Raw genomic sequence first — 54,668 nt, forward strand, 5'->3', positions numbered from 1 at the left:
ATGGGCACGCCGGTGTGGCTCGATGACGAGGACTACGACATCTCCCTGCACGTGCGCCGCTCGGCGCTGCCCCGCCCGGGCACGGTCGAGGCCCTGCACGAGCTGGTCGGACGGCTGATCGCCCGCCGCCTCGACCTCGACCGCCCCCTGTGGGAGCTGTACCTGATCGAGGGCCTGTCGGACGGGCGCGTCGCGCTGCTGTTCAAGGCCCACCAGGCCCTCGTGGACGGCTCGGAGACCGTCGACCTGGCCCAGGTGCTGCTGGAGGAGACCGCGCACGACCGCGACATCCCCCACGAGGAATGGAATCCGCGCCCCGAGCCGCACGCCGGCGAGCTGCTGGCCGCGACGCTGAGCCGCAACGTCCGCCGGCCCGGTGAGGCGCTGCGCATCGCCGAGCACAACCTCGGCCGGCTGGCCCGCAAGCTGCCCGTCATCGGCGGCGACGCCCTGACCCCGCACGGTGTGCTGTCCACCGACCTGAGCCGGCACCGGCGTTTCGCGTCGCAGGCCGTCGACCTCGACGACTTCCGCCGCGTCCGCGAGATGCATGGCGGCACCGTCAACGACGTGATCCTGGCCTGCATCGCCGGCGGCATCCGCGGCTGGATGCTCACCCGCGCCGAGCCGGTCAGTGCCAAGACGGCGCTGCGGGCGATGGTGCCGATGTCGGTCGTGGCCGAGGACGGCCTGCCGACCTCGCTGGGCTCGAAGGTGCGCGGGCACCTGCTGTCGCTGCCGGTGGGGGAGTCCAATCCGGTCGTCCGGCTGCACCAGGTCTCGTACGCGTTGAAGGACCACCGCGAGACCGGTTCGGCGGTGGCCGCCAATCAGCTCGCCGCCCTGCCCGGCTTCGCCACGTCCACGTTCCACGCGGTCGGCGCCCGGGTCGCCGACGCGGAGGCCGGACGCGGACACCAGATCGTCATCACCAACGTCCCCGGCCCGCAGGACCCGCTCTACCTGGCGGGCGAGGCGCTCGCGGAGGTCTACCCCTGCATCCCGCTGAGCGGCCGGCGCGCCGTCTCGATCGGCGTGACCTCGTACCACAGCAAGGTCTTCTTCGGCATCGTCGCCGACCGGGACGCCGTCCCGGACGTCGAGGTGCTCGGCCAGTGCATCCAGGATGCGTTGGCCGAGCTGGTCGAGTCCGTCGAGGGCCGTCGTGCCCGTGCACCCCGGGGCCGTCAGCGCCCCACGAGGAGTTGAACATGAGGGTCTACCTGGGACTCACCGCCGATGAGCTCGTCGCGCTGCAGTCGGGGAGCTCGGTGACTCCGGCCGAGTCGTTCGTCGCGGCGTCCGTCGACGAGGAGGACGAGCTCGCGGCGCTGGAGGAGGCCGCCGAGCACGGAGAGGTGGCCGCTGCAGCAGAGCTGGACGACCCGGACGGACCGGTCACGCTGACCGACATCGCATCGCTGCACGTCGACGTCGACGGCAGCGGCGATCTCGCGTGGTACGCCACGCAGGAGATCGCCGCCGTCATCGAGCTGGTGCGCAGCTGACGCTGCGCGGTGTCCGGGCCTAGAGCTTGGTCATCCCGTACTCGACCTCTTCGCGCAGCGAGGACCGGATGGCCTTGGCGACCTCGGGCTCGATCTTCTTGCCGATGAACGGGATCGACACCTTGACGTCCCCATTCACCGTGAACTCCGTGCCGTCGCCCTCGGCGAACAGCTTGGCGACGCCGACCATCTCGGCGGGCTGGCCGATGATGCTGACCTTGACGTCGGCAGTGCGGCTGCCGTCGGCATCGGGACCGCTCCAGACCTCGGTCTGCTTGACCTTGACGGTGCTGCCGGTGAGCTTCTTGACGAAGTCGGGCATGTCGGCCGGCTGCGTGCGGGTGATCGTGACCGTCGCGCCCTCGCCGTTGTCCGTCACCGTCACCTCGTAGTCCGTCGATCCCTGCTTGGCGCACGACTCGGTGCGGAACGCCTGGTCGACGAGCAGGCCGTACACGTCCTCGACGCCAGCACCCGTGTAGGAGAACTTCTCGGTGAGCTTCATGCGGTGATCCTCCGGTGCTGGGGTGGGGTGGTCATTCGGTGGTCTGCTCGCCGGCGGCGAGGGCCTTGAGCTCGGAGAGCCGGGCCTCGACCTCCGTCTGGGTCGTGTCGCCCTCGAGCTCGGCGAACTGCGCGTCCAGGCTGGACGATGCGAGCTCGGCCTGGCCGGCGACCCGGGCCTCGTCGCGGCGCACCTTCTCCTCGAAACGGGACAGCTCGCTGGTGGGGTCGAGGACGTTGATCGAGGACACCGCGTCGTGCACCTTGGCCTGCGCCTCGGCGGTCTTGGCCCGCGCCACCAGCTGGTCGCGCTTGCCCCTGAGCTCCTCGAGCTTGCCCTGCATGTTGATCAGCCCGGCCTTGAGCTGCTCGACCGTGTCGTTCTGGGCGGCGATCTGCGGTGCGGCGGCCTTCGCCTCGTTCTCGAAGCCGATCTGCTTGCTGAGCGCGACCTTCGCGAGGGCGTCGAACTTGTCGGCCTCGGCGGGCTGCCCGGCCGCCCGCAGCTGATCGGCCTTCTGGGACGCCTTGATCGCCTTGGTGCCCCACTCCTTGACCGCGGCGACGTCCTCGGCGTGATCGGCCTCGGCCAGCCGCAGGTTGCCGATCGTCTGGGCAACTGCGTCCTGGGCCTCGGCGATCGAGTTCGTGTAGTCGCGCACGAGCTGGTCGAGCATCTTCTCGGGATCCTCGGCCTTGTCCAGAAGCGAGTTGATGTTGGCGCGGGTCAGCTGCCCGATGCGCCCGAGGATGGACTGTTTCTGAGCCATGGTCCGTCACTTTCGTTCAATGCGGCGGTCTCTGCGTGATGCCGTCCCCTCGATCTTGCTGCATGCGCGTGGCCGAGACAACACAACCGCAGCGCGCCGTGCCGTCAGGAGCGTCCCGACGAACCTGCGGCGGGACGACGAAAGATCCACATCCGCATCGCGACGAATCGCATGACCGTCACGAGCAGGTTGGCGGCGGTCAGCACGGCGACCTCCACCAGCGGGTGCCCGCCGCCGCCGACGGCCCGCATCAGCCACAGCGTCCCGCTGGTCACGGCCAGCCCCGCGGCGAAGACCAGCAGCCCCTGCAGCTGCTGCCGCAGGTGGTTCTCCGGACCGCGCAGACCGAAGGTGAACCGGCGGTTGGCGGCGGTGTTGACGACCGCGGTGAGCGCCAGGGCGAGGGCATTGGCCGCGAACGCACCCATGACGGTGCGCAGCGCGACGTACAGGACGCCGTAGGCGGCGGTCGACAGCGCGCCGATCACGGCGAACACGATCATCTGCCCGCCCAGCCGGCCGCCGGCTCCCGCAGATGATGCCCGGCCGAGCGCCTGGGCGACGTCCGTCAGCGGGATGCGGCCGCGCAGCAGCGCCCAGCCGAGGCGGCCCATGCCGCGCAGGTCGGCGGCCGCCGTGCGGACGATGTCGACGCGGCTGTCGGGGTCGTCGACCCAGTCGACCGGCACCTCGTGGATGCGCAGCCCGGCGCGCTCTGCCACGACCAGCAGCTCGGTGTCGAAGAACCACTCGTCGTCCTGGATCAGCGGCAGCAGCTGCTGCGCGACATCGCGGCGAATGGCCTTGAAACCACACTGCGCGTCCGAGAAGCGCGCCCTCAGCGTCCCGTGCAGCAGCAGGTTGTAGGCCCGGGAGATCACCTCGCGGCGCGGTCCCCGCACCGTCCGGGACGTGCGGGCCAGCCGGGAGCCGATCGCCAGGTCGGAGTGCCCCGACAGCAGCGGCGCGACCAGCGGCAGCAGCGCGTTCAGATCGGTCGACAGGTCCACGTCCATGTAGACCAGCACCTCGGCGTCGGACTGGGACCACGCCCGCTTCAGCGCCCGCCCGCGTCCCTTCTGGTCCAGGCACACGACGCGGACGTCGTCGAAGCGGTCGGCCAGCTGCTGGGCCAGCTGCCGCGTGCGGTCGGTGCTGGCGTTGTCGGCGATCGTGATGCGGTGCTCGAACGGCAGCGTATGCAGGTGGCTGCGCACGGTCTGGACCGATGAGACCAGCGCCTTCTCCTCGTTGTAGACGGGGATGACGATGTCCAGGGCCGGTGGACGGCTCGGAGCATGCTTGGCCCGCGGGGCCACGACGGTGGTCGTCATCGGATACCTCCCGACAGGTCGTAGATCGTGACGCCGTCGACGGTCTGGGCGGTGAAGTTCTCGCTGACCCAGGTGGAGATCTGCGAGCTCGTGCCGCCGCCCGGGCCCGGGCCCATGCCCCGGCCGTCACCGGCGATGAAGTAGTGGATTCGCCCGTCCGCGACGTACTGCTTGAACTGGGCCAGCGTGGGGCTGGGGTCCGAGCCGTTGAAGCCGCCGATCGCCATGACGGGCAGGCCTGTCGCGAGCTGGTAGCCGGAGGCCGAGTTCGACCCGATCGCCGCGGCGACCCACGTGTACGAGTCGGCATCGGCGGTCAGCAGCGCGTTGATCTGCTCGGTCGACTGCGAGCCGTTCAGCAGGCCGCCAGGGCTGCCGCCGGGCTGGCCGCCGGGCTGTCCGCCGGGCGCCTGGCCGCCGGGAGCCTGCTGCCCCTGGGTGGGCTGCCCGGGCGGCGTCATGCCGCCGCCGGGGCCGCCGCCGGGGCCGCGTCCCGTGCTGGGCCCGGCGCTCGGGATCGAGCCGGTGTGCGGGGTCGCGGCGGTGTCGATGGCATACGCGGCCGGGCCGGCGATGATCGCGCCCAGCGCGGTGCCCACGACCGCGATGCGCGCCCCGCGCGGGAGCAGGGTGTGCAGGACGATCAGGACTGCGCTGGCGACCCCGAGCACGATGACGGCGTACTTGAGCCACGGCACGAACCCGGACGTCCGGTCGAGCAGGGCGAAGCTCATCGCGCTGGTCATCGCGATCACGAAGGCCATCGCGATCATCGCCTCCGGCGCGGTGCGCCGCTCCCACAGCACCGCGACGCCGATGCCGACCAGCGCGGCGATCGCCGGCGCCAGGGCGACGGTGTAGTACGCGTGGAAGATGCCGGCCATGAAGCTGAACGTCAGAGCGGTCGTGAGCAGCCAGCCGCCCCAGACGACGAGGCCGGCGCGCTGGAGGTCGGTGCGGGGGGCGCGACGGGTGAACCACAGGCCCAGGACGAGCAGCACCACGGCAGCCGGGAGCAGCCAGGCGATCTGTCCGCCGATCTCGGAGTTGAACAGGCGGAACAGTCCGGTCTCGCCCCAGCCACCTCCGCCGTTGCCGCCACCGACCGCGCCGACCTCGTCGCCGTTCAGGCGGCCGAAGCCGTTGTAGCCCAGCGTCAGCTCCAGGATCGAGTTGTTCTGCGATCCGCCGATGTACGGACGGCTCGAGGCCGGCCACAGCTCCACGATCGCGAGCCACCATCCGCCGGCGACGATCATGGAGCCGAAGGCGATGAGCAGGTGCTTGATCCGGGTGCCGATGCGGACCTGCGCCGCGACGAGGTACACCAGCGCCAGTGGGGGCAGGACCAAGAAGGCCTGCAGCATCTTGGCCAGGAAGGCCAGGCCGACCAGCGCTCCACCCAGGACCAGCCAGCGCACCGCCCGCTGCGGCGACTCGATGGCCCGGATTGTCGCGTACACCGCGCCGATCAGCAGCAGGGTCAGCAGCGCGTCGGGATTGTTGAACCGGAACATCAGCGCGGCGACCGGGGTCACGGCGAGCACGAGCCCGGCCAGCAGACCGGCCCATGCATGGTGGGTCGTGCGCCGGACGGTCGCGTACAGCAGGCCGACCGAGGCGACACCCATCAGCGCCTGCGGGACGAGCATCGACCAGGACGACAGCCCGAAGATGCGGGCGGACAACGCCATGGGCCACAGGGCCAGTGGCGTCTTGTCGACCGTGATCGAGTTCGCGGCGTCCGACGAGCCGAAGAAGAAGGCCTTCCACGACTCCGATGCGGCCTGGACGGCTGCGGAGTAGAACGAGTTGGCCCATCCCGACGCCCCGAGCCCCCACAGGTACAGCAGGGCCGTGGCCAGCAGCAGCGCCAGGAGCGCTGGACGCACGAGCGGGGAGTCCTCGTCGCGGCCGCGCCACAGGCGGCGGAGGCGTGACGGACGGGCAGTTGCAGGGCGGTGGGTGGCCCCGGCCCGGGCCGGGGCAGGAGTCGTCGTCGAGGTCATGCCTCCACCGTGCGACCGCAGCTTGGGTCGGCCGTGTGCTGAATCTGTGGAGAGCCTGTGACCGTGCGGGTCAGGCCGGCAGGGTCAGGGTGAACGTCGTGTCGCCCGGCGAGCTGGTCACCGATGCGGTGCCGTGGTGGGCGGTCATGATCGCCTTGACCAGCGACATGCCCAGGCCGGCACCGCCCGATGCCCGGGTGCGGGACGAGTCGCCGCGGGTGAATCGCTCGAACACCGTCGGCAGCAGGGCCGGGTCGATGCCGGGGCCGTCGTCGTGGACGTCGATGCGGATCTCGTCGCCGACGCTCAGACGCACCTCGACCGTGGTGCCGGGCGGCGTGTGCCGGGTCGCATTGGTGATCAGGTTCGTCACCGCCTGGTGGAGCCGCTGCTCGTCGCCGGTCACGATGACCGGCTCCTCGGGGACGTCCAACGTCCAGCGGCGCTCGGGATCGACCACCCGGGCGTCGTTGACGGCCTCGACGACCAGCCGGGTCAGGTCGACGGGGCGGCGCTCGAGCTCGCGGCCGGCGTCGAGGCGGGCCAGCAGCAGCATGTCCTCGACCAGCGTCGACATGCGCCCGGCCTCGGACTCGACCTTGGCCAGGATCCCGTCGGGATCGGCGCGGCCGGAGCGGCGGCCGAGCTCGGCGTATCCCTTGATCGTCGACAGCGGTGTGCGCAGCTCGTGGGAGGCATCGGCGAGGAACTGGCGTGCCTGCTGCTCGCTCTCGTAGCGGGCGTCGAGGGCCCGCTCGACGTGGCCCAGCATCTGGTTGAGCGCCTCGCCGACCTGGCCGACCTCGGTCGACGGGTCGGTGAGCGAGTCGGGGACGCGGACGGTCTCGCCGACCTCTCCGGACGACAACGGCATGGCCGTGACCTCGTGGGCCGTGGCGGCCACCTCGCGCAGCGGCTGCAGCTGTCGGCGGACCAGCACCCGGCCGGCAACGGCGGCGACACCGACACCGGCCAGACCGAGCAGCACCTCCCACCAGATGAGGGTCTGGATCGTGTCGTCTACATCGTCGGTGGGGACGCCCAGGACGAGCGTCCCGGCTGTGGTCTCGGCGGCGACGACGCGGAACGAGCCCAGCCCTGGGACGTGCTCGGTCACCGGGTCGTGGCCCGGCTCGACGTCCTCCAGGGCTTCCAGGGCCGATGAGGAGAGCTCTCGTCCCTCACCGGAGGACGTGATCGAGAATCCGCTGGACCGGTCGGTCCCGATGATCGCGGTCAGCGTGCCGTCCCGGTTGCCGCGGGCGTCCGGCGGCGGCTGGCGCCCGTCACGGTCGTCGCCGGGATCGAAGCCCTGCTCCTGGCCGCCGAACACCCGCTGGCTGCGTTCCAGCGAGGCCTCGACCTGGCGGTCGAGCTGGCCGGTCAGGTACGAGCGCATCACGACGGTCGCGACGCCCGCGACCAGCAGGCTCACGACGGCGACCAGCGCCACGACCGTCACGACGAGGCGTCCGGTCAACGAGGTGGGCAGGAGGCGCATGGTCTAGTCGGCGGGCTTGAGGACGTAGCCGGCCCCGCGCTTGGTGTGGATCATCGGCTTGTGGCCGGCGTCGATCTTCTTGCGCAGGTAGGAGATGTACAGCTCGACGACATTGGCCTGTCCGCCGAAGTCGTAGTCCCACACCCGGTCCAGGATCTGGGCCTTCGACAGCACCCGGCGGGGGTTGCGCATCATGAAGCGCAGCAGCTCGAACTCGGTCGCGGTCAGGTCGATCTCCTGGCCGGCGCGGGTCACCTCGTGGCTGTCCTCGTCCAGCGTCAGGTCGCCGACCGTGATGACCGAGCTCGGCCGGGCGTCCAGCGCGCCGGCGCGGCGCATCAGGCCACGGAGCCGGGCGATGACCTCCTCGAGGCTGAACGGCTTGGTCACGTAGTCGTCACCACCGGCGGTCAGGCCGGCGACGCGGTCCTCCACCGAGTCGCGCGCCGTCAGGAACAGGACGGGGACGTCAGGGGCGAAGGCACGCACCTTGCGCAGCACCTCCATGCCGTCGAAGTCGGGCAGCATCATGTCCAGGACGATCGCGTCGGGCGCGAAGTCCCTGGCCGCAGCGACGGCCTTGCGACCGGTGTCCGCGGTGCGGATGTCCCAGCCCTCGTAGCGCAGCGCCATCTGCAGCAGCTCGGCGATGTTGGGCTCGTCGTCGACCACGAGCACGCGCAAGGCCGATCCGTCGGCGCGGGTCAGTGAGGTCCCCATCGGCCCAGTGTCGTCCTCCGGCACTGGCATTTGGATGAGTGCCGGCTGTGGGGATGCTGTGAAACCCCGGGGCGATCAGCCGCTGTACGTCACCGTGTCGTCGCCCTGCAGGCACTGCTTGCCGGCGACGCGGGCGGGGAACTTGTACTTGGTCAGCACCGAGCACTCGGTCAGCGACTGGCCGTTCCAGACGCTGCGCCACGTCCCGCCGGACTTGGCCCACAGCGACGCGTAGCCGCCGCACTGCGGCGTGAAGTGCCCGCCGCGCGCGAAGCCGGCGGTGTCGATCACGTCGACCGAGATCTGCGGCTTCTCGGTGCAGCCCTGCTCGACGGTTCCGCGGGTCAGCTCCGCGGCGATGAACGACTTGAAGTCAGCCGGCGCGCCGCGGAGCTTGCTGGTCTCGGCGGGCGTCGCGATCAGCACGCCGCTGTCCTCGCCCTGCGCGTACGAGATCAGCTTGCCGGCCGGCGCCGCGGGGGTCGGGGTGCTCGTGCTCTTCGAGGGGGCCGGCGTGGTGGCCGCGGGCGTCGTCGGGACGGTGCTCGGCGCTGCGGTCGTCGGTTCGGAGGTGCTCGGTTCGGCGGTGCTCGGCGCCGCCGCCTCAGGCTCGTCCGAGCTGCCGCACGCTCCCAGCAGCAGGATCGGCGTGGTCGCGAGGGCCGTCAGGAGCCGGGTACGAGTCATGGGGTCAATGATGCCGTCAGGGTGTCGCCACGTGCGGCAGGATCACCGGCCGGTCGTCCCGTCGATCGCCTCGCGCAGCAGATCGGCGTGCCCGTTGTGCCGCGCGTACTCGCCGATCATGTGCACGTAGACCATGCGCAGCGACATCTCGCCGTGGTGCCCGCCGATCGTGTGGTCGAAGTCGATGTCGGCGACCGCCTGGTCGGCCAGCCGCCACTCGTCGCGCAGGGCCTCGACCGCGTCCGGGGCGTCGGCGGGGTCGAGGTGGTTGAAGTCGGTGTCGTCGCGCGCCTCGAAGCTGTGCAGGTGCTCGATGTCCTCGCGCGCCACCCGCTTGCGGAACCAGATCCGCTCGACCTTGGCCATGTGGCGCGCCAGCCCCAGCAGGGTCAGGTTGGAGGTCGGGACGGAGTGCAGGGTCAGCTGCTCGGCCGTCAGCCCGGCGCAGATCCTGAGCAGGGTGGTGCGCTGGTGCGCCAGCATGCCCTCCAGGATCGGACGGTCCGGCCCGGTCATCGGTCCGTCGACGGGCGCGGGCATGGGGGAGGTCCAGGTCATCGGTCGATCCTGTCAGGCTGGGTGGGCCACCGCAGCGATTGCCGCCAAGGCAGGAAGATCCTTCACGCCGGATCCGGCCAGGACGATGTTCTCCTGCTCGGTCACGATTCCCACGGCGGGCGGTGCGAACGGATAGCCGAGCCGGACGTCGACCACCGTCAGCACGTCGGACACCGGGATGGTCGCCGGCGCGACATCGCCCGCCACGGCCCGGATGACGATCGCGTCGTCGACCAGGTCGACCGCGACCCGCCGCCGTGGCGGGTCGAGCACCGTGCCGCCGTCGGTCGTCTGCGGCACGACGTGCAGCGCTCGCCGCCGCAGCAACGGGGGAGCGATCAGCAGTGCGGCGAGGGCGAAGATGGCGAGCACGACGAGCAGCGCGAGCGCCGAGGCCGTGGCCACCCGGAGCACCAGGGCCGCGGTGATCGCGAGGGCGAGCACGCCGACCGCGATGCGGGCGGCCAGGGGGACCGGGCCGGGATCAACGGCCGTCGGGCCGCCGAGCGCCTCGGCACGTGCCGCGTACAGCTGCCGGTCGTACCCGGTGCCGTTGTGGTCCTGCTGGCGGCGGAACGCCTCGACCCAGGTCATCCAGACCGTGGTGCTCGTGGCGACGAGCACGATCGCACCGACCACTGCGAGCGGCAGCCCGTCCCCGGCGTCGTCGGAGGTGAGGCCCGCTGCCAGCAGCACCACGCTGAAGCACCACGCGGGGATGGCGCGGAAGGCCGGCCACAGCAGTCGTGTATCGCGGATGCGGCCGAGAGTGGTGAGCCCGACGCGGGATGAGACCTCCTCCAGGTCGGGGCGGTCACGGGCGTCGAAGATCGTCAGCAGCTCGTCCGGGATCTCGCCCGGCGGCAGGCCACGGGCATCCCGTGTCCGGTCGGCTCCGGCCCAGGCGAGTCTTTCGCGATCCATCGCCCGGCTGGTGCGGACGCGCTGCCACAGCACGAGCAGCAGCGCGGCGACCGCCACCGCGGTGATGCCCCACCAGATCGCCGTCGTCCGCGTCGACGGATCGTCCTCCCGGGCCAACGTCACGTACATCGACAGCGCCATGGCCACGAGCATGGCCGCGCCCGGCTTGACGTCACGCCGCCAGCCGTATCGTTCTCGCTCCAGCTCGCTCAGGCGCGCAGCGCGCTCGGTCAGCAGCTCGCCACGCGTCGTCCAGCTGGTGGTCACGCGCCGTCGCCCTCCGGGTCCTCGCCGGTTCCGGCCGCCCGCACGACGGCGTGCGCCGAGATGGTGGCCACCAGGGCGCCGAGCTCGGTGGCCTGGTCGGGGAGCGCGGCCGTGGTGACCAGGCCGAAGCCCCAGCCCATGTCGGACGGGAACGCCTCGGTGTACGCCCCAGGCCCCAGCGCGGCTCGCAGCAGCCGCTCGGCGAGCACGCCGACGTCCACGACGTCATCGGCCGGGACGTCCACGAGCCCCGCCAGCACGAACCAGTGGACCGGGCGGGGCACATCGGGTCCGGCGGGCAGGGCGACGATGCCGTGCATCGCGAAGCCGGCCTCGACCAGCCGGTGGCGCCACATCGCCAACCCGTCGACGAGCACCCGCAGGTCGGCGTGGACCGCGCGGGCCGCCTCGTCCTCCGACGGCTGCAGTAGGTCGGAGTAGTCAGGCGGCAGCCGGAACTCGATCTCGAGCCCTGCCTCGCCCGTCGGGCCGCCGAAGCCGCCGGCGGCCCAGTCCTTGATCTGGTGAAGGCGCCGATGTCGGCGAACAGGCCGGACGCCTGGTTGGCCTTGAGCGAGTACACCCGCGAGATGAGCTCGGGGGTCTCCATCCCGTGGCCGCCGCTGGCCATCGCGAACATGCCGATCGGAACCTCGAGCGGCCCGCCGATCAGCTGGGGGACGCTTCGGGTGTTTCCGGCGGCCGACAGGTAGTGCATCACCAGGGCGACGCCGCTGAGGATCAGCGCGGGCAGCGCCAGGAACTGCAGGCCCGGGATGAAGGCCAGCAGGCCCAGCACGGAGGGCGGCGCCCAGGTCGTCCTCGGCTCTCTTCCGCTCGGCGCGTTCCTTGGCCTCCGCGGCTTCACGTTCCACGCCCCGTGCGCGGAACTGGAAGTCCCACAGGTCCGACGACCATGTCGAGATGTGCGGGTGGGCCTGGCTGAACGAGCGGTGCGCGTCGACGATCTTGGGCGTCAGCTCGTCGTCCATGAGGTCGCGTAACGCGCGTGCGGCCTTGCCCTCCCAGTCGCCGCCGGGAGCGCCGCGCAGGACAGCGGCGTCGACGTTCTTCATGGTCCTGGCCGGCTGGCCCAGCAGGTCCGCGATGTTCTTGAAGTTGGCCTTGACGTGCTCCAGCATCGGGCCGTCGATGACAAGGTCCGCCATGTGCTCCCCGAGCTAGGTTCGTCAGCAGTGGGTGGATCGTAGCGGGCTGGGTGACACGGCGCATCGCAACTACCTCGCCCAGGGGCGCCCGCTCGGCGGCCGGCCGGGGGCCGCGCGACGAGCCGGTGCAGCACCTCTGCCGCTCGCCGCGCCCTGCTGAGGGCTCGGCGCGGGTACGCTTTCTGCCTGATGATCAGCGTCCTCGTGCTCGTGATCCCGCTGGCTCTCGCCGGGGCCGTCAGCCCCGTCATGCTCACCGAGCAGACCGTGCTGCTGGCTGGGCGCGACGGACGCCGCGTCGCGGGCTGCTACGCGATCGGGGTCGGCGGGACGTTCTTGGTGCTCCTGTGGCTCATGGTGGCCTTCGGCCATTCCATCGCTTTGCCCAAGGAGCCCAGGCTCAGCGCCTCCCTCGACCTCGTCCTCGGCTTGCTCCTGATCCTCATCGCTGCGCTGCTCCGGTACCGCCGGCGGCGTGCCCCCGAGGCCAAGAAGCCGCGCGACTACGGGCTCGGCCTGGTCCAGGCGTTCGGATTCGGCGTGTTCTCGATGGCGACGAACTTCACGACGTTGGCGATCATGGTCCCGGTGGCCAAGGAGATCTCCGCCAGCCATCTGGACGTCCTCGGACGCCTGACCGTGGTCTGCATCGTGGCCGTCGTGGGGGCGTTGCCGGCGTGGCTGCCCCTGGCGATGACGCTGGTGGCGCCCGATCCCACGCGCCGGGGCCTGCAGGTGCTGAGTGACTTCATCGACAGGCGCGGTCCGCTGATCACGATCCTGCTGCTGGCCGCGGCGGGCACCTTCCTGGTGATCCGGGGCATCGTCCACATGATCGGTCTGTGACCACCCGTCGGTCGTCACCTCGGCGCCCGACGCGGTCTACCGCGGTCCACAGGGACGTTGGTCCGAGCCTTCCAATATTCCCCGGTCTTGTGCACTATTTGTGACACGCACTCTTCGGGGGAAGGGCTTCGGGGATGGAATCGTCGACGGCGGCACTTGCGGACCGAGTCCGTGATCTGGTGCGCCAGCGACGCATCGATCCGCGCACCGACACCGCCTCGGTGCGGCTGGCCGCGATCGATGCGATCGCCGAGCACGACGCCCGCAGCCTAACCGGAGCCGTGCGGACGCTGGACGAGCCGGAGGTGGTGATCGGCCAGATCGTTGCCGATGTGTCCGGGTTCGGACCGCTGCAGGCGCTGCTGGATGACGAGTCGGTGGAGGAGATCTGGATCAACGAGCCGTCGCGGGTGTTCGTCGCGCGGGGCGGCCGCCATGAGCTCACCTCGCTGATCCTGACCACCGATCAGGTGCGGGAGCTGGTCGAGCGGATGCTGTCGTCATCGGGGCGGCGCGTCGACGTGAGCCAGCCGTTCGTGGACGCGATGCTGCCCGGCGGGCACCGGCTGCACGTCGTCCTGGACGGGATCGCTCGGGGCTTCGCTGCGGTCAACATCCGCAAGTTCGTCGCGAAGGCGCACTCCTTGGCCGATCTCGTCACGCTCGGCACCCTCGACCCGGCCAGTGCCACCTTCTTGGACGCCGGCGTGCGCGCAGGTCTCAACATCGTCGTCTCCGGAGGAACCCAGGCGGGGAAGACGACCCTTCTGAACTGCCTGGCCGCCTCGATCCCGGGCTCGCAGCGGCTCGTGTCGGTCGAGGAGGTCTTCGAGCTGCAGACGGGACACCCCGACTGGGTCGCGATGCAGACTCGTCAGGCCGGACTCGAGGGAACCGGAACGATCGACCTGCGGATGCTGGTGAAGGAGGCGCTGCGCATGCGCCCGTCGCGGATCATCGTCGGCGAGGTGCGCGCCGCCGAGTGCCTGGACCTGTTGCTGGCCCTCAACGCCGGGCTCCCGGGCATGGCCAGCATCCACGCGAACTCCGCACGACAGGCGCTGGTCAAGCTGTGCACGCTGCCGCTGCTGGCCGGTGACAACATCGGCTCTCGGTTCGTGGTGCCCACGGTCGCCTCCTCGGTCGACCTCGTCGTCCACACAGGGCTCGAACCGGACGGCAGCCGCGCCGTGCGCGAGATCGTCGCCGTCACCGGACGGGTCGAGAACGGGCTGATCGAGTCCGAGCCGATGTTCGTCCGACGCGCAGGACGAATGGAGCGGGCGTACGGCGTCCCGTTGCGCCGCGACGCCTTCGAGCAGGCGGGCATCGACCTCGACGATGTGCTGGGGACGGTCCGATGGGTGCCCTGACCGGCCTGATGGCCGGGCTCGGTGTCGTCCTGGTCGCCTGGGCCTTCACCGATCCGCACTGGCGACCGGCGCGCCGGCGCCGGCCACGCACGAGTCCCCTGGGCGCCTTGTTGGCGCAAGCGGGTGTGCAGGGCATCGCTCCGGCGCAGCTCGTCGGTCTGTGCGTGATCTCCTTCTTCGTGGGCGGTGTCGCCATGGCCGGGTTCTCCGGTGTCGCGGCGATCGGCCTGGTCTTCGGCCTGATGGCCGCCGGGCTGCCGGTCGCGGTGCTGCGCGGGCGGGCCGCGAAACGCCTGCGCGAGCACGCTGCCGTCTGGCCCGATGCGGTCGACAACCTGACATCGGCAGTGCGGGCGGGCCTGTCGTTGCCCGAGGCGCTGATCCAGCTCGGGGAGCGGGGTCCTGAGGGGTTGCGCGAGGCCTTCGTCCAGTTCGGCCGTGACTACCAGGCATCCGGACGTTTCAACGAGTCCCTCGACCTGCTCAAGGACCGGCTGGCCGATCCGGTCGGCGACCGGGTGGTCGAGGCGCTTCGAATCGCGCGCGAGGTCGGCGGCGGAGATCTCGGGCGGATGCTCCGGTCGCTGTCCGGCTTCCTGCGCGATGACCTGCGCACGCGCGGTGAGCTGGAGTCGCGACAGTCGTGGACCGTCAACGGTGCGCGGCTGGCCGTGGCGGCGCCGTGGTTGGTGCTGCTGCTGATGTGTCTCCAGGGGGATGTCATCGATCGGTTCGCGAGCGGGACAGGGCTGGTCGTCCTGCTGACCGGCGCGGCGCTGTGCCTGATCGCGTATCGCCTGATGATGTGGATCGGCCGTCTTCCCGCCGAACGCCGGATCCTGGCGTGAACGGCCCGCCATGACCGGCGCGATGATCGGCCTCCTGCTGTCCTCCGGGCTGTTGCTGACCGCGACGGGGTGGTTGCGGACGCGCCGGCCGAGCCTGGAGCAGCGGGTCGTGCCGTACGTCCGTGACGTCCACCCGCAGGTCGTGGGGCCCAGTGGAGCCAGCGTGGTGGGTGCGGTGTTCGGTCCGTCCGTGCGACGTGCCGGCGAGCTGGTCGGGGAGGTGCTGGGCGGTTCGGCCAGCGTCTCGCGCCGACTCGTTCGGCTCGGGTCGCCGATGTCGGTGGACGACTTCCGCATCCGGCAGGTGCTGTGGGGCGCAGGCGGCCTGGGCGCGGGCATCGCGCTGTCGTTGCTGCTGTGGTCTGCCGGACGATCCGGCGTCCCGCTGCTCCTGCTCATCTGCCTGCTCGGATTCGTCGGCGGGGTGTTGTGGTGCGATCAGCGCCTCTCGGCCCAGGTGACGGACCGGGAGCGCGAGATGCGAGCGGAGTTCCCGGTGGTCGCTGACCTGCTCGCCCTGGCCGTCGCAGCGGGGGAGAGCCCGGTCGCCGGGCTCGAGCGCATCATGCGGGTGTGCCACGGGGCGCTGGCCGACGAGCTCGGCTCCGTGGTCGCGGACGTCCGCACCGGCACGCCCATCGCCGCGGCCTTCGACGCCCTCGCCGCGCGCACCGGCGTCACCAGCATCGCCCGGTTCGCCGAAGGGCTCGCCGTCGCCGTCGAGCGCGGCACCCCGCTGGTCGACGTCCTGCACGCCCAGGCCGCCGATGTGCGCGAGTCGGGCCGACGCGAGCTCATCGAGGCCGGTGGCCGCAAGGAGGTCGCGATGATGATTCCCGTCGTGTTCCTGATCCTGCCGGTCACCGTCATCTTTGCCTTCTTCCCCGGTTACGTAGGGCTCCACCTCACCTCAGGCACCTAGGAAGGGAACAGCATGATCACACGCATCTCCCACCGGCAGGACGAGCAAGGAGACGTTCCGGGCTGGGTCATGATCACCGTCATGTCGGCAGGCCTGGTCGCCATCATCACGGCCGCCGCGGGCCCCCAGCTGCGCAACATGCTGACCCAGGCGCTGTCGGCGGTCGGCGGCTGAACCGTGACGGCTCGCGAGCGCGGCGCGGCCGTCGTCGAGTTCGTGCTCGTCATGGTCCTGCTGGTGCCTCTCGTGCTGGGCATCGCCCAGGTGGCCCTGGTGCTGCACGTGCGCAACACGCTCGCGGCGGCTGCCTCGGAAGGGGCACGGGCCTCCTCTCCGCTCGGCGCGTCGCCGGCCGACGGTGAGACCCGGGCCCGGGCCATGATCCGGGCAGCACTGGACGACCGCTACGCCGGTGACGTGCGGTCGTCGTGGACGAGCGTGGACGGGCTGCCCGGCGCGGTCGTCGAGGTGCGGGCGCGCGTTCCGGCTCTTGGCCTGTTCGGCCCGTCCGTGCCGTTGACCGTCCGCGGGCATGCCGTCAGGGAGGTCGAGCCATGAACCGGCGTGAGCGGGGCACCGCGACGATCGAGTTCATCTGGCTGACGATCCTGCTGCTGGTCCCGCTGGTCTACGTCCTGGTGGCGGTCTTCGACACCCAGCGCGCCGCCTACGGGGTGTCGACGGCCAGCAGGGCGGCGGCGCGGGCCTTTCTGCAGTCCCCGGATCCGGCCACCGGCGAGCAGCGGGCCCGGGCTGCCGCGCAGGTGGCGCTGCACGACCAGGGGCTGGATGGCGCGACGATCCGCGTCAGCTGCCTGCCGTCGCCCTCTGCCTGCTTCGAGCCGGGATCGTCGGTGCGTGTCCTCGTGCGTGCCACCCAGCCGCTGCCGCTGACGCCCGATGTCCTCGGACCACGGCTCGCTGGTGTGACGGTCGACAGCACGCACACCGAGCCGTATGGCAGCTTCCGGAGCCGGCGATGAGGCAAGAGCGCGGCACCATCACGGTCATGACGATCGGCTTCCTGGTCTTCCTGGGGCTGCTGGTCGTGGTGGTTGTCAACTCCTCGGCGGCGTTCCTGCAGCGCCAGCAGCTCGACAACGTCGCGGACGGAGCCGCCCGTGCCGCCGCCGATGGGCTGAGCACCGACACGTTCTACCGCACCGGTGCGATCACCCTCAACGGTTCAGCGGCCCGCAGGCTCGTCGGTGACTACGTCCGTGGCCCGGGCGTCCGGGTGGTTCAGGTCCGTGCCGACGCGAACCAGGTGCTGGTCCGCCTCGAACGGTCGGTGACGCTGGCGATCGCACCGCCAGGGTGGAACCCGCGCACCACGATCGTCTCGGAGGCCACCGCACAGCTACGTCCCACGCCGTGACGGTCCCGGGCGCGAACCTGGTTCAGCCCCTGGGAAACCCGTGATTCTGTTCGGCATCCTGTGAAGCACTCAGCCTGCTACGGTCTGGCGATGACTCCACTCCGCGGGATCCTTGCGTCGGCCCTCGCCACCGTCCTGGTTGGCGCCTCGATGCTGGTTGCGGCACCGGCGCAAGCGGCGGACATGGACTGCAGTGACTTCGCGACCCAGGCCGACGCGCAGGCGTTCTACCTTGCAAACGGCGGGCCCGCTGCTGACCCTCATCGCCTTGACGCGGAGGGCGACGGGTTGGCTTGCGAGACGCTGCCGTGCCCGTGCAGCAAGTTGCCTGCTCCGCCACCTCCCACGACGGCTCCCGTGTCGCCATGCGGAAGGAATCCGAAGGTCGTTGAGAAGGCAGTCGTGCTGTCGGTGATCGACGGCGACACTCTCAGAGTCCGGATTGACGGAAGGTCCCAAAAGGTCCGCTTGCTCGGCATCAACTCTCCCGAACGCAAGAAGAAGGGCTACGCGTCCGCGACGAAAGCGCTCAAGAAGCTGGCGCCCCCGAGGAAGACAGTCGCGCTGATCAGTGACCCCACGCAGAAGTACGCGGACAGGTACGGTCGCATCCTGCGCTACGTCGAACGCGGCTCGAGGGACGTGAACAAGGCGCAGCTGTCCAAGGGGTGGGCCAAGTACTCCGACGTGAGGACGTGTGCCCCGCTGGTGAAGAAGAAGACGTACAAGAGCGCTGAACACTCCGCGAAGAAGGCCAAGCGCGGCATCTGGAAGTGACAGCACGAGGGTCCGCTCGCCTTGGATCACCGCGTGAGCAGGTGGGCCATCTCGACCACCGCCGCCAGTGCGATCGTGAACGCCAGGACGAAGGTCGGGCCGCCGATCGCGCGGTAGACGCGGTAGTAGCGATCATCGTCGTAACGCCGCCAGCCCTCGACCAGCACCCAGACCGACAGCAGCGCCACGGGCGCCAGCAGCAGGAGCGCGGCGGGGCCGAGCAGGGACGACGTGTGCTTCACCGTGGCGGCCAGGAGGGCGAACAGGCTGAGCGCGGTGCGCTCCCACGCGAGCGTCGTCCGCTCGTCGCTGGGGACGGGGGGATCGGATCGTCCGTCGGCGGCTCGCGGCATGCTCACGGTCGCGTCCTCACACCCACGCGATGATCAACACGGCCGAGATGCCGATCAGGCCCAGCACCATCAGCGTCCCGAAGCCGATCGGCGGCATCGGCTCACGGCGGCGCATCGACCGCTCGACGAGTCCCCACCGGACCCACGAGACGAGCGCGGTGAAGACGGCCAGGATCAGCAGCGTCATCGCGATGGCCTTCTGCGCCCCGGAGGGGATCGACAGGTCGACCACGTCGAGCGCGACCCTGGCCGCGAGGAGCGTGACCGCGGTGCGGACTCAGGCCAAGAAGGAGCGCTCGTTGGCCAGGCTGGAGCTGTAGTCCGGGTCGTCGCCCTGGCCATAGACCCAGCGCGGCCGGCGCTGGTTTCTCTCACGCATGAATCCAGTGTCACCCCATGCGGCCGCCGCGGCTTGGGGGCAGGATGACCGGGTGGCATCACGACACGACCGACGGCACCACGCGGGGGGCGCTCCATGATCGCCCCGCTCGCATCCCTGCTCGCCGCCGTGGCGGTGACCGCCGCCCCGATCACGCTGCCGCCCACGGCGGGGGTCGCGGACTATCAGCTCGGTGGCGCCTATCCACCGGCCGCGAACGTCCAGATCGTCACCCGGGACCGCTCGGCCGCGCCGGCACCCGGCAGGTACTCGATCTGCTACGTCAACTCCTTCCAGACCCAGCCGGGCACGCTGCGCTGGTGGAAGAAGAAGCACCCGTCGTTGCTGCTGCGCGATGCGAAGGGACGCCTCGTCCGCGATCCCGGCTGGCGCGACGAGGTGCTGCTGGACATCCGCACCGCCAAGAAGCGTGCTGCGCTGGGAGCGATCAACCGGGCCTGGTTCGCCCAGTGCGCCCGCAAGGGATATCGGGCCATCGAGCCGGACAACCTCGACTCGTGGACGCGTTCGAAGGGGCGCCTGAAGAAGACGCACGCGGTCAGCTTCGCCAAACGGCTCGTGCGGGAGGCCCACGGCGTGAATCTCGCGATCGCGCAGAAGAACGCCCCGCAGCTCAGCCGCCTGCGCCTCGGTTTCGACTTCGCCGTGGCCGAGGAGTGCGAGGTCTACCGTGAGTGCGGCACCTACCGGCGGTACTACGGAACGCGTCTGATCGAGATCGAGTACACCGACAACGGGCGCTCCGCGTTCAGGCAAGCCTGCGCCGCGCGCGGCGGGTCGGCGTCCATCCTGTTGCGCGACCGCGGCGTCGTCCGGCCGAGCTCGAGGCGGTACGTCTTCGAGGCGTGCTGAGCGGGCAGGTCGATTGCTCGCCGTGGGTAGCGTGGAATTCGACCACCTCAGCGTGTGGTGGCCGGAGAGAGGTGCCTCATGAAAGCCGTCGTCTTCGAGAAGTACAAGACCGCCCCCAGCCTTCGCGACGTCCCCAAGCCGACTCCAGGTCCCGGGGAGGTGCTGCTGAAGGTCGCCGGCGCCGGCGCCTGCCACTCCGACGTCGCGGTCTTCCGCGACTTCGACGAGCAGTTCGGTCCACCGCAGCTCAAGCCGTCGTTCGTGCTGGGGCACGAGAACTCGGGCTGGGTCGAAGCGCTCGGTGAAGGTGTCAGCGGCTTCACGGTCGGTGATGCCTACCTGGTCTACGGGCCGGCCGGGTGCGGCCACTGCCGCGCCTGCTCGCGCGGGCAGGACACCTACTGCGAGAACGCAGCGACCATGCCGTACCTCGCGATGGGCCTGGGACGTGACGGAGGGATGGCCGAGTACGTCGTGGTCCCCGCGCGCAATCTGGTCCCACTGGGCGATGCCGATCCGGTCGCCGCAGCGCCGCTCTCGGACGCCGCCTTGACGCCGTACCACGCGATCAAGAAGTCGCTCCCCGCTCTCGGCGGCGGCGGGAAGTTCGCGCTTGTGATCGGCCTGGGTGGTCTGGGCCAGATCGCCGTGCAGATCCTGACCGCCCTCACCGGCGCCACCGTCATCGCCACCGACGCCAAGCAGGACGCCATGGACCGTGCCCGGGCCAACGGTGCGATCACGGTTCCGGGCGGCCCGGACCAGGCCGAGGCCATCCGCGCGGCAACCGGCGGCAAGGGCGTCGACGCGGTGTTCGACCTGGTCGGCGTCGATGCGACGATCGCGCTGGCGATGTCGGTGGTCGCCATCCGCGGGCGGGCGACGATCGTGGGCATCGGCAACGGCACCTTCGCGTGGAACTTCTACACCGCGCCCTACGAGGCCGAGCTGGCGAACACCTACTGGGGCACCGTCGAGGAGCTGTACGAGGTCGTCGACCTGTACCGCGCCGGCAAGATCACGCCCGAGGTCGAGATCTTCGCGCTCGACGACGCGCTCGAGGCGTACCGCAAGCTGGAGGCCGGTGAGCTGTCCGGGCGTGCGGTCGTCGCCCCGCACGGTCGCTGGCCGCGTACGGACGCTCGAATGCGCCCGGGTGCGGCTGGAACACCCAGTCATTGCAGGGTGGGCTCACAGGATTCTGACAGGCTTGCCGGTCATTCTTGAGGCATGAACGAGGACAGCTCCAAGAACAACAGCGAGACCATGCGTGAGGACGACACCCTGATCGACCCCCGCAACACCACCCCCCACGAGACCACCAAGGAGGACGCCAGCATGACCGACCAGGAGAACGTGACCACCACCCAGACCACGAGCACCGACGGGACCACGACCACCACCGAGAAGAAGACGCCTCGCTCCTGGTCGACCCGCACGGTGGCGGCCGGCGGCGTCGTCGCCGTCCTGCTCGGCCTCGGCGCCGGAGCCGCGCTGGGTGCCAACCTCGGCGACGACGACGAGGGCCACTTCGGACCCGGCAGCTTCAGCGACAGCCGCGGACCGGGGCAGATGGGCCAGGGCGGACCTGGCGACGGCCCCCGTGGTGAGGGCAACGGCATGCCGGGTCAGCAGGGCGACCGCGACCAGGATGATTGGCGGGGCGACCACGACCACGACCGCGACGGCGATGGCGAGCAGGGAGACCGCGGCGAGCAGGGCGCGCCCGATCAGCAGGGTCAGGCCCCGCAGGGTGACAGCCCGACGCCGGCTCAGCCCGACGCCGGCTCAGCCAGCTGAATCCTCGAGCCGTTGCACGACCACGCCGCCGAAGCGAGCGTCGTTGATCGAGCACTCGATGCCGTCGATCCAGCAGCGGCGCGTCACGAGGACGTCCTCGGCGATCTCGGACTGCCGCCCGGCCGGTGACTCGGCGTAGAACACGATGAGGCCACCCCCGAGGTCCTCGTTGAAGGCGACGATGCGGCGACCATCGCGGTCGGCGGCCCGCGACTCGCACTCGCGGCAGACGGAGGCCGGATAGCGGTCCTGGTGCGGCGTCGGCTGCCCGCAGATCGGGCAGGGATGCGTCGGCCGCGCCGGGGCCTCGTCCGGCACGCCGTGGCGGTGGCGCTGCTCGACCAGCCACCCCATGACGAGGGTCTCCATCGTCTCGCCGGCCAGCTCGAGCATGCTGGTCTGGTACCCACCGTCGTAGCCGATGACCGCGCCCCGGTCACCGGCGGTGAAGGCGAATCCGCCGCACACCGCATCGCCCTCGAGCTCATCGTGGGTGAACGGCTCGACCTCGGTAGCGGCCAGCACGTGCCGGGCCTTGGCAGCAGCCTCGTCGCGGGTCAGGGTCATGCGAGGGCCTCTCGGATCGTGGCGGCGTAGGTCTGCGCCTCGCCGTCGGCGTACTTGGTGCGCGGCCAGAAGAAGCCACGCAGGCCGTCCCCCTTCGTGCGGGGGACGACGTGGACGTGCAGGTGCGGGACGCTCTGCGACACCACATTGTTCATCGCGACGAACGTCCCCTGTGCGCCGAGGCCCGACGTGATCGCGTCCGCCACCCGTTGTGCGGCCGAGAACAGCGGCACGATGAGCGTCTCCGGCAGCTCGGGCAGCGTCACCACGTGCTCACGCGGCACCACCAGGACGTGGCCCTTGAAGACGGGACGGACGTCGAGGAAGCCCACGACGTCGTCGGTCTCCAGCACGACCGCCGCCGGGGTCGTCCCGGTGACGATGGCGCAGAACAGGCAGCTGGGGTCGCTCACGGGACCAGTCCACCACGGACGGGCATACAGTGGACCCATGGCTGACTCAGAAGGCAATGACCCGAAGACCGACATGAAGGCCAAGTTCCGCGAGGCGCTGGACAAGAAGAAGAACCAGCACCACGCGACGGCCGAGGGCGTCGAGCACGACGGCAGCGAGAAGTCGCATGGCGCCAACGGCCCGACCGAGGCGCGGGAGTTCCGGCGCAAGAGCGTCTGACCCGCAAGACGACCCAGCGAGCGGCTGCTGGTCCGTACGGACCAGCAGCCGAATGCTCCACCTGCTGCGACGCGGGCTGCCCCCTGTAACCTCGACATGTGGCAGCACCGGATTTCTCAGAGCAGACCAAGGCCCTCGACGCGACCCTGACGTCCATCGAGAAGGTGCTCGACCTCGACGCCGTGCGCAAGGAGATCGCCGATCTCCAGGAAGAAGTCGGCGCGCCCGATCTCTGGGACGACCAGGCCAACGCCCAGCGGGTGACCGGACGACTGTCGGTCCTGCAGGCCGAGGTCGATCGCGTGACCGGCCTGCGCCAGCGCCTCGACGATGTCGAGCTCATGCACGAGATGGCGCTGGAGGAGGGGGACGCCGAGACGTCCGCCGATGTCGACCGCGAGCTCGTCCGCATCAAGAAGGCGATCGACTCCCTCGAGATCCGCACCCTGCTGTCGGGGGAGTACGACGAGCGCGACGCCCTCGTCTCGATCCGTTCGGGCGCCGGTGGCGTCGACGCTGCCGACTTCGCCCTGATGCTGCAGCGCATGTACATCCGCTGGGCCGAGCGCCACGGCTACACCGTCGAGATCTACGACGTCTCGTACGCCGAGGAAGCCGGCATCAAGTCCACGACCTTCGCGGTCAAGGCCCCGTACGCCTACGGCACCCTCTCGGTCGAGGCCGGAACCCACCGCCTGGTGCGCATCTCCCCGTTCGACAACCAGGGCCGCCGGCAGACGTCGTTCGCCGCGATCGAGGTCGTCCCGGTGCTCGAGCAGACCGACGAGATCGACATCCCCGAGGAGGAGATCCGCGTCGACGTGTACCGGTCCTCCGGCCCCGGCGGTCAGAGCGTCAACACGACCGACTCGGCGGTGCGCCTGACGCACATCCCCACCGGCACGGTCGTCAGCTGCCAGAACGAGAAGAGCCAGCTGCAGAACAAGGCCAGCGCCATGGTGATCCTCAAGGCCAAGCTGCTCGCGCTGAAGAAGGCCGAGGAGCGCGCCCACCTCGACGAGCTGCGCGGCGACGTGCAGGCCTCGTGGGGCGACCAGATGCGCAACTACGTCCTCAACCCGTACCAGATGGTCAAGGACCTGCGCACCGAGTACGAGACCGGCAACACCCAGGCGGTGCTGGACGGCGAGATCGACGACTTCATCGAGGCCGGCATCCGCTGGCGTCGCGAGCACGCCGCCGCGTAGCCGGTCACGGCCTCAGCGGTCGTCGTCGCCCTCCGCCTCGCGTTCCTGCTGCTCGTCGACGCGCCTCTTGACGCGTCCCATGCCGGGCACCTTGCCGAGCATCAGGTTGAGCTCGCGGGTCAGGTCGAGCAGATCGTGCATGTCCGGACCCACGGTGCGCAGCGTGCCCAGCATGGGCAGGACATCGGTCTCGATGCGCTCGACCAGGTCGGGCAGGTGATCCACGAGCCGGACGACCGCCTCGATCTCGTCGGGGTCGATCGTCGTGGACAGGCGCTCCGCGATCGGCCGGAGACGCTCGATGATGGGCGAGAACTCATCGAACATCCGCAGCCCGCGCTGCACGGTCGGCTCGACGCTGCCGAGCAGTCCCGCGCCGCGCACGACCAGACCATCGGCCTGGTCGATCGTCGCGTCGATGCGGCCAACCGCCTGGTCGGCGCGGGTGTTGGTCTGGCCGATCTGGTCGATGGCGTGGTCGGCGCGGGTGTTGGTCTGGCCGATCTGGTCGATGGCGTGGTCGGCGCGGGTGTTGGTCTGCCCGATCTGGTCGATGGCGTGGTCGGCGCGGTCGATCGTGGCCTCGATGCGGCCGATGGCGTCATCGGCCGCGAGCCGGGTCGTCTCGACCTGGTCCACCAGGCCGTCGACGCGCGCGAGCAGCGTCTCCGCATCATCCAGGAGCGCTGCCGCACGCGGGACGAGGGTCAGGGCCGTCTCGACGAGTGCCGGCCCCCTAGCCAGGAGAGCCAGTGCATCGCGGGGACCGAGCAGAAGAGTCATCCCCCGACGCTAACCCCGCGCATCGCTCCCCGCCCGGCAGCGTCCTCGGGCACCCTCAGTCAGAGGTGCTGAACGCAGCGTCGAAGGCCGCGGTCGGCGCGTCGAACAGATTGGCCTTGACGTACGCCAGCGCCTCGGGGGCACCCAGCAGCCGGTCCATGCCGGCGTCCTCCCACTCGATGGAGACCGGGCCGTCGTAGCCGATCGTGTTGAGCATGCGGAAGCACGCCTCCCACGGGACGTCGCCGCGACCGGTCGACACGAAGTCCCAGCCCCGGCGGGGGTCCGCCCACGGCAGGTGGGAGCCGAGCCGGCCGTTGCGGCCGTTGCCGACCTGCTTCTTGGCGTCCTTGCAGTCGACGTGGTAGATCCGGTCCTTGAAGTCCCACAGGAAGCCGAGCGGGTCGAGGTCCTGCCAGACGAAGTGCGACGGGTCCCAGTTGAGGCCGAACGCCTCGCGGTGCCCGATGGCCTCCAGCGCGGCGTGCGTGGTCCAGTAGTCGTAGGCGATCTCGCTGGGGTGCACCTCGTGGGCGAAGCGGACGCCCTGTTCGTCGAAGACGTCGAGGATCGGGTTCCACCGGTCGGCGAAGTCCTGGTAGCCCGCGGCGATCATCGCCTCGGAGGCCGGCGGGAACATCGCGACGTACTTCCAGATCGATGAGCCGGTGAACCCCACGACGGTGTCGACGCCCAGCATGCGCGCCGCCCGCGCGGTGTGCTTCATCTCCTCGGCGGCCCGCTGCCGCACGCCCTCGGGATCGCCGTCGCCCCACACTCGCGCCGAGAGGATGTCGTGGTGACGCTCGTCGATCGGGTCGTCGCACACCGCCTGGCCCTTGAGGTGGTTGGAGATCGCGTAGACCTTGAGGTCGTGCTTGGCCAGGATGTCGAGGCGCGTCTTGATGTAGTCGGGGTCCTCGACCGCGGCCCACGGGTCCAGGTGGTCGCCCCAGCAGGCGATCTCCAGGCCGTCGTAGCCCCAGCCGGCGGCCAGCGCGGCGACCTCCTCGAAGGGGAGGTCGGCCCACTGTCCGGTGAACAAGGTGATGGGTCGCGTCATGCTGGGGCTCCGATCTGGTGGGTGGTCCCGTCGGTGGCGCTGGCCTCGACGGCGGCGAGGACCCGCTGGACGGCGAGCCCGTCGGCGAAGGACGGCGCCGGGTCGGCGCCCTTGGCGATGTCGGTGACCAGGTCGACGACCTGGTGGGTGAAGCCGTGCTCGTAGCCGAGGCCGTGGCCCGGGGGCCACCACGCCGCGATGTACGGATGGGTCGCCTCGGTCACCAGGATGCGCCGGAAGCCGGCGACGGACGGGTCCTCGGTCGCGTCGAACAGCTCGAGCACGTTCATGTCCTCGAAGTCGAAGGCGATCGATCCCAGCGTGCCGTTGATCTCGAGGCGCATCGCGTTCTTGCGGCCGGTGGCGAACCGGGTGGCCTCGAAGACCCCGATGGCGCCGCCGACGAAGCGGGCGGTGAAGGCGGCCGCATCGTCGACGGTCACCGGTCCGCGCTCGGCGGTGCTGGAGGAGGTGCCTCCGAGCGTGGCATGGTCGCCCGCCACGGGGCGGGTCGGGACGAATGTCTCCATCAGGCCGTTGACCGATGCGATCGAGTCACCGGAGACGAACTGGGCCATGTCGATGATGTGGGCGCCGATGTCGCCCAGGGCGCCCGAGCCGGCCAGCTGCTTGTCGAGCCGCCAGCTGAGCGGGACGTCCTCGTCGGCGAGCCAGTCCTGCAGGTACTGCCCGCGGACGTGGCGGATCGTCCCGATGCGTCCCGATGCGACGAGCTGGCGGGCGAGCGCCACCGCTGGGGTGCGGCGGTACGTGAACCCACACATCGCCCGGACGCCTCGTTCGGCGGCCGCCGCGGCGGCGTCGGCCATGGCCTCGGCCTCGGCGACGGTGTTGGCCAGGGGCTTCTCGCACAACACGTGCTTGCCGGCCTCGAGGGCCGCGATCGCGATCTCGGCGTGCGTGTGGCCGGGTGTGCAGATGTCGATGACGTCGATGTCGTCGCGGGTCAGCAGCGCCCGCCAGTCGGTCTCGACGGACTGCCACCCGAAGCGTCGGGCGACATCGGCGGCGGCGGCCTCGTCGCGCCCGGAGATCGCGGTGAGGCGGGGTGTCATGGGCAGGTCGAAGAAGGACGGGGCCGTGCGCCAGGCCTGGGAGTGGGCGGCACCCATGAAGGCGTAGCCGACCATGCCGATGCCGAGGTCGGGACGTGTGTCAGACATGTGCCAGCTTTCGGGTGGAGGTCTCGTGGAGGGGTGGTGCCGGGGCCCGCAGGCGTGCTGCGGGCCCCGGACGATCAGGACTCGAAGGCCGACGGGAGGTAGGTGTCGACATTCTCCTTCGTCACGACCGGTGCCGACAGCTTGAGCATGCGCGGCACCTCGATCTCGGCGAGGTCGGACATCGACTTGTCCTGGGCCAGCAGGCGGGCCAGCTTGATCCCGTCGGCGGCCTGCGTGGACGGGTAGACGACCGTCGCCTTGAGCACGGTGTTGTCGGCCTTGATGTCGCGCATGACGTTGGCGGAGCCGGCGCCGCCGATCATCGTGAACTCGTCACGGCCGGCGTTCTTGATGGCCGCCATGACGCCCACGCCCTGGTCGTCGTCGTGGTTCCACAGGTAGTCGATCTTCGGAGCGGCCTGCAGCAGGTTCGAGGCGGCCTTCTCGCCGGACTCGACGGTGAACTCGGCGGCGACCCGGTTGTCGACCTTCAGACCGCACGCCTTCAGTGCGTCCGCGAAGCCTTTCGAGCGTTCCTGCGTCAGCGGCAGCGAGTCGATGCCGGCGATCTCGGCGACCTTCAGGCCCTTCTTGCCGGCGGCGTCCTCGCAGACGAAGGTGCCGGCCGAGACGCCCATGCCGTAGTTGTCGCCGAGGACCGTGGTGCGGGCGGCGAACGGGGAGTCGAACTCGCGGTCGACGTTGACCACGATGATGCCCGCGTCCATGGCCTTCTGGGCGACCGACGTCATCGCGGCGCCGTCGAACGGCAGGAGCACGATGGCGTCGACCTTGTCGTTGATGAAGGTCTCCACCTGCGAGATCTGCAGGTTGACGTCATTGGTGCCCTCGGCGACCTTGAGCTCGATGTCGTCGTACTCCTCGGCCTGCGCGACCGCGGACTTGGTGATCGATCCCATCCAGCCGTGGTCGGCCGCCGGGGCGGAGAAGCCGATGACGACCTTGTCGCCGGACTTGTCGTTGTCGGTGTTGCTCTTGGCGATGGCATCGCTGGTGTCGCCATCGCCGCTCGAGCCGTTGGTGCAGGCGCCGAGGACGAGCGTCGCCGCCGCGAGTGCGCCGACGACGAGGGACCGGCGGCGACGGGGGTGGGTCGTGGACATGTGGACTCCTGGATGGGTGGGGGAATGCATCGTGAGGTGCTACGTCTTGCGGTTCGCGATGCGCTGCTGCAGGAGCACAGCGATCACGATGATCACGCCCTTGGCGACGGCCTGGGCCGAGGTCGAGAGGTTGTTGAGCGTGAAGACATTGGTCAGCGTCGTGAAGATGAGGACGCCGAAGAGCGTCCCGACGACGGTGCCGCGCCCGCCGCTCAGCAGCGTGCCGCCGATCACGACAGCGGCGATGGCGTCCAGCTCGTAGCTGGTGCCGTGGGTGGACGAACCGGTCGTGGTGCGCGACATCAGCATCACCGCGGCGATGCCGCAGGTCAGGCCGAGCAGCGCGTACAGGTAGACCGTGTGCCGCTGGACCTTGATGCCGGCGAGGCGGGCGGCCTCGGGGTTGCCGCCGACCGCGAACGTCCGGCGCCCGAACGTCGTGCGGTTGAGCAGGAACCAGCCGGCGACGGTGACCACGGCGAAGATGATGACGATGACCGGGATGCCGAGCGGCTCGGCACCGAAGAAGTCCAGGAAGCCTTGGTTGCGGATGATCTGGGTCTTGCGGTCTGCGATGATCTCGGCCAGGCCGCGGGCCGAGGCCAGCATCGCCAGGGTCGCGATGAACGGGACGACCCGGCCGTACGCGATCAGCACACCGTTGATCGCACCGCACGCCGTGCCGACCAGCACGGCGCTGAACACCATCGCGATCCAGCCGATGTTGTCGGCCATGGCCTGCGTACCGGTGGTCGTGGCCCACACCGATGACAGAGCCACGATGGCTCCGACGGACAGGTCGATGCCGCCGCCGGTGATGACGAACGTCATGCCGATCGAGACCACCCCGATCACGGCCGCGAGCCGCAGGATCGTCAGGACGTTGTCGGAGCTGGCGAAGCGGTCGCCGGCGGTCACGACGCCGACGATGCACAAGATCACCAGCGCGACGACCAGGCCGAGGTTGCGGGCCAGGCCGAGATTGCCGCCACGGTCGCCGCGGGGCGGCTTGGCGGGCACGGTCAGGGAGGGATCACGCAGGGAGGCGCTCACGCGACTTCCCCCTTCTGCTCGGCGGTGGTGGGCTGGTGCTCGTGGGTCGCGAGGATCTTGTCGAGGACGCCCGAGGCGTCGATCGCGTCGCTGGGCCCGTCGTGCACGACCGAGCCGTCGGCGATGACCAGGACCCGGTCGGACAGGCCGAGCACCTCGTCGATGTCGCTGGAGACGACCACGAGTGCCACGCCGGAGTCCGCGAGCTCGCGGACCAGGTGGTAGATCTCCGCCCGGGCGCCGACGTCGACGCCCCGGGTGGGCTCGTCGAGCAGCAGGACCTTGCACGACCGCAGCAGCCAGCGGGCCAGGACGACCTTCTGCTGGTTGCCGCCCGAGAGCGTGCGCATGAGACGGTCGGGTGCATCGGGTCGGACGTCGACGGACCGGGCGGCTTGGTGGGCGGCACGCCGCTCAGCGCCCTCGGCGGAGACGCCGAAGCGGGCGAAGCGGTTGATGCTCGCGAGTGAGATGTTGCGGTAGACGGCGTCGTCGAGCATCAGGCCCTGCGACTTGCGCTCCTCGGGGCACAGGCCGAGACCGGCCCGCACCGCGGCGTCGACCGAGCCGCTGCGCAGCCGGGCGCCGTCCACGGTGACCGAGCCCCCCGTGGCGCGGCGGGCGCCGTAGATGGTCTCGATGATCTCGCTGCGGCCGGCACCGACGAGTCCGGCCAGCCCGACGATCTCGCCGGGGCGGACGTCGAACGAGACGTCGGCGAACTCGCCGTCGCGGACCAGGTGGTCGACCGACAACAGGGCGGGAGCGTCGGGGACGGGCGACGTGCGACGGGGGAAGATCGATGACACCGACCGACCGGTCATGAGCGTGATGAGCTCGGATGTCGGCGTGTCCTTGGCCGGCAGGTCCCCGGCGACGGTGCGGCCGTCCTTGAGGACCGTGAGCCGGTCGCCGATCCGCCGGATCTCCTCGAGGCGGTGGGAGATGTAGACGATCGCGACGCCGGACGCCCGGAGGTCGTCGACCACGCGGAAGAGTCCGTCGACCTCGTCCGGGTCGAGCACCGCGGAGGGTTCGTCCATCACGATGACCCGGGCCTGGCGGGACAGGGCCCGGGCCATCGAGACGATCTGCTTGCCCGCGGCCGAGAGGCTCCCGACCTCGCGCGAGGGGCGGATCTCGGGGTGGCCGAGGGTCTCCAGGAGTCGGCGGGCCGCCTTGTTCATGTCGGCGACGCGGGTGATGCCGGCGCGGGCCAGTTCGTGGCCCAGGAAGATGTTGTCGGCCACGCTGAGCCCGTCGACCAGGTCCAGCTCCTGGTAGATGGTGGCGATCCCGGTCGCCAGCGCAGCCTGGGGATCGGCGAAGGTCACCGGCTCGCCGTTCCACAGGATCGTCCCCTCGTCGACGCCGTGCGCGCCGGCCAGCACCTTGATCAGCGTCGACTTGCCCGCGCCGTTCTGGCCCAGGAGGCAGTGGACCTCGCCCGCACGGACGACCAGGTCGACGCCGTCCAGGGCGCGGACACCGGGGAACTCCTTGACGATGCCGCGCATCTCGAGCAGGGGAGGGGTTGACATGGCTGTGATGCTAGTCACACGTTTTGTCGTTGGTCAAGCAAAAGTATGACGGCGACCGACAGACTTGCCTCACTCACGCAGTCCAAGGGGGTCTGGTTTACTCATGGCCATGAGCACGCCCGCGGGGCTTCCCCCGACTCTGGTCGGCACCGGCGAGCTGTTCCAGCTCCTGCGGGACGGCACCCCGCGCACCCGCGGCGAGCTCGCCGAGCTGTCCTCGCTGGCCCGCTCGACCATCACCGCACGCGTCGACGCGATGCTGTCGTCGGGCCTGCTCGAGCCCGTCGGGGAGGCGGCCTCCACGGGCGGGCGCCCGCCCACCCGCTTCGCCCTCAACCGCCGCGACCGCGTGGTCCTCGCCATCGACCTGGGCGCCTCCCACGCGAGCGTCGCGGTCAGCGACCTGTCCGGCAAGGTCCTCGACGAGAGGACGGTCGCGAGCGACATCGCCGATGGTCCGCTCGTCGTGCTCGACCGGGCCGCGGCGATCGGGATCGAGCTCCTGGCCGGCCTCGGCCGTGAGCCCGCCGACGTGGCCGGCGTCGGGATCGGGGTGCCCGGGCCGGTCGAGCACGCCACCGGACGTCCGGCGAATCCGCCGATCATGCCGGGCTGGCACGACTTCGACATCCCGGCCCACCTGGGCCAGCAGTTCGGCGGCCCCGTCCTGGTGGACAACGACGTGAACCTCATGGCCCTCGGCGAGTTCGTGACGTCATGGCGCAGCGCACCACACCTGCTGCTGGTGAAGGTCGCGACCGGCATCGGTGCGGGCATCGTCACCGACGGCCGGCTGCTGCGCGGAGCGCTCGGCTCCGCCGGCGACCTGGGGCACGTGCAGGTGGCCGGCGCGCCCGCGGACGTCGTCTGCCGGTGCGGCAACACCGGGTGCCTCGAGGCGGTGGCGGCCGGACCGGCGATCGCCGCGAAGCTGCGCGCGAAGGGCGTGGACGTCGAGAGCTCGCAGGAGATCGTCGACGCCGTGTCCTCCGGGGACGTCGCGGCGCTGCAGGCGGTCCGTGAGGCCGGCCGCGACCTCGGCTCCGTGCTGGCGACCTGCGTCAACCTGCTCAACCCGTCGGTCATCGTCATCGGCGGCAAGCTCTCCGAGGCGGGGGAGTACCTCCTGGCGGGTGTCCGCGAGGTGGTCTACCAGCGCTCCCTGCCGCTGGCGACCCACGACCTGCGGATCGTCGGCACGTCGGCCGGCAGCCACGGTGGGATTCTCGGCGCGAGCGCGATGGTCATCGATGCCGTCCTCGCGCCGGACGCCGTCGACCAGTACGTGGCAGCGCGGATCGCCTGAGAGCGGGCCTCCCACGGTCGTGTGGCCCCAGTGCCTAGAGTGTTCAGGTGATTCGATTCGACAAGGTCACCAAGACCTATCCCGGCCAGAAGCGCGCGGCGCTCGACGCCGTCGACCTCGAGATCGAGAAGGGCGAGTTCGTCTTCCTGGTCGGGGCCTCCGGCTCCGGCAAGTCGACGTTCCTGCGCCTGATCCTGCGCGAGGCACGCCCCACGAGCGGCCGTGTCTACGTCGCCGGCAAGGAGATCAACAAGCTCTCCAGCTGGAAGGTGCCCAAGCTGCGCCGCCAGGTCGGCACGGTGTTCCAGGACTTCAGGCTGCTGCCCAACAAGACGGTCACCGAGAATGTCGCGTTCGCGTTGCAGGTCATCGGCAAGTCGCGCTCCGAGATCAATTCCCTCGTCCCCGAGACGCTGGAGATGGTCGGTCTGGAGGGCAAGGGACATCGCATGCCCGACGAGCTGTCCGGCGGTGAGCAGCAGCGCGTCGCGGTCGCCCGCGCCTTCGTCAACCGGCCGATGATCCTGATCGCCGACGAGCCCACCGGAAACCTCGATCCCACCACGAGCGTGGGCATCATGAAGCTGCTGGACCGGATCAACCGCACCGACACGACCGTGGTGATGGCCACGCACGACTCGTCGATCGTCGACCAGATGCGCAAGCGCGTCATCGAGCTCGACTCCGGGATCGTCGTCCGCGACGAGGCCCGCGGCATCTACGGCTACCAGAACTGACTTGGGAAAAGGACCACATGCGTAGCACTCTCAGCGAGCTGGGCCAGAGCCTGGCTCGCAACAAGTCCATGACCATTTCCCTCATCGTCACGATGACGGTGTCCCTGCTGTTGGCAGCTTTGGGACTGCTGATCCTGGCGCAGTCGGACCGCACCGAGAAGTACTTCGGCGACAAGCTGCAGCTGCAGGTAAATCTCTGCACCAAGAACTCCACGGCCGCGACCTGCATCGGCGGTGCGGCCACCGACGAGCAGCAGAAAGCCGTCCAGGACGCCCTGCGCGGCAACTCCCAGGTGAAGTCCTTCGACATCCGCACGCCGGAGGAGAACTACGAGCAGGCGCGAGTGCTGTTCGGCCAGTCCGAGACCGGACGCAAGCAGCTGGAGACGCTGAGCCCCGACTCGTTCCCGGTGTCGTACTTCGTGACGCTGAAGGACCCCCAGAAGTACGACGCCGTCGTGAGCCAGGTGTCCGGCATGGACGGCGTCGGCAACGTCAGCTCGCTCAAGGAGCTGCTCGGGCCGTTGTTCGCGTTGCTGGACAAGCTGCGCAACGGGGCCCTGGCGATCTCGGCCCTGCTGATCTTCGCGGCGGTCCTCCAGGTGTCCAACACGATCCGCATGACGGCGTACGCGCGGCGGCGCGAGATCGGCATCATGAGGCTGGTCGGTGCGTCCAGCTGGCACATCCAGCTGCCGTTCATCCTGGAGTCGATGCTGGCCGCCCTGATCTCGGCAGCACTGGCCGCCGGAGGTCTCGCGGCGTTCATGCACTTCGTGGTCTACGGGTACCTGCGCGACACGTTGGGCAAGATCACGACGTGGGTCGGCTGGGGTGATGCCGTGCAGGTCATGGGCATGACGACGGTGCTCGCATTGCTGCTGGCGCTGATTCCGACACTCTTCCTGACGCGCAAATACCTCGACGTGTGACGATCGTGGCCTAAAGTCGCACTTGACAGTTTCATCGACAGTTCCCGGGGCTCCCCGGGGATCCTTCCCCCCAAGGTCGAGGTCAATGCTTTCCCACACCCGCATGGCGGTCACGTCTGTGCTGCTCTCGACGGCGCTCGTCGCCGCCCTGACGTCTCCGTCCTTCGCCGACAAGAAGAGCGATCTCGAGCGCCAGAAGCAAGAGGCCAACAGCAAGGCGCAGGACGCCAAGAAGCACCTCGACCTGACCACCAAGGAGTTCGCCGCGGCGGCGGCCGCCCTGCAGGCGGCCCAGGCCAAGCTCGACGCCGCCCAGGCGACGCTCGGCGACACCCGCGGCAAGGTGGCGGTCGCCGCCGCGTTCGACGCCCAGATGCAGGGCAAGCTCGACAAGAGCCAGGCCGAGCTGCGCAAGGCGCGCTCCGAGCTGGCCAAGGGCGAGAAGCAGCTGGTCAGCTCGGAGAAGTCGGTCGAGGAGTTCGCCGTCCAGGACTATCTGGAGGGTGACCGCCGGCTGCGGGCGGTGAGCGGTCTGCTCAGCGGTGAGGACCCGATGGCCTACGGCGAGCAGGTCAGCCTCAACGCTGCCGTCAGCGACGACCAGGTGGCCACGATGCAACGCCTGGACGCCACCCGGGTCATCCTCAGGCTCAAGCGCCAGAAGGTGCAGAAACTGCGCGACAAGGTCAAGGTGCAGCGCGAGCAGGCGGCCGCCAACCTCGTGCAGAAGCAGCAGCTGGAGGTTGCGGCCGAGCAGCAGGCCGCCGAGGTCGCCACGTTGGTGACGGCACGCGAGAGCGCCAAGACGACGGCTGCCGCGGCGCAGGCCGAGGACGAGCGGCTCTACCAGGAGCAGCTCGCGGAGACCTCGCGGCTCGAGTCCGAGCTGCAGAAGGTCGTGGCCGAGGAGCTGCGCAAGGCCCGCGAGAAGGCCGCGCGCGAGAAGGCAGCCCGGGAGAGGGCGGCCCGGGAGAAGGCCAAGAACAACGGCGGTGGCGGCGGCACCAGCCGACCCACGAAGCCTGTCGTGCCCGACACGGGCGACAGCGGCGGTGCGCTGTCGCGACCGGTCTCCGGCCCGACCACCTCCTCGTACGGCATGCGCAAGCACCCCATCACGGGTGTCTACAAGCTGCACGACGGCACCGACTTCGGTGTGCGTTGCGGGACCCCCGTCCGGGCCGCGGCCAGCGGCAAGATCCTGCAGCAGTACTACAACGGCGCCTACGGGTACCGAATCATCTTGAACAACGGCGTCAAGCGCGGGGTCAGTGTCGTCACGACGTACAACCACCTGTCGAGGTTCGCGCTGCGAGCCGGCTCCCGGGTCGAGCGCGGCCAGGTCATCGGCTACTCAGGGACGACGGGCTACTCGACCGGCTGCCACCTGCACTTCATGGTGCTGGTCAACGGCTCGACCGTGAACCCCATCGGCTGGCTGTGACCCGGATCGAGTCCAGCGTCGTCGTCGACGTCGACCCGGCGGTCGCCTTCGCGATCTCCCAGACGACGGGCGAGACCCGTCTGCGGTGGGATCCGTTCATCGCCGAGCAGCACTTCCTGGACGGGGCGTCGGCGCCGGCCAAGGGGGTGCGGACCGAGACGCGGCACCGGTCGAGGCTGCGGATGGTGAGCGAGTACGTCTCGTTCAACCCGCCGACGAACGTGGGCATGAAGATGGTCGAGGGCCCCTGGTTCTTCGCCTCGTTCGCGGGAGGCTGGCGGTTCGCCCCCGAGCCGGGCGGAGGGTGCCGAGCCACGTGGCGCTACAGCTTCCAGTGCCGTCCGGCCTGGCTCGCGCCGCTGGCCGAGCGCATCGGTGCGGTCGTCCTGAAGCGTGACATCGACCGTCGCATCAGCGGCTTCGCGCGCGGATGCGCCGATCCGGTGGTCGTGGCGCAGGTGTCGTCCCGCGGGGCGTGACACAATGGTCCGGTGGCCAAGGAGACCGGGCGCAAGCTCGTAGCGCAGAACAAGAAGGCGCGCCACGACTATCACATCGAGGACACGTTCGAGGCCGGCATGGTCTTGACCGGCACCGAGGTGAAGTCGTTGCGTGCAGGTCGCGCATCCCTGGTGGACGGATTCGGGGAGATCGAGCGCGGCGAGGCTTGGCTGCTCGGCGTGCACATCCCCGAGTACACCCAGGGCACGTGGACCAACCACGAGACGCGCCGGCGCCGCAAGCTGCTGCTGAACCGGTCCGAGATCGACCGCATCGAGCGCCGCACGACCGAGAAGGGGCTCACGATCGTCCCGCTCTCGCTGTACTTCAAGGACGGTCGCGCGAAGGTCGAGATCGCCCTGGCCCGCGGCAAGAAGACCTACGACAAGCGCCATGCGATCGCTGAGCGCACGGCAACCCGCGAGGCCGAGCGTGACCTCGGCCGGCGCCTCAAGGGCATGCACTAGGCCGTGTCCCTGCGCGATGGTGACCTGCCCGCGCTGACGGCCGATCTGGGGCTGCCGGGCATCGTCGACGTCCACGTGCACTTCATGGCGCCGCCGATCTTGGCCAAGGTGTGGGCCTACTTCGACGCGGCCGGCCCCATGCTCGGCCGACCGTGGCCCATCACGTACCGATGGACCGACGAGGAGCGGGTCGCCCACCTGCGTTCGATGGGCGTCCGCAGGTTCTCCGCGCTGTCGTACGCGCACAGGCCCGGCGTCGCCGGGTTCATGAACGAGTGGACGCTGGACTTCGCTGACCGCACACCTGATGCGCTGCGGTCGGCGACGTTCTATCCCGAGCCGGAGGCCGCCACGTACGTGCCGCAGCTGGTCGAGGACGGCGTCGAGGTCTTCAAGGTGCACGTGCAGGTCGGCGACTTCGCCCCGGACGACCCCCTGCTGGATCCGGTCTGGGGCGTGCTGGCCGAGAGCGGGACCCCCATCGTGCTGCACGCCGGATCGGGCCCGGCGCCGGGCAAGCACACCGGCCCCGAGGGCGTCGAGCACGTCCTGTCGAGGCATCCCGGCCTCGCCCTGGTCATCGCCCACCTGGGGATGCCCGAGATCGACGACTTCCTCGACCTCGCGGAGCGCCACGACAACGTGCGCCTGGACACCACGATGGCCTTCGTCGACTTCTGGGAGCAGCCGGTACCGGCACACCTGCCACCGCGCCTGCTCGGCCTGCAGGACAAGATCCTGTTCGGCACGGACTTCCCGAACATCCCGTACGAGTACGCCCACCAGGTCGAGGTGCTGCAGCGCCTCGACCTCGGCGACGACTGGATGCGCAGCGTGCTGTGGCACAACGGCGCAGAGCTGTTCAGCGTCACGCCATGACCGCGGGCACGGTCCGGCTGGCCAGCACGCAGGGACGCTGGCTGCTGGCCGCCATGATTCTGGGCTCCGGGATGGCCTTCCTGGACGGCTCGATCGTCGGTCTGGCGCTGCCGGCCATGAACACCGACCTGGATGCCGGGGCGGCCGGCGTGCAGTGGATCGTCAACGCCTACACGCTGACGCTCGCCGCGCTGATCCTGGTCGGCGGCTCGCTCGGTGACCGGCTGGGCCGCCGCAAGGTGTTCGCCACTGGTGTCGCAGGATTCGCCGCCGCCTCGATCCTGTGCGCGCTGGCCCCCACGATCGAGGTGCTGATCGCGGCCAGAGGCCTGCAGGGCATCGGCGCGGCGCTGCTGACCCCGGGCAGCCTGGCGATCATCTCGGCGTCGTTCGCGCCGGAGGACCGGGGTCCGGCGATCGGGATGTGGTCCGGGCTGGCCGGCGTCACGACCGCGATCGGCCCGCTGGTCGGCGGGTGGCTCGTCGACACCACGGGGTGGCGTGGCATCTTCTGGATCAACGTCCCGCTGGCCGCGCTCGTGGTGTGGATCGCGGTCCGGCACGTGCCCGAGACCGTGGGGGAGCAGGAGCCGATCGACTACGGCGGCGCCGCACTGACGGCGGTGGGCCTGGCGACGCTGACCTACGGCCTCGTGGCGGAGTCGTGGCCCTGGATCGCCGGGGGAATCGTGCTGCTGGCGGTGTTCGTCCTGCACCAACGGATGGCTCCGCACGCCCTGGTGCCGCTGAGCCTGTTCGCCGACCGGGTCTTCACCGCCGCCAACATCTGCACGTTCGCGATCTACGGGGCGCTGGCGGCGTCCAGCTTCCTGCTGGTGCAACAGCTGCAGTACGTGTCGGGCTTCTCGCCGCTCGTCGCGGGACTGGCCAGCGTGCCGATGACGATCATCATGCTGCTGTTCTCGTCCCGGGCAGGGCGGCTCGGCGCACGGATCGGTCCGCGCTGGCCGATGACGATCGGGCCCCTGATCGCCGCGATCGGCCTGCTGCTGATGTTGCGCATCGGCGATGATGCGAGCTTCTGGACCGATGTGCTGCCGGCCTCCATCGTGTTCGGCGCCGGCATCACGGTGCTCGTCGCGCCGCTGACGACGGCCGTGCTCGCGGCGGCGCCGATGGCGCAGACCGGCATCGCCTCGGGCATCAACAACGCCGTCGCCCGCACGGCGTCCCTGCTGGCCGTCGCCGCGATCCCACCGATAGCCGGCATCGCCGGGCGCGACTTCGCCGATCCGGACGTCTTCGGCCCGGGCTTTCGCACCGGCACCCTCATCTGCGTGGGGATGCTGGTCGTGGCCGCGGCCTGTGCCGCCGGCCTGATCCACGGTCGGGCCGTGAGCCCGGAGGCCCTGCAGGCCGAGGGGGGACCCGAGGCCGCCTAGATTGCGGGACTCCCGAGGGTGTCCTTCGGTCAGATTGTGTGCAACGTTCGAACGATCCGTGATTTCTTGGGGGTCGTTCGTGATGGGTACTCGCGCTGCACGCGCTGCGGCTGTCGTGGTCGGCATCGCACTGGCCTCGGGGCTGGTGCCGAGCGCCGTGGCTGCCGAGGGTGACGCCGTGGCGAAGCCCCGGCCGGTGGCGGACTGCCCGCCGCAGCTCGGCTGCGAGTGGCTGCCCGCCCCGTACGAGAAGGCCGACCCGGACGATCCGGACTCGACGGGCGACTACGGCAACCACTCCATCGCCGACCGCACCGGCCCGGGCGGACCGAAGCTGAAGTACATCGTCATCCACGACACAGAGGGCAGCTACGACGGCTCGGTGCGGCTGGCCCAGGACCCGGCGTACCTGGCGTGGAACTACACGATCCGCTCGGGCGACGGCCACATCGCGCAGCACCTGGACGCCAAGGACATCGGCTGGCACGCCGGCAACTGGTACGTCAACATGCACTCGATCGGCATCGAGCACGAGGGCAAGGCCGGCACCGGGGGCTGGTACACCGAGGCGATGTACCGGCAGTCGGCCGCGCTGGTGCGGTACCTGGCCAAGAAGTACGGCATCCCACTCAACCCGGCCCACATCATCGGCCACGACCAGGTGCCCGGCGCCACGATGGGCGCGACCCGGGGCTCGCACTGGGATCCGGGGCCGTTCTGGGACTGGGAGCACTACTTCGACCTGTTGGGGGCACCGATCGGTGGGAAGAAGTCGCGGGCCGGGGCGGTGCGGGTCGGCGACGTGGTGACGGTCCGGCCCGGATACGACGGCAACCCGAACACGCTGACGCAGTGCGAGGAGCAGTCGCCGGGTTCCGGCCCGTGCTGGCCGGGCGCGCCGACGAACTTCGCCGCGCTGCACCAGGCGCCCGACGAGCTGTCCCCGCTGGCCAAGGACGTGGGCTCCCACCCGACCGGGAGCGCCGACGGGACGACGGCGGTCAACGACGTCAGCGCCCGCGCGCAGGCCGGCACCCGGCTGGTGGTCGCGGCGAAGCAGGGCGAGTGGGTGCAGGTCGCGTGGGCCGGTGAGCTGGCGTGGATCCACAACCCGTCGTCCCGGCCGGTGCTGGTCCGGACGGCGCGTCCCACGGTGACGGTCAGGCCGGGCCTGCCCAGCGCTCCGGTCTACGGTCGTGCGTATCCCGAGGCGACGGCCTACCGGTCGCCCGCCGGACGGCCGCTGGCGACGCCGGTGGAGTACACGCTCAAGCCCGGCCAGCAGTACGTCCTGACCGACCGCAAGGTCGTCACCGACGTCTACGGCGCCGGGACGTTCGACGGCACGCGCCCGGGGGACCGCACCGTCGTCGGGGGCCGCGACGTCTACTACCAGGTGGCTGTCGCGCACCGGATCCTCTTCGTGCGTGCTGCGGACGTCGAAGTGCACGAGCCGGCCGTGATCGTGCGCCGTGCCCGTCCGACGGTGTCGGGCCAGCGATGGGTCGGTGGACGGTTGACCGCCCGTCCCGGTGTGTGGTCGGGCGGGACGGTCACGCTGCGGTTCCGCTGGTTGCGTGACGGGCGGCCGATCCCGGGCGCCAGCTCAGCGGCCTACACCCCGACCCCGCAGGATGTCGGCCATCGCCTGCGCTTCTCCGTGACGGCATCGTCGGTCAATGCCGACGACGTCCGCGCGACGTCCAAGGCGGTGCGGATCCTGCGCTGAGCAGCTGGCCGGAATTTCTCGCGGGGACGTGTCGTTGTCGTGCAGTAGGATGGAAGCGTTGCTTCGGCAGCGGTTTGAAAACTCAAGAGGGGCTGATCGGTTTCGACTAAGGTCGTTCGATTCAGGTGAAGCGGGTAGAGGATCCAGGGTTATCTCTTTAACGATCTCTGGAAACCAACAAGTGCCGATTCAAAGCGCACTGACTTCGCTCTCGCTGCTTAAGCGATAAGTGAAGGGCTGGCCCGGGGGCGTCCCTGCTCCGGATCGCCAGTCTCATCAAGGGGACTTGCTGATCACACGGCGTCACAGCGTGTGATCGGGACTTTTCTGTGACTGAGCCCGTCGGCGACGCGTCTGTCCGAGCGCCGGGGCTGAGAAAAGCGACTAGACGGACTGCACCCGGAGAAGCCCTGACTCAGCGCCGTAGGACCGGGGTTCGATTCCCCGCAGCTCCACCAATGAGAAATGCCCCCTGCCAACCCCGTTCTTGGGTTGGCAGGGGGCATTTCTCATTGGCGACCCATGCGGGGAATCGAGTGGGCCCCATCGACACGGCGGCCCTTCGCGGCGAAGCCGCCACCGGCCGCCGTCCCGCAAGGGATCCCCGCAGCCCCCCGCAAGCGATCCCCGCAAGGGATCCCAGCAGCCCAGAAGCCCGAAAACACTTGCGCTGGCCCGCGGCGTGGATACCGTGAGCCAATGACCCCGTTCAGCGATGACCAGATCGAAACCGCTCTCACCGGACTGCCCGGGTGGTCGCAGGAGGGCGAGGCGATCGTGAAGTCGTACGAGTTCGCCGATTTCGACGCCGCGATCGCCTTCATCAACCGGGCGTCGGGCTGCATCAACGAGCTGGATCACCACCCGGAGTGGACCAATGTCTACAACCGGGTCGACATCCGGTTGCTGAGCCACGACGCCGGCGGAGTGACCAACCGCGACGTGCAGCTGGCACGCATCCTCGAGCGGCTCGCGGCCGCCAGCTGAGCGCTCAGGCCCAGAGGTCGGAGCCGAACTGGAACCAGATCGCCGCGATCACCACGACGTACCAGAGCACGTTGATCAGCAGCGTCCAGTCGCTGACGAAGCGCGAGACGGGGTTGCCCGGCAGGAACTCGCGCAGGTTGCGGGCGGTGAGCCACACGAAGATCGCGATCATGACCGTCCACACGACCATGCACCACGGGCAGAGCTTCTGGATGTCGTAGATGCTCTGCGTCTGCAGCCAGGTGATGAACCCGACGCCGAACAGGGCGCCGGCCTGGAGCCCCAGCCAGACGAAGTCCGGCAGCTGCACCTTGGCGATCATCAGCACCCCGAGGGTCGCCACGATCGCGAAGCCGACGACACCCATCAGCGGGTTGGGGAAGCCGAAGACCGATGCCTCGGGGGTGTTGATGACACCGCCACAGCTGACGAAGGCGTTGATGTCGCACCCGAGGGCCTTGTCGGGGTCCTTGAGGAACTCGATCTTCTCGATGACCAGCATCGCGGCCGAGAACAGGCCGATCGCACCGCCGATCGTCAGCAGCCAGCCGAGTCCACGGTCGACCGGTTCGTACGTGTCGGGCTCGGAGTGCTCTGCCACCAGCTGGTCGGTCATGACATCGATTCTAGGCGACCAGGGTGCAGCGCCGGTCACGTCTGGCAGTGCGGGCACCAGAACGTGTTGCGCTCGGCGGTCGGCCGGTCGCCGAGCTGGCCGGTCTGGATGCGGGTGCCGCACCGGCGGCAGCGGCTGCGCTCCCGGCCGTAGACCCAACGCTCCTCGCCGGTGCGCGCGCTGCCGGTGAACGAGCGGTCGATGCGCGACTTGTTGACGTCGAGCATCCGCTGGCCGCGGGAGATGACGCGGCGCAGGTCGGCGACCTCGCCGACCGGGCGGGTGGGCCGCAGCCCCTGGATGAACAGGAGCTCGTTGACGTACTCGTTGCCGAATCCGGCGAGATTGCGCTGGTCCAGCAGCGCGAGGAAGACCGGTCGCTGCTGGTCGGCGGAGGTGCGGCGGACCGCCTCGTCCAGGTCCCAGTCGGGGCCGAGCAGATCGGGGCCGAGGTGGCCGACGGCGGACTCCTCGTCGTCGAGGTCGAGCACCTCCAGGATGCCCAGCGAGTAGCCCACGGCCTGCCACTGCGCGTTCTCCAGGACGGCGCGCGCCGAGTGCCCGGGCCGGCGCCAGTCGGTGCCGTGGCGGTAGAGGTGCCAGGCGCCCTCCATCTTCAGGTGCGAGTGGATCGAGTGCTGCCCGGTGCGGATCAGCAGGTGCTTGCCGCGGCTGACGACCTCGTCGACGACCTCCCCGGACAGGTCGACGGTCGCGAACGCCGGCACCCTGAAGTCGGTGCACAGCAGCTCCTGGCCGGCCAGCGCATCATGCAGGCGGTGGGCCGTGCGCCAGACGGTGTCACCCTCCGGCATGACCATGCCTCGGCTGTTCAGGCATCGAGCCGCACGCCCTTGATGCTGCGCTCGAAACCGGCCTCCAGCAGGGCCTCACCCAGGGGTGAGCCGGCCACCGGCTGACCGCCGGCCGACTCGATCGCCAGACGGTGGATGCGCCGTGCGCGCACCGTCGCCACCAGCGAGCGCGCGGCAGCCGCCAGACGGGCCGGGTCGTCGTCGAAGACCAGGGCCTTCTTGCCGCCGCGTTCCAGGTACAGCACCAGGCGGCCGTCGTGCAGCACGACGATCGAGCCGGCCTTGCGGGCGGGACGGTGCCGGGTGCCTTCGTCGTCGGCTGCGCGCTCCGGCCACGGCAGGGCCGCTCCGTAGGGATTGGCCGGATCGGTCGCCGCGAGCGTCAGCGCGGGTGCGTCGGTGGGCCGGTCGTCCTCGAGGACGAAGGCGCGCATGCGGTCGACGGTCGCCGGTGCCCCGAACTGCGCGGCGCCCAGCGTCTCGACGTAGTAGCCGCGCAGCACCGCGCCGGTCTGCTCCAGCTCGCGCAGGACCCGGTAGACGGCGGCGAAGCCCCCCGGTGTCTGCTCGGCCATGACCGAGCCGCGGGTCACGACGCCGTACCGGCCCACCAGCGCCTCGGTGCGGGCCAGCTGCAGGCTCGTGGAGTCGCCCGCGGTCTCGGTGAGCGTGAACCAGCGCCCGCTGACCGTCGGCGGCCCCTGCGACGCGACTCGCGGCGACCGCACGCGGCGCCCGTGCAGGCGGGCGCGTGGCGCGGGTCGGGACGTCCGGTGGGCGCCACCGCGCCCGACCAGCGTCCGGACCGGGGCGAAGGTGTCGTTGCTGACCCGCCCGGACCAGACGAGGTCCCACAGCGCCTTGGCGACCTCCGCGTGGTCGGCACCGTCGGGTCGCTGCGCGGCCAGGGACTCGACCAGCTGGCGGAAGAGGAACGCGCCGCCACCGTCGAGAGCCTCGGCGACCGCTGCCTGCAGGGAGTCGGGGTCGGGCGGGTCGACGGCCTGCGCGCCGGCCGCGCGCACCACGAAGTCGGCCGGGTGCAGCTGCACCCAGCCGTCGTTGCCGGGGAGGGTGCCGGCCCCGGACCACACCACCTCACCGGCGGACGTCAGCTCGTCGAGCATCCCGGGGGAGTAGTCGCGGACGCGGGCGGGCAGGACGAGGGACTCCCAGGCGGAGGCGGGCAGGGCCAGGCCGGCGAGCTGGTCGATCGTGGCCAGGACGCCCTCGGCACCGCGGATGGTGCCGCCGACGCCCTGCCAGCCGGGCAGGAAGCGCGCGAACGTCAGGGGGTCGACCGGCTCGACCTGGTGGCGGGCTGCCGCCAGCGAGCGCGAGCGGAGCCGTCGCAGCACACCGGGCTCGACCCACTCGCTGCCGGTGGCCTGCGGGCGGAACTCGCCCTCGGTGAGGCGGCCGTCGCGGGACAGCCGGCGCAGGACCTGGTCGGCGACGGCGACGCCGATCCCGAAGCGCTGCGCCACGTCGGCGCTGGTGAACGGCCCGTGGGTGCGGGTGTGCCGCGACACCAGGTCGAGCAGCGGGTCTGCCACGACCTCGAGGTACGCCTCGGAGACGCCTAGCGGCACCACGACGCCGAGCGCATCGCGCAGCCGTCCGGCGTCCTCGACGACGGCCCAGCGCACGTCGCCGGCCATCGCCACCTCGATGACCCGGCGGGCGTCCTGCAGCTCGGCCAGCCAGGTGGGGACGTGATCGGCCAGGTCAGGCTGGACGCGCGCCCGCACCTCGTCGGTGGACAGCGGACCCAGCAGGCGCAGCAGGTCGGCGACGCCCTCGACGTCCTTGGCGAGCCGGTCGTCGGTGAGCCGCTGCAGCTCCAGCTCGGTGCGCTCGAGCACCGTCGGGTCGAGCAGCTCGCGCAGCTCGGCCCGGCCCAACAGCTCGGCCAGCAACGTCGGGTCGAGCATCAGCGCGGAGGCGCGGCGCTCGGCCAGCGGCGTGTCGCCCTCGTAGAGGAAGGCCGCGACGTAGCCGAACAGCAGGTTCTGGGCGAACGGGGAGGCCCGCTCGGTGGTGACCTCGGCGATCTGCACCTCGCGGGACGCCAGGCGCTTCGACAGCGCGGTGAGGGACGGCAGGTCGTAGACGTCCTGCAGGCACTCGCGGGCCGTCTCGAGCAGGATCGGGAAGGTCGGGTACTTGCGGGCCACGTCGAGCAGCTGGGCGGACCGCTGCCGCTGCTGCCACAGCGGGGCGCGCGAGCCCGGATTGCGTCGTGGCAGCAGCAGCGCGCGGGAGGCGCACTCCCGGAAGCGGGACGCGAACAGTGCCGAGCTGCCGACCTCGGCGGTCACGATCGTGTCGAGCTCGTCGGTGTCGAACACGAACAGCTCGGCGCCCGGCGGCTCGGTCTCGGTGTCGGGGATGCGCGCGACGATGCCGTCATCGCTGGCCACGACCGATCCGTCCATGCCGTACCGCTCGACGATCCGGGCGCCGACCGCCAGGGCCCAAGGAGCGTGCACCCGCCGGCCGAAGGGGGAGTGCAGGACGACCCGCCAGTCGCCGAGCTCGTCGCGGAAGCGCTCGACCAGCAGGGTGCGGTCGGACGGCACCTGACCGGTCGCCTCCTTCTGGTCGCGCAGATAGGCGCCGAGGTTGTCGGCGGCCCGCCGGTCCAGGCCCAGCGCCGCGGTGCGTTCGGCGAGCACGTCGGGGGTCAGCGCGGATGCCTCGCGGACGAAGGCGCCGATCGCCTCGCCGAGCTCGTAGGGACGGCCGATCGCATCGCCCTTCCAGAACGGCAGCCGGGCGGGCTGCCCGAAGGCGGGCACGACGTTGACCCGGTCGTGGGTGATCTCCAGGATGCGCCAGCTGGTCGCGCCGAGCGCGAAGACGTCGTTGATGCGCGACTCGTAGACCATCTCCTCGTCGAGCTCTCCGACCTTGCGGGGCCCTGCCTCCTCGGTGCCGGCGGCGAGGTAGACCCCGAACATGCCGCGATCGGGGATCGTCCCGCCGCTGGTGACGGCCAGCCGCTGGGCGCCGGGCCGCCCGGTGATGGTGCCCGCGTCGCGGTCCCACACCAGGCGGGGGCGCAGCTCGGCGAACTCGTCGGACGGGTAGCGGCCCGACAACAGGTCGAGGGTCGCGTCGTACGCCGACCGCGGCAGGGTGGCGAACGGGGCGCTGCGGCGCACCGTGTCGAACCACTCCTCGACGTCCAGCGGCTCCAGGGCCGTCGCGGCGACCGTCTGCTGGGCCAGGATGTCCAGCGGGTTCGCGGGGACGTCGAGCCGCTCGATCAGCCCCTGCTGCATCCGTGCGGTGGTGACCGTCGCGCCCAGCAGATCGGGCCGCGACGTCGGGTACATCACCCCCTGGGAGATCTCACCGACCTGGTGACCGGCCCGGCCGACCCGCTGCAGCCCGCTGGCGACCGATGGCGGGGACGACACCTGGATGACCAGGTCGACCGCGCCCATGTCGATGCCCAGCTCGAGGCTCGACGTGGCCACGACGCAGCGCAGCCGCCCCGACTTCAGCTCGTCCTCGATGAGCGCGCGCTGCTCCTTGCTGACCGAGCCGTGGTGCGCGCGGGCCAGCACGGGCGCGCTGCCGTCGGCGGGTGCGGGACGGCTCTGCGCGCTGCCGCCCATGAGCTGCGCGGGGGAGCGGCCGGGGGCTGCGTCGACCTCGAGGCCCAGGTGATCGGCGTAGGCCTCGTTGAGACGGGCCGTCAGGCGCTCGGCGACACCGCGGGAGTTGACGAAGATGATCGTCGAGCGGTGCTCGAGCACCCGGTGCATGACAGCACCCTCCACGTGGGGCCAGATGCTGCCGCGGGGCTGATCGTCCTCCAGGGCGCGCGCCGCGCTGCCCTCGTCGCGGGACACCCCGGGGATCTGGGTCATGTCGTCGACCGGGACCTCGACCTCGAGGGCCAGGCGGGTCGCCGCCTCGGGCGCCACGACCTGGACCCGGGCCGAGCCGGCCAGGAAGCGGGCGACCTCGTCGTGCGGGCGCACGGTGGCGCTCAGCCCGATCCGCCGGGCCGGCGCGGTCAGCAGCGCGTCGAGGCGCTCCAGGGAGACTGCCAGGTGGGCGCCGCGCTTGGTGCCGGCGACGGCGTGGATCTCGTCGATGATGACCGTGTCGACGGTCCGCAGCGTCTCGCGGGCGGCGGAGGTGAGCATCAGGAACAGCGACTCGGGGGTCGTGATCAGGATGTCGGGCGGATGCGTCACCAGGGCCCGGCGGTCGCGCTGCGAGGTGTCGCCCGACCGGACGCCGACCGTGACCTCGCGGAAGGTGTCGCCGCGCCGGGCCGCGGCCTGGGTGATGCCGACCAGCGGGGAGCGCAGATTGCGCTCGACGTCGACAGCGAGCGCCTTCAGCGGGGAGATGTACAGCACCCGGGTGCCTGGCTCGTCGTCGGCGGCCGGGTCGCCGGCGTGCATCAGCCGGTCGATCGCCGACAGGAAGGCCGCCAGCGTCTTGCCGGAACCGGTGGGTGCGACGACGAGCACGTGCGCGTCGCCCTGCACGCCACGCCAGGCGCCTTTCTGGGCGGGGGTCGGGCCGTCGAAGGACTCGCTGAACCAGGCGCGCGTCGCGGGGGCGAAGGCATCCAGCGCGTCGGTCATGCCTCCATCGTCCCAGCCGGCACCCACAACTGCTCGGCGTCTTGGGTCGGTGCAGGGGAGCCGATAGGCTGTGATTCGAAGCGCCGCTCGACCCAGGGGGACTCCCGCACGTGTCTGACCGTTCCCTCAAACGAGCCGTCGCGCTCGTGGTGACAGCTCTCCTCGGGGTCATCGCCGTGGGGTCCGTCATGGGCTCCCGGTCGGTCGCCGACGACTTGCGGCACCGCGCCGAGACGGCCCTGACGGCATCCGGCCTGGACGATGTGCGCGTCGACTTCCGCGGACGCGAGGCCCACCTCTCGGGCGGCAACGACGTCGAGGCCCGGATGGCGTCATCGCTCGTGGCTGCCCTGCCGGGCGTGCGCAGCGTCGATCGCGCGGTCGACCACGACGCACCGCTGCACGGCGCCTCCCGCTTCGCGCTGGACCGAGCCGGCGACGATGTCGAGATCAGCGGCGCGGTGCCGTCCCCCGATGACGCCGCAGACCTCAAGATCGCGGTGGCCAGCGGCCTGGCCACCCGGGTCGTCGGGGACGTGAAGGTGGATCGCTCCGTCGACGCGGCGCCGTGGGTCGCATCGCTGCCCGCTGTGCTGCGCACCGTCGCCGCCGTCGCCGGCCTCGAGCTGGACATCCCCGGCGACGGGACCCTGCACGTCGGCGGACGGGTGGTCGACGCGTCCACCCGGTCGCGGATCGTGCAGCGGCTCACCGACCAGGTGCCGGGCCTGCGCCTCGTCGAGACGCTCGACGTCGCCCGCCGGACGGGGGTGTAGGCCGTGTCCGCGTACACGATCGGCGAGATCGCCGTCTGGCTGCTGCTGACCGCGGTGCTGGCCTTCGCGCTGGGCTGGATGTCCCGCGAGCTGGTCTACCGGGCGCGGTCGACGACGGCGCCGGATCGCGAGGTCGAGGCGGTGCCCACGGCGGTCGAGGAACCCGCGCCCGTCGAGGAACCCGAGCCGGAGCCCGAGCCCGAGCCGGAGCCCGAGCCCGAGCCGGAGCCCGAGCCCGAGCCCGAGCCGGCGGTCGTCCCCGGCCCTCATCCCGGGTCCGCGCTGCCCCTGCCCGGCGGCCTGGCGCCGTCGGTGGAGCACGTGGTCAAGGTCAGCAAGGGCTCGAAGATCTATCACGCGCCGTCCAGCCCCGCATATGCCCGCACCAAGGCGGCGATCTGGTTCACGAGCGTCGAGGCGGCCGAGGCGGCCGGCTTCCGGAAGCCCAAGAATGGCTAGGCCGGCGCGGTCGATGTCGGCGGTTCGCGTCCCGGAGGGGCATCGCCGAGGCGCAGCACCGGTGAGGCATGCTGGCCCGATGAAGTTCAAGCTGCGCCTGATCGTGGCGGTGTCCGCCGCCGCCCTGACCCTGACCGCCTGTTCCTCCTCGTCCGACGACAAGGCCGCCAAGCCGGCATCGCCCGATGCGTCCCAGGGCACGGCGACCAAGCTGGTCGAGATCTCCCCGCTGACCGGCAAGGCCCTGCGCAAGGGACGTCCGGACAACCCGGTGTTCGTCGTCAAGATCGAGAACACCTCGGCGGGCGCACCCCAGTACGGCCTGGACAAGGCCGACCTCGTGATGGAGGAGCTGGTCGAGGGTGGGCTGACGCGCCTGGCGGCGTTCTTCTACTCCAGCCTGCCGACCAAGGTCGGGCACGTGCGGTCGCTGCGCACCAGCGACATCGGCATCGCCGGTCCGGTGGGTGGCCAGATCGTGGCGTCCGGCGGGGCGACCGGCGCGTACAACAAGGTCAAGAACGCGGGCATCACGGTGTTCTCCGAGGATGCCGGATCCCCGGGCTTCAGCAGCGACCCCGCCAAGTACCGCCCGTACAACCGCCTGATCGACCTCAAGGTCGTCGCCAAGAAGGCCAAGCGCACCAAGATCAAGGGCCCCTACCTCCCGTGGTCGCCGGCCGACGCCGCCCCGGCGCCGGCGACCGGCAAGACCGCCACCGCGGCCACGGTGCGTTTCTCACCCGCGACCTCGACCGGCTGGAAGCTGGACGGCCGCAAGTGGGTCCGCACCAACGGCCACGCGGCGCCGAACAAGGACTTCAAGGCCGACACGATGATCGTGGTGTTCGCCAAGGTCGGCAACGCCGGTTACACGGATCCGGCGGGCAACCCCGTGCCGGAGACGGTGTTCGAGGGCAAGGGCGAGGCCATGGTGTTCCACGGCAACCAGGTCGACACCGTGACCTGGCGCAAGCCCAGCCTCGACGAGGCGCTGACCTTCACCGCCAAGGACGGCACGCCGTACACCATCGCGCCGGGCAAGACCTTCATCGAGCTGGTTCCCCAGGGCGCCGGATCGGTCACGCTGGGCTGACCGCCCCCCGTCAGGTGGTCGGCAGCAGCCGCAGCCCGGCGAGCAGCGCGCCGATCGTGGCCTGGACGTCCTCACTGGCGGCGTCCGGGTCCTCGGCGTCCGAGACGAACTCCGAGGCCGACTTGACCGCTCCGTAGAAGATCGCGGTGAACGCGCCACCGAGCTGGTCCACCCCGCCGAGATCGGCCAGCAGGTCGTCGACGATGCGCTGCACGATGCCGAACGTCGACTGCTTCTCGGCCTCCTGCCAGGCCTCGTGGCCGAGGGCCACGGGGCCCTCCTGCATGCAGATGCGCCGGAACTGCGGACGGCGGCAGACCTCGAGGAACTTGTCCAGACCGATCTGCGCGCGCTCCCAGGGGTCCTTCGACGCGTTGATGGCCTTGTCGATCTCCGCCGTCGTGGACTCCTGCAGGCGCAGGAACACGTTCTCGAACAGCGCGAGCTTGCTGGGGAAGTGGTGGTACAGCGCTCCCTTGGTCACCCGCGCGGCGGCGACGACCTCGTCCAGCGACGTGCCGGCATATCCATGATCGGTGAACAGCTTCGTGGCGCTGTCCAGCAGCGCTCGCTTCGTGCTGGAGGAGTAGTCCGCCCGCCGTGAGCTCTTGGTGGTCTTGCGTGCGGTGCGCAGGACGCTCTTGGTCACGCGGGCGGGATGGGACATGTGCGCCAGTCTACGGCGATGGTCCCTCCGTGCCTCGAATCACATACCGCAGGGATGGCGTCCGCGGGCAGCGGCGAACATACTGAGAGTACGTACCGAGAGTATGGAACCTCGGTCCGGCGGACCAGAAAGGAGCACCACCATGACCTGGGATGCCTACCACCGTCGCAAGGACGTTCTCCGCCAGATGCTGGCCATCGCCGACCACCAGCGGGAGATCACGCTGGGCGAGCTGCTCGACTCCGTCGAGGGCGGTCGCGATGCGTTCCCGACCGAGATCGATGCGCTCTTCGACCTGCAGATGATGTGGTTCCAGCGGCTCAGCGGCCACATGGAACGGATCCTGTCCCAGGGCACTGAGTCGCCCGATCTCGTCCCCGTCACGGCGTGGGTCGGCACCGCTGCCGATCTGCCCGGTGCCCGTGCCCTCCTCGACGCGCACCGCGACGAGCCGGCGCTGCGCAAGGCCTTCGCCAAGGAGCTCAGCTACCTGGCGACCGCCGCCGGTGTGCCGGTGCGGGGTGCGGACCTGCGCCTGCGCGGTCAGCGGATCGTGGACGCGGCGCGCTCGGCCGTCCCCGCGCAGACGCCCGCGGCAGCGGATCCGTCCCGCCCCGGGCTCATCGCCCGTCTGCGCAGCGCCATCGCCGCCTGACGATCCGGGGCCCTCAGGGGCGCCGCGCCGCCAGGCCGGTGATCTGCTCGCCGACCTCCACCTCGATCGACTGCCGGAACTCGCTGCGGAAGATGCCCAGCGTCACCTGGCTGGCGATCGGCAGCAGGCCGTCGACCAGCGCGATGATGCGCTCCCAGTCGTCCTCGGGAAATCCCGCGTCGATGAACGGCTGGATCTGCTCGGCCACGACCTCGCGCACGAAGGTGTCGGTGATCGCGCGCAGATGCTGCTGCAGGACCGGGAACATGCCGATCACCGTCTCCGGCGCGAGGCCCATCGTGACGGCTGCCGCACCGGCCCGTACGACGGTCGGCTCGATCAGGCGCACCCGGTCGTCGTCGATCTTCTCGACCAGGCCCAGGCCCACCATCGACTCGATCAGCGCGTCGTCGCGCTCGACGCCGGCCAGGGCTGCAAGGTCCTCGCGCGGCATGATCTCGGCCCCGCCCTCGTCGGGCAGGTCCAGGATCGTCATCAGGTCGAGCGTGTGGCCGGCGGCGTTCTGCGGGGTGCTGTGGATCGCCTTCTCGATCGCGGCCAGCGTGAACCCGCGCTCCAGCAGCTGGCGGATCAGCTGAAGGCGCTGCAGGTGCTCCCTGTTGTAGTAGCCGGTGCGCCCGACCAGTCGGGGTGGCTCGATCAGCCCGCGTCCGGCGTAGGCCCGCACGTTGCGCACCGTCATCTGGGCGCGGGATGCGAGCTCGTCGACCGTGAACTCCTCGGCGGTGGTCGGGTCCTCGGGCATGCACGAAATCATAGGCGGGAACCCTGCCTACTCCCATCGGACGGACGACGGGGGCATCATGGAACACATGGGAGCTCTGAGCGGTGCGTTGCTGGTGGCCACCCCGGTCATCGACTCGGGCCCCTTCCTGCGCAGCGTCGTGTTCGTGCTCGACCACGACGAGGACGGTTCGCTCGGGGTGATCGTCAACCGGCCGCTGGACTCCGACGTCGAGGACGTGCTGCCGGAGTGGGCCGATCTGGTCAACGCCCCCGTGTGCCTGTTCGACGGCGGGCCGGTGGGCATCGACTCGGCCCTTGCCCTGGGTGTCGTCACCGACATCGTCCCGCCGGACGGCTGGCAGCAGATGACCGGGCGCGTCGGCCTGGTCGACCTGGACGGCCCTCTGCCGCCGGGCGGTTCGCTGGCCGGTCTGCGGGTGTTCGCCGGCTACGCCGGATGGGGTCCGCAGCAGCTCGAGGCCGAGATCGAGGAGGGCGCCTGGCTCGTGGTCGAGGCACGTGAGGGAGATCTCATCTCCCCACAGCCGGAGACGTTGTGGCGTGATGTGCTGCGACGCCAGGACGACGACGTCAGATTCTGGGCGACATTCCCCGACGACCCCTCAGCCAACTAGGCCACGTCGGAACCGGTCGTTAGACTCGGGACGTGGCTTTCTTCCAACGTGGTTCGCAGACGGCTCTCGACGAGCGCACCGATGAGCGCGTCGACCAGCGCACGGAGGAGGGCGATCACGAGAAGTTCTCGCACTACGTGCCCAAGGACGAGCTGACCGAGGCCATGGTCATGGGCACGCCCGTCGTCGCGCTGTGCGGCAAGGTGTGGACACCCAGCCGCGATCCGCAGCGGTTCCCGGTCTGCCCGGAGTGCAAGGACATCTGGGAGAGCATGGACAAGGGCGACGAGGGGGACGACTCGGGTGACGCGTAGCCAGCACCTCCGGGTCTGGCAGCGAGAGGCGTTCGACCTCTACCAGCGCAAGCAACCGAGTGACTTCCTGACGGTCGCCACGCCCGGCGCCGGCAAGACCACGTTCGCCCTGACGATCGCTGCTGACCTGCTCGCGCGCGGAGTCGTCGAGCGTGTGGTCATCGTGGCGCCGACCGACCACCTCAAGACACAGTGGGCGCTGGCGGCTGCCGGCATCGGCATCATGATCGACCCGGGCCTGCCGAGCCAGGGCGCCCTCGGCGCAGGGTTCCAGGGCTTCGCGGTGACCTACGCGGGCATCGCGGTCAACCCCAATGCCTACCGGGCCCGCATCGAGCACCGCTCGACGATGGTCATCCTGGACGAGGTCCACCACGCCGGTGACGCGCTGACGTGGGGCGACGGCATCCAGGAGGCGTGCGAGCCGGCCGTCCGGCGACTCGCGCTGACCGGCACGCCGTTCCGCTCCGACGAGAACCCGATCCCGTTCGTGACGTACGCGCCGCAGTCCGACGGCTCGAAGACGAGCGTCGCCGACTACTCCTACGGCTACGGGCAGGCCCTGAAGGACGGCGTCGTCCGTCCGGTCCTGTTCATGGCGTACTCGGGGCAGATGCACTGGCGCACGCGCGCCGGTGACGAGGTCGCCGCACGACTTGGGGAGCCGCTCGACCGGGCGGCCACGGCGCAGGCCCTGCGCACCGCGCTGGACCCCAACGGCTCCTGGATCCCCGAGGTGCTGAGCGCCGCGCACAAGCGACTCCAGGAGGTGCGCCGCGACATCCCCGACGCGGGCGGCCTGGTGATCGCCAGCGACCAGGACAGCGCACGCGCCTACGCCTCGGTGCTGGCCGACCTCACCGGCACGCGCCCGACGGTCGTGCTGTCGGACGAAGCGGGCAGCAGCGCCAAGATCGCCGAGTTCTCGGCCGGCATGGACCCGTGGATGGTCGCGGTGCGCATGGTCAGTGAAGGCGTCGACATCCCGCGCCTGGCCGTCGGCGTCTACGCGACCACGACCTCGACCCCGCTGTACTTCGCCCAGGCCGTCGGCCGCTTCGTGCGTGCTCGCCGCAAGGGCGAGACCGCCTCGATCTTCCTGCCCAGCGTGCCGCGACTGCTGGCGCTCGCCTCCGACCTGGAGACGCAGCGCGATCACGTCGTCGGCCGACCGGTCAAGGACGAGACGGACCTGTTCGCCGCCGAGGCCGAGCTGCTCGCCAAGGCGCAGCAGGACGTCGGTGCCTCCGAGGACCAGCTGGGGCAGTACCGCGCCCTGGCCAGCGACGCCTCGTTCGACCGCCTCGTCTACGACGGCGGCGAGTTCGGCTACGACGCGCTGTCCGACGACCAGGGCGAGCTGGACTTCCTGGGCATCCCGGGCCTGCTCGAGCCCGACCAGGTCGCCGAGCTGTTGCGCTCGGCCCGGGCCAAGCGCGCCCGCGAGAGAGGCACGACGACCACGGCTCCCGCCGCTGATGTGGCCTTCGAGCGCCGCAGCGAGCTGCGCCGTGAGCTGCAGGCGCTGGTCGGTGCGTGGCACCACCGCACCGGGGCGCCGCACGGGGTGACGCACAGCCGCCTGCGGGCGCAGTGCGGTGGCCCGCCGGCCGCCCAGGCGTCCTCCGAGCAGCTGCAGGAGCGCATCGACGCCCTGCGGGCCTGGGCCCTCAAAGCCTCCAGCTGACCCACCACCCCGCTGGGCCTGACGTTTCGACCGCCACGACCGGCGTGTCGCCGCACAAACGTCAGGGCCAGCGGGATGTGGCTAGGGTCGCGGGCGTGAGCTCTTCTGCCATGGCCCTGCGTACCCGCCTTTTTGGGGCGATCCTGCGTCGCACCGCGACCCCCGTCGAGCAGGCCCGGGACTTCCCGGCGCTGCGCGCCGAGCGGCTACGGGTGCAGGGCACCCGGCTGGGCACGATGATCTTCGGCCGCACCGATCCGGCGGCATCAGTCGAGCAGATCACCGTCGGGACGGGACTGCGGGCGTTGGTGCACCGGCCCAAGGACGCGATCGGGCCGCTGCCGTGCGTCGTGAACTTTCACGGGGGCGGCTGGGTGCAGGGCAATCCGGAGCAGTCGGCCTGGTTGGCCAGCCGCGTCGCGGTGCGCAACCGGGTCGCCGTGATCTCGCCGGCCTACCGGCTGGCACCCGAGCACCCGTTCCCCGCGGGGCTGGACGACTGTCACGACGCCCTGGCGTGGATCGTGGAGCACGCGGACGAGCTCGG

At 70.6% G+C, this 54,668-nt stretch carries 59 protein-coding genes and 1 other RNA gene (2 of these 60 running past the window's edge); 35 read left to right on the forward strand and 25 right to left on the reverse strand.

Annotated features, from left to right (window positions below; translation table 11 throughout):
* Both NQV15_RS04530 and NQV15_RS04535 read left to right on the forward strand, forming a co-directional pair.
* Positions 1–1,209 carry the 3' portion of a WS/DGAT/MGAT family O-acyltransferase gene (locus NQV15_RS04530; protein ID WP_232398416.1) on the forward strand. The gene continues 195 nt to the left of window position 1, outside the view, so 1,209 of the gene's 1,404 nt are visible here — the last part of the coding sequence; the start codon falls outside the window, past its left edge; the stop codon is at positions 1,207–1,209.
* Positions 1,210–1,211: 2 nt separating this feature from the next.
* The gene (locus tag NQV15_RS04535) at positions 1,212–1,508 is read left to right on the forward strand and encodes a hypothetical protein (protein WP_232398417.1); all 297 of its coding nucleotides are present in this window, start codon (positions 1,212–1,214) and stop codon (positions 1,506–1,508) included.
* A 19-nt stretch (positions 1,509–1,527) separates the two neighbouring features.
* Here the strand turns inward: NQV15_RS04535 and NQV15_RS04540 are convergent, their stop codons facing one another.
* The 10 genes from NQV15_RS04540 to NQV15_RS04585 all read right to left on the reverse strand — a co-directional run bounded on the left by NQV15_RS04540 (position 1,528) and on the right by NQV15_RS04585 (position 11,951).
* A complete protein-coding gene (locus tag NQV15_RS04540; RefSeq protein WP_232398418.1) occupies positions 1,528–2,013 on the reverse strand; it encodes a DUF2505 domain-containing protein in 486 nt (161 codons plus the stop codon).
* 31 nt (positions 2,014–2,044) lie between these two features.
* Entirely contained in the window at positions 2,045–2,782 is a 738-nt protein-coding gene (locus tag NQV15_RS04545; protein WP_232398419.1) for a PspA/IM30 family protein, read from the reverse strand.
* Positions 2,783–2,886: 104 nt separating this feature from the next.
* Positions 2,887–4,116, reverse strand: coding sequence for a bifunctional glycosyltransferase family 2/GtrA family protein (locus tag NQV15_RS04550; protein ID WP_232398420.1), 1,230 nt, complete (start codon positions 4,114–4,116; stop codon positions 2,887–2,889).
* Entirely contained in the window at positions 4,113–6,125 is a 2,013-nt protein-coding gene (locus tag NQV15_RS04555; protein WP_232398421.1) for a glycosyltransferase family 39 protein, read from the reverse strand. Before NQV15_RS04555 ends, NQV15_RS04550 begins: the two co-directional genes overlap by 4 nt.
* A gap of 70 nt (positions 6,126–6,195) precedes the next feature.
* Entirely contained in the window at positions 6,196–7,626 is a 1,431-nt protein-coding gene (locus tag NQV15_RS04560) for a HAMP domain-containing sensor histidine kinase (RefSeq protein WP_232398422.1), read from the reverse strand.
* Positions 7,627–7,629: 3 nt separating this feature from the next.
* On the reverse strand, positions 7,630–8,346 hold the full coding sequence (locus NQV15_RS04565) for a response regulator transcription factor (RefSeq protein ID WP_304523569.1): 717 nt from the start codon (positions 8,344–8,346) through the stop codon (positions 7,630–7,632).
* Positions 8,347–8,421: 75 nt separating this feature from the next.
* Positions 8,422–9,033: a hypothetical protein gene (locus tag NQV15_RS04570; RefSeq protein ID WP_232398423.1), complete on the reverse strand. Its 612-nt coding sequence runs from the start codon at positions 9,031–9,033 to the stop codon at positions 8,422–8,424.
* Between the two features lie 42 nt (positions 9,034–9,075).
* Complete coding sequence (locus NQV15_RS04575; protein WP_232398424.1) at positions 9,076–9,591, reverse strand: DinB family protein; 516 nt, start codon at positions 9,589–9,591, stop codon at positions 9,076–9,078.
* 12 nt (positions 9,592–9,603) lie between these two features.
* Positions 9,604–10,782: a hypothetical protein gene (locus tag NQV15_RS04580; RefSeq protein ID WP_232398425.1), complete on the reverse strand. Its 1,179-nt coding sequence runs from the start codon at positions 10,780–10,782 to the stop codon at positions 9,604–9,606.
* A complete protein-coding gene (locus NQV15_RS04585; RefSeq protein ID WP_232398426.1) occupies positions 10,779–11,951 on the reverse strand; it encodes a hypothetical protein in 1,173 nt (390 codons plus the stop codon). The genes NQV15_RS04580 and NQV15_RS04585 overlap by 4 nt, the downstream gene beginning before the upstream one ends.
* Before the next feature lie 189 nt (positions 11,952–12,140).
* Here NQV15_RS04585 and NQV15_RS04590 point away from each other — a divergent pair, with 189 nt between their 5' ends.
* The 9 genes from NQV15_RS04590 (at position 12,141) to NQV15_RS04630 (ending at position 18,095) form a co-directional block, all read left to right on the forward strand.
* Positions 12,141–12,797 (forward strand): GAP family protein, encoded by a 657-nt coding sequence (locus NQV15_RS04590; protein WP_232398427.1) that lies wholly within the window; start codon positions 12,141–12,143, stop codon positions 12,795–12,797.
* Positions 12,798–12,931: 134 nt separating this feature from the next.
* Positions 12,932–14,170, forward strand: a complete 1,239-nt coding sequence (locus tag NQV15_RS04595; protein WP_255669704.1) for a CpaF family protein — start codon at positions 12,932–12,934, stop codon at positions 14,168–14,170.
* Positions 14,158–15,018, forward strand: a complete 861-nt coding sequence (locus tag NQV15_RS04600) for a type II secretion system F family protein (protein ID WP_232398429.1) — start codon at positions 14,158–14,160, stop codon at positions 15,016–15,018. The genes NQV15_RS04595 and NQV15_RS04600 overlap by 13 nt, the downstream gene beginning before the upstream one ends.
* 10 nt (positions 15,019–15,028) lie before the next feature.
* The gene (locus NQV15_RS04605) at positions 15,029–15,940 is read left to right on the forward strand and encodes a type II secretion system F family protein (protein WP_232398430.1); all 912 of its coding nucleotides are present in this window, start codon (positions 15,029–15,031) and stop codon (positions 15,938–15,940) included.
* Positions 15,941–15,952: 12 nt separating this feature from the next.
* Positions 15,953–16,114 (forward strand): hypothetical protein, encoded by a 162-nt coding sequence (locus NQV15_RS04610; protein ID WP_232398431.1) that lies wholly within the window; start codon positions 15,953–15,955, stop codon positions 16,112–16,114.
* 3 nt (positions 16,115–16,117) lie between these two features.
* Positions 16,118–16,498 (forward strand): TadE/TadG family type IV pilus assembly protein, encoded by a 381-nt coding sequence (locus NQV15_RS04615; protein WP_232398432.1) that lies wholly within the window; start codon positions 16,118–16,120, stop codon positions 16,496–16,498.
* Positions 16,495–16,923 carry a hypothetical protein gene (locus tag NQV15_RS04620; protein WP_232398433.1) on the forward strand — a complete coding sequence of 143 codons (429 nt, stop codon included), beginning with the start codon at positions 16,495–16,497 and terminating at the stop codon, positions 16,921–16,923. Before NQV15_RS04615 ends, NQV15_RS04620 begins: the two co-directional genes overlap by 4 nt.
* Complete coding sequence (locus NQV15_RS04625; protein WP_232398434.1) at positions 16,920–17,318, forward strand: pilus assembly protein TadG-related protein; 399 nt, start codon at positions 16,920–16,922, stop codon at positions 17,316–17,318. The genes NQV15_RS04620 and NQV15_RS04625 overlap by 4 nt, the downstream gene beginning before the upstream one ends.
* 90 nt (positions 17,319–17,408) lie before the next feature.
* Complete coding sequence (locus NQV15_RS04630) at positions 17,409–18,095, forward strand: thermonuclease family protein (RefSeq protein ID WP_232398435.1); 687 nt, start codon at positions 17,409–17,411, stop codon at positions 18,093–18,095.
* A gap of 26 nt (positions 18,096–18,121) precedes the next feature.
* On the opposite strand, the gene NQV15_RS04635 is transcribed toward NQV15_RS04630, so the two are convergent.
* Positions 18,122–18,448: a DUF202 domain-containing protein gene (locus NQV15_RS04635; RefSeq protein ID WP_232399789.1), complete on the reverse strand. Its 327-nt coding sequence runs from the start codon at positions 18,446–18,448 to the stop codon at positions 18,122–18,124.
* A gap of 16 nt (positions 18,449–18,464) precedes the next feature.
* Positions 18,465–18,680, reverse strand: a complete 216-nt coding sequence (locus tag NQV15_RS04640; protein ID WP_232398436.1) for a YidH family protein — start codon at positions 18,678–18,680, stop codon at positions 18,465–18,467.
* A 243-nt stretch (positions 18,681–18,923) separates the two neighbouring features.
* Between NQV15_RS04640 and NQV15_RS04645 the strand changes: the two genes are divergently transcribed.
* The 3 genes from NQV15_RS04645 (at position 18,924) to NQV15_RS04655 (ending at position 21,500) form a co-directional block, all read left to right on the forward strand.
* Positions 18,924–19,700, forward strand: coding sequence for an endo alpha-1,4 polygalactosaminidase (locus NQV15_RS04645; protein ID WP_232398437.1), 777 nt, complete (start codon positions 18,924–18,926; stop codon positions 19,698–19,700).
* Between the two features lie 78 nt (positions 19,701–19,778).
* A complete protein-coding gene (locus NQV15_RS04650) occupies positions 19,779–20,927 on the forward strand; it encodes an NAD(P)-dependent alcohol dehydrogenase (protein WP_232398438.1) in 1,149 nt (382 codons plus the stop codon).
* A 3-nt stretch (positions 20,928–20,930) separates the two neighbouring features.
* Positions 20,931–21,500: a hypothetical protein gene (locus tag NQV15_RS04655; protein WP_232398439.1), complete on the forward strand. Its 570-nt coding sequence runs from the start codon at positions 20,931–20,933 to the stop codon at positions 21,498–21,500.
* Here the strand turns inward: NQV15_RS04655 and NQV15_RS04660 are convergent.
* Positions 21,489–22,067, reverse strand: coding sequence for a hypothetical protein (locus tag NQV15_RS04660; RefSeq protein WP_232398440.1), 579 nt, complete (start codon positions 22,065–22,067; stop codon positions 21,489–21,491). The genes NQV15_RS04655 and NQV15_RS04660 overlap by 12 nt on opposite strands.
* Entirely contained in the window at positions 22,064–22,480 is a 417-nt protein-coding gene (locus tag NQV15_RS04665) for an HIT family protein (protein WP_404801319.1), read from the reverse strand. The genes NQV15_RS04660 and NQV15_RS04665 overlap by 4 nt, the downstream gene beginning before the upstream one ends.
* Positions 22,481–22,517: 37 nt before the next feature.
* On the opposite strand from NQV15_RS04665, the gene NQV15_RS04670 reads away from it, so the two are divergent.
* Both NQV15_RS04670 and prfB read left to right on the forward strand, forming a co-directional pair.
* Entirely contained in the window at positions 22,518–22,700 is a 183-nt protein-coding gene (locus NQV15_RS04670; protein WP_232398442.1) for a DUF5302 domain-containing protein, read from the forward strand.
* A gap of 98 nt (positions 22,701–22,798) precedes the next feature.
* Positions 22,799–23,908 (forward strand): peptide chain release factor 2, encoded by a 1,110-nt coding sequence (gene prfB, locus NQV15_RS04675; RefSeq protein WP_232398443.1) that lies wholly within the window; start codon positions 22,799–22,801, stop codon positions 23,906–23,908.
* Between the two features lie 12 nt (positions 23,909–23,920).
* Here prfB and NQV15_RS04680 read toward each other — a convergent pair whose 3' ends face one another.
* The 6 genes from NQV15_RS04680 to NQV15_RS04705 all read right to left on the reverse strand — a co-directional run bounded on the left by NQV15_RS04680 (position 23,921) and on the right by NQV15_RS04705 (position 30,656).
* The gene (locus NQV15_RS04680) at positions 23,921–24,691 is read right to left on the reverse strand and encodes a hypothetical protein (protein ID WP_232398444.1); all 771 of its coding nucleotides are present in this window, start codon (positions 24,689–24,691) and stop codon (positions 23,921–23,923) included.
* Positions 24,692–24,746: 55 nt separating this feature from the next.
* On the reverse strand, positions 24,747–25,754 hold the full coding sequence (locus tag NQV15_RS04685) for a sugar phosphate isomerase/epimerase family protein (protein WP_232398445.1): 1,008 nt from the start codon (positions 25,752–25,754) through the stop codon (positions 24,747–24,749).
* On the reverse strand, positions 25,751–26,938 hold the full coding sequence (locus NQV15_RS04690) for a Gfo/Idh/MocA family protein (protein WP_232398446.1): 1,188 nt from the start codon (positions 26,936–26,938) through the stop codon (positions 25,751–25,753). The genes NQV15_RS04685 and NQV15_RS04690 overlap by 4 nt, the downstream gene beginning before the upstream one ends.
* A gap of 74 nt (positions 26,939–27,012) precedes the next feature.
* The gene (locus tag NQV15_RS04695) at positions 27,013–28,062 is read right to left on the reverse strand and encodes a substrate-binding domain-containing protein (protein WP_232398447.1); all 1,050 of its coding nucleotides are present in this window, start codon (positions 28,060–28,062) and stop codon (positions 27,013–27,015) included.
* Between the two features lie 39 nt (positions 28,063–28,101).
* Positions 28,102–29,115: an ABC transporter permease gene (locus NQV15_RS04700; protein WP_232398448.1), complete on the reverse strand. Its 1,014-nt coding sequence runs from the start codon at positions 29,113–29,115 to the stop codon at positions 28,102–28,104.
* Positions 29,112–30,656: a sugar ABC transporter ATP-binding protein gene (locus NQV15_RS04705; RefSeq protein WP_232398449.1), complete on the reverse strand. Its 1,545-nt coding sequence runs from the start codon at positions 30,654–30,656 to the stop codon at positions 29,112–29,114. Before NQV15_RS04705 ends, NQV15_RS04700 begins: the two co-directional genes overlap by 4 nt.
* Positions 30,657–30,765: 109 nt before the next feature.
* Here NQV15_RS04705 and NQV15_RS04710 point away from each other — a divergent pair, with 109 nt between their 5' ends.
* The 11 genes from NQV15_RS04710 to NQV15_RS04760 all read left to right on the forward strand — a co-directional run bounded on the left by NQV15_RS04710 (position 30,766) and on the right by NQV15_RS04760 (position 41,041).
* The gene (locus NQV15_RS04710) at positions 30,766–31,962 is read left to right on the forward strand and encodes an ROK family transcriptional regulator (protein WP_232398450.1); all 1,197 of its coding nucleotides are present in this window, start codon (positions 30,766–30,768) and stop codon (positions 31,960–31,962) included.
* Between the two features lie 47 nt (positions 31,963–32,009).
* Complete coding sequence (gene ftsE / locus NQV15_RS04715) at positions 32,010–32,699, forward strand: cell division ATP-binding protein FtsE (RefSeq protein WP_232398451.1); 690 nt, start codon at positions 32,010–32,012, stop codon at positions 32,697–32,699.
* A 17-nt stretch (positions 32,700–32,716) separates the two neighbouring features.
* Positions 32,717–33,631, forward strand: a complete 915-nt coding sequence (gene ftsX / locus NQV15_RS04720) for a permease-like cell division protein FtsX (RefSeq protein ID WP_232398452.1) — start codon at positions 32,717–32,719, stop codon at positions 33,629–33,631.
* A gap of 103 nt (positions 33,632–33,734) precedes the next feature.
* Entirely contained in the window at positions 33,735–35,075 is a 1,341-nt protein-coding gene (locus NQV15_RS04725) for a M23 family metallopeptidase (RefSeq protein WP_232398453.1), read from the forward strand.
* Positions 35,072–35,554: a type II toxin-antitoxin system RatA family toxin gene (locus NQV15_RS04730; protein WP_232398454.1), complete on the forward strand. Its 483-nt coding sequence runs from the start codon at positions 35,072–35,074 to the stop codon at positions 35,552–35,554. Before NQV15_RS04725 ends, NQV15_RS04730 begins: the two co-directional genes overlap by 4 nt.
* Positions 35,555–35,566: 12 nt before the next feature.
* Complete coding sequence (gene smpB / locus NQV15_RS04735; protein WP_153651962.1) at positions 35,567–36,043, forward strand: SsrA-binding protein SmpB; 477 nt, start codon at positions 35,567–35,569, stop codon at positions 36,041–36,043.
* Positions 36,044–36,046: 3 nt separating this feature from the next.
* On the forward strand, positions 36,047–36,922 hold the full coding sequence (locus tag NQV15_RS04740) for an amidohydrolase family protein (RefSeq protein WP_232398455.1): 876 nt from the start codon (positions 36,047–36,049) through the stop codon (positions 36,920–36,922).
* Positions 36,919–38,325, forward strand: a complete 1,407-nt coding sequence (locus tag NQV15_RS04745) for an MFS transporter (RefSeq protein WP_232398456.1) — start codon at positions 36,919–36,921, stop codon at positions 38,323–38,325. The genes NQV15_RS04740 and NQV15_RS04745 overlap by 4 nt, the downstream gene beginning before the upstream one ends.
* An 82-nt stretch (positions 38,326–38,407) precedes the next feature.
* Positions 38,408–40,054, forward strand: a complete 1,647-nt coding sequence (locus tag NQV15_RS04750; RefSeq protein ID WP_232399790.1) for an N-acetylmuramoyl-L-alanine amidase — start codon at positions 38,408–38,410, stop codon at positions 40,052–40,054.
* A gap of 88 nt (positions 40,055–40,142) precedes the next feature.
* Positions 40,143–40,512, forward strand: a transfer-messenger RNA (tmRNA) gene (gene ssrA / locus NQV15_RS04755).
* Positions 40,513–40,753: 241 nt separating this feature from the next.
* Entirely contained in the window at positions 40,754–41,041 is a 288-nt protein-coding gene (locus NQV15_RS04760) for a 4a-hydroxytetrahydrobiopterin dehydratase (RefSeq protein WP_232398457.1), read from the forward strand.
* 4 nt (positions 41,042–41,045) lie between these two features.
* Here NQV15_RS04760 and NQV15_RS04765 read toward each other — a convergent pair whose 3' ends face one another.
* From NQV15_RS04765 to NQV15_RS04775, 3 genes are read right to left on the reverse strand one after another with little or no spacing between them, the layout of a single operon-like run.
* A complete protein-coding gene (locus NQV15_RS04765; protein ID WP_232398458.1) occupies positions 41,046–41,657 on the reverse strand; it encodes a vitamin K epoxide reductase family protein in 612 nt (203 codons plus the stop codon).
* A 35-nt stretch (positions 41,658–41,692) separates the two neighbouring features.
* Positions 41,693–42,478: a DNA-formamidopyrimidine glycosylase family protein gene (locus NQV15_RS04770; RefSeq protein ID WP_232398459.1), complete on the reverse strand. Its 786-nt coding sequence runs from the start codon at positions 42,476–42,478 to the stop codon at positions 41,693–41,695.
* An 11-nt stretch (positions 42,479–42,489) separates the two neighbouring features.
* Positions 42,490–47,085: an ATP-dependent helicase gene (locus NQV15_RS04775; protein WP_232398460.1), complete on the reverse strand. Its 4,596-nt coding sequence runs from the start codon at positions 47,083–47,085 to the stop codon at positions 42,490–42,492.
* Positions 47,086–47,195: 110 nt separating this feature from the next.
* Here NQV15_RS04775 and NQV15_RS04780 point away from each other — a divergent pair, with 110 nt between their 5' ends.
* The 3 genes from NQV15_RS04780 (at position 47,196) to NQV15_RS04790 (ending at position 49,416) form a co-directional block, all read left to right on the forward strand.
* Complete coding sequence (locus NQV15_RS04780) at positions 47,196–47,861, forward strand: hypothetical protein (protein ID WP_232398461.1); 666 nt, start codon at positions 47,196–47,198, stop codon at positions 47,859–47,861.
* A 3-nt stretch (positions 47,862–47,864) separates the two neighbouring features.
* Entirely contained in the window at positions 47,865–48,320 is a 456-nt protein-coding gene (locus NQV15_RS04785) for a sunset domain-containing protein (protein WP_232398462.1), read from the forward strand.
* 79 nt (positions 48,321–48,399) lie between these two features.
* The gene (locus NQV15_RS04790; protein ID WP_232398463.1) at positions 48,400–49,416 is read left to right on the forward strand and encodes a DUF3048 domain-containing protein; all 1,017 of its coding nucleotides are present in this window, start codon (positions 48,400–48,402) and stop codon (positions 49,414–49,416) included.
* Between the two features lie 10 nt (positions 49,417–49,426).
* Here the strand turns inward: NQV15_RS04790 and NQV15_RS04795 are convergent, their stop codons facing one another.
* Positions 49,427–50,083, reverse strand: a complete 657-nt coding sequence (locus NQV15_RS04795; RefSeq protein ID WP_232398464.1) for a TetR/AcrR family transcriptional regulator — start codon at positions 50,081–50,083, stop codon at positions 49,427–49,429.
* A gap of 142 nt (positions 50,084–50,225) precedes the next feature.
* Between NQV15_RS04795 and NQV15_RS04800 the strand changes: the two genes are divergently transcribed.
* A complete protein-coding gene (locus NQV15_RS04800) occupies positions 50,226–50,738 on the forward strand; it encodes a hypothetical protein (RefSeq protein ID WP_232398465.1) in 513 nt (170 codons plus the stop codon).
* Positions 50,739–50,751: 13 nt separating this feature from the next.
* Here the strand turns inward: NQV15_RS04800 and NQV15_RS04805 are convergent, their stop codons facing one another.
* On the reverse strand, positions 50,752–51,504 hold the full coding sequence (locus tag NQV15_RS04805) for a MerR family transcriptional regulator (RefSeq protein ID WP_232398466.1): 753 nt from the start codon (positions 51,502–51,504) through the stop codon (positions 50,752–50,754).
* Between the two features lie 67 nt (positions 51,505–51,571).
* Between NQV15_RS04805 and NQV15_RS04810 the strand changes: the two genes are divergently transcribed.
* The 4 genes from NQV15_RS04810 to NQV15_RS04825 form a co-directional block, all read left to right on the forward strand.
* Positions 51,572–52,120, forward strand: a complete 549-nt coding sequence (locus NQV15_RS04810; protein ID WP_232398467.1) for a YqgE/AlgH family protein — start codon at positions 51,572–51,574, stop codon at positions 52,118–52,120.
* A gap of 32 nt (positions 52,121–52,152) precedes the next feature.
* On the forward strand, positions 52,153–52,434 hold the full coding sequence (locus NQV15_RS04815; RefSeq protein WP_232398468.1) for a DUF3039 domain-containing protein: 282 nt from the start codon (positions 52,153–52,155) through the stop codon (positions 52,432–52,434).
* A complete protein-coding gene (locus NQV15_RS04820; RefSeq protein ID WP_232398469.1) occupies positions 52,424–54,121 on the forward strand; it encodes a DEAD/DEAH box helicase in 1,698 nt (565 codons plus the stop codon). Before NQV15_RS04815 ends, NQV15_RS04820 begins: the two co-directional genes overlap by 11 nt.
* Positions 54,122–54,216: 95 nt before the next feature.
* Positions 54,217–54,668 carry the 5' portion of an alpha/beta hydrolase gene (locus NQV15_RS04825; protein ID WP_232398470.1) on the forward strand. The gene runs 496 nt beyond the window's last position, so only the first 452 of its 948 coding nucleotides appear in the window; it begins with the start codon at positions 54,217–54,219; the stop codon falls past the right edge of the window.

The sequence above is a fragment of the Aeromicrobium wangtongii genome (genome assembly GCF_024584515.1).
GTDB lineage: Bacteria > Actinomycetota > Actinomycetes > Propionibacteriales > Nocardioidaceae > Aeromicrobium > Aeromicrobium wangtongii.

Bases quoted from the DNA above. Each gene is read 5' to 3' on its own strand.
- ftsX (WP_232398452.1), top strand. From the start codon at position 32,717: ATGCGTAGCACTCTCAGCGAGCTGGGCCAGAGCCTGGCTCGCAACAAG.
- NQV15_RS04770 (WP_232398459.1), bottom strand. From the start codon at position 42,478: ATGGTCATGCCGGAGGGTGACACCGTCTGGCGCACGGCCCACCGCCTG.
- NQV15_RS04760 (WP_232398457.1), top strand. From the start codon at position 40,754: ATGACCCCGTTCAGCGATGACCAGATCGAAACCGCTCTCACCGGACTG.
- NQV15_RS04805 (WP_232398466.1), bottom strand. From the start codon at position 51,504: ATGCCCGAGGACCCGACCACCGCCGAGGAGTTCACGGTCGACGAGCTC.
- NQV15_RS04800 (WP_232398465.1), top strand. From the start codon at position 50,226: ATGACCTGGGATGCCTACCACCGTCGCAAGGACGTTCTCCGCCAGATG.
- NQV15_RS04685 (WP_232398445.1), bottom strand. From the start codon at position 25,754: ATGACGCGACCCATCACCTTGTTCACCGGACAGTGGGCCGACCTCCCC.
- NQV15_RS04590 (WP_232398427.1), top strand. From the start codon at position 12,141: ATGATCAGCGTCCTCGTGCTCGTGATCCCGCTGGCTCTCGCCGGGGCC.
- NQV15_RS04535 (WP_232398417.1), top strand. From the start codon at position 1,212: ATGAGGGTCTACCTGGGACTCACCGCCGATGAGCTCGTCGCGCTGCAG.
- NQV15_RS04775 (WP_232398460.1), bottom strand. From the start codon at position 47,085: ATGACCGACGCGCTGGATGCCTTCGCCCCCGCGACGCGCGCCTGGTTC.
- NQV15_RS04620 (WP_232398433.1), top strand. From the start codon at position 16,495: ATGAACCGGCGTGAGCGGGGCACCGCGACGATCGAGTTCATCTGGCTG.
- NQV15_RS04750 (WP_232399790.1), top strand. From the start codon at position 38,408: ATGGGTACTCGCGCTGCACGCGCTGCGGCTGTCGTGGTCGGCATCGCA.
- NQV15_RS04570 (WP_232398423.1), bottom strand. From the start codon at position 9,033: ATGACTCGTACCCGGCTCCTGACGGCCCTCGCGACCACGCCGATCCTG.
- NQV15_RS04650 (WP_232398438.1), top strand. From the start codon at position 19,779: ATGAAAGCCGTCGTCTTCGAGAAGTACAAGACCGCCCCCAGCCTTCGC.
- NQV15_RS04795 (WP_232398464.1), bottom strand. From the start codon at position 50,083: ATGTCCCATCCCGCCCGCGTGACCAAGAGCGTCCTGCGCACCGCACGC.
- NQV15_RS04565 (WP_304523569.1), bottom strand. From the start codon at position 8,346: ATGGGGACCTCACTGACCCGCGCCGACGGATCGGCCTTGCGCGTGCTC.
- NQV15_RS04540 (WP_232398418.1), bottom strand. From the start codon at position 2,013: ATGAAGCTCACCGAGAAGTTCTCCTACACGGGTGCTGGCGTCGAGGAC.
- NQV15_RS04680 (WP_232398444.1), bottom strand. From the start codon at position 24,691: ATGACTCTTCTGCTCGGTCCCCGCGATGCACTGGCTCTCCTGGCTAGG.
- NQV15_RS04630 (WP_232398435.1), top strand. From the start codon at position 17,409: ATGACTCCACTCCGCGGGATCCTTGCGTCGGCCCTCGCCACCGTCCTG.
- NQV15_RS04790 (WP_232398463.1), top strand. From the start codon at position 48,400: ATGAAGTTCAAGCTGCGCCTGATCGTGGCGGTGTCCGCCGCCGCCCTG.
- NQV15_RS04595 (WP_255669704.1), top strand. From the start codon at position 12,932: ATGGAATCGTCGACGGCGGCACTTGCGGACCGAGTCCGTGATCTGGTG.
- NQV15_RS04645 (WP_232398437.1), top strand. From the start codon at position 18,924: ATGATCGCCCCGCTCGCATCCCTGCTCGCCGCCGTGGCGGTGACCGCC.
- NQV15_RS04575 (WP_232398424.1), bottom strand. From the start codon at position 9,591: ATGACCTGGACCTCCCCCATGCCCGCGCCCGTCGACGGACCGATGACC.
- NQV15_RS04585 (WP_232398426.1), bottom strand. From the start codon at position 11,951: ATGGCGGACCTTGTCATCGACGGCCCGATGCTGGAGCACGTCAAGGCC.
- NQV15_RS04765 (WP_232398458.1), bottom strand. From the start codon at position 41,657: ATGACCGACCAGCTGGTGGCAGAGCACTCCGAGCCCGACACGTACGAA.
- NQV15_RS04560 (WP_232398422.1), bottom strand. From the start codon at position 7,626: ATGCGCCTCCTGCCCACCTCGTTGACCGGACGCCTCGTCGTGACGGTC.
- NQV15_RS04705 (WP_232398449.1), bottom strand. From the start codon at position 30,656: ATGTCAACCCCTCCCCTGCTCGAGATGCGCGGCATCGTCAAGGAGTTC.
- NQV15_RS04660 (WP_232398440.1), bottom strand. From the start codon at position 22,067: ATGACCCTGACCCGCGACGAGGCTGCTGCCAAGGCCCGGCACGTGCTG.
- NQV15_RS04635 (WP_232399789.1), bottom strand. From the start codon at position 18,448: ATGCCGCGAGCCGCCGACGGACGATCCGATCCCCCCGTCCCCAGCGAC.
- NQV15_RS04555 (WP_232398421.1), bottom strand. From the start codon at position 6,125: ATGACCTCGACGACGACTCCTGCCCCGGCCCGGGCCGGGGCCACCCAC.
- NQV15_RS04625 (WP_232398434.1), top strand. From the start codon at position 16,920: ATGAGGCAAGAGCGCGGCACCATCACGGTCATGACGATCGGCTTCCTG.
- NQV15_RS04600 (WP_232398429.1), top strand. From the start codon at position 14,158: ATGGGTGCCCTGACCGGCCTGATGGCCGGGCTCGGTGTCGTCCTGGTC.
- NQV15_RS04545 (WP_232398419.1), bottom strand. From the start codon at position 2,782: ATGGCTCAGAAACAGTCCATCCTCGGGCGCATCGGGCAGCTGACCCGC.
- NQV15_RS04710 (WP_232398450.1), top strand. From the start codon at position 30,766: ATGAGCACGCCCGCGGGGCTTCCCCCGACTCTGGTCGGCACCGGCGAG.
- NQV15_RS04655 (WP_232398439.1), top strand. From the start codon at position 20,931: ATGAACGAGGACAGCTCCAAGAACAACAGCGAGACCATGCGTGAGGAC.
- NQV15_RS04725 (WP_232398453.1), top strand. From the start codon at position 33,735: ATGGCGGTCACGTCTGTGCTGCTCTCGACGGCGCTCGTCGCCGCCCTG.
- NQV15_RS04690 (WP_232398446.1), bottom strand. From the start codon at position 26,938: ATGTCTGACACACGTCCCGACCTCGGCATCGGCATGGTCGGCTACGCC.
- NQV15_RS04670 (WP_232398442.1), top strand. From the start codon at position 22,518: ATGGCTGACTCAGAAGGCAATGACCCGAAGACCGACATGAAGGCCAAG.
- NQV15_RS04610 (WP_232398431.1), top strand. From the start codon at position 15,953: ATGATCACACGCATCTCCCACCGGCAGGACGAGCAAGGAGACGTTCCG.
- NQV15_RS04550 (WP_232398420.1), bottom strand. From the start codon at position 4,116: ATGACGACCACCGTCGTGGCCCCGCGGGCCAAGCATGCTCCGAGCCGT.
- NQV15_RS04745 (WP_232398456.1), top strand. From the start codon at position 36,919: ATGACCGCGGGCACGGTCCGGCTGGCCAGCACGCAGGGACGCTGGCTG.
- NQV15_RS04695 (WP_232398447.1), bottom strand. From the start codon at position 28,062: ATGTCCACGACCCACCCCCGTCGCCGCCGGTCCCTCGTCGTCGGCGCA.
- NQV15_RS04605 (WP_232398430.1), top strand. From the start codon at position 15,029: ATGACCGGCGCGATGATCGGCCTCCTGCTGTCCTCCGGGCTGTTGCTG.
- NQV15_RS04810 (WP_232398467.1), top strand. From the start codon at position 51,572: ATGGGAGCTCTGAGCGGTGCGTTGCTGGTGGCCACCCCGGTCATCGAC.